This is a genomic window from Bordetella genomosp. 10 (assembly GCF_002261225.1).
Classification (GTDB): domain Bacteria; phylum Pseudomonadota; class Gammaproteobacteria; order Burkholderiales; family Burkholderiaceae_B; genus Bordetella_C.
In genome coordinates, this window is record NZ_NEVM01000001.1 from 1,703,387 (window position 1) to 1,759,428 (window position 56,042).

At 67.6% G+C, this 56,042-nt stretch carries 51 protein-coding genes (2 of these 51 running past the window's edge); 22 read left to right on the forward strand and 29 right to left on the reverse strand.

Annotated features, from left to right (window positions below; genetic code table 11):
* Window positions 1–741: the 3' portion of a 2-methylaconitate cis-trans isomerase PrpF family protein gene (locus CAL29_RS07480; protein WP_094852778.1), read on the forward strand. 411 nt of this gene lie to the left of the window's left edge; 741 of the gene's 1,152 nt are visible here — the last part of the coding sequence; its start codon lies beyond the left edge, outside the window; it ends in the stop codon at window positions 739–741.
* Between the two features lie 129 nt (window positions 742–870).
* On the forward strand, window positions 871–1,746 hold the full coding sequence (locus tag CAL29_RS07485; RefSeq protein ID WP_256977245.1) for an IclR family transcriptional regulator: 876 nt from the start codon (window positions 871–873) through the stop codon (window positions 1,744–1,746).
* Between the two features lie 31 nt (window positions 1,747–1,777).
* On the opposite strand, the gene CAL29_RS07490 is transcribed toward CAL29_RS07485, so the two are convergent.
* Window positions 1,778–2,740, reverse strand: a complete 963-nt coding sequence (locus CAL29_RS07490) for a D-2-hydroxyacid dehydrogenase family protein (protein WP_094852270.1) — start codon at window positions 2,738–2,740, stop codon at window positions 1,778–1,780.
* Window positions 2,741–3,046: 306 nt separating this feature from the next.
* Here CAL29_RS07490 and CAL29_RS07495 point away from each other — a divergent pair, with 306 nt between their 5' ends.
* The 6 genes from CAL29_RS07495 (at window position 3,047) to CAL29_RS07520 (ending at window position 10,167) form a co-directional block, all read left to right on the forward strand.
* Window positions 3,047–4,021: a Bug family tripartite tricarboxylate transporter substrate binding protein gene (locus CAL29_RS07495; RefSeq protein WP_094852271.1), complete on the forward strand. Its 975-nt coding sequence runs from the start codon at window positions 3,047–3,049 to the stop codon at window positions 4,019–4,021.
* 92 nt (window positions 4,022–4,113) lie between these two features.
* Window positions 4,114–5,106, forward strand: a complete 993-nt coding sequence (locus CAL29_RS07500; RefSeq protein WP_094852272.1) for a Bug family tripartite tricarboxylate transporter substrate binding protein — start codon at window positions 4,114–4,116, stop codon at window positions 5,104–5,106.
* Window positions 5,107–5,206: 100 nt separating this feature from the next.
* On the forward strand, window positions 5,207–6,181 hold the full coding sequence (locus tag CAL29_RS07505; RefSeq protein ID WP_179283938.1) for a Bug family tripartite tricarboxylate transporter substrate binding protein: 975 nt from the start codon (window positions 5,207–5,209) through the stop codon (window positions 6,179–6,181).
* 89 nt (window positions 6,182–6,270) lie between these two features.
* The gene (locus tag CAL29_RS07510) at window positions 6,271–7,458 is read left to right on the forward strand and encodes an acyl-CoA dehydrogenase family protein (protein WP_094852274.1); all 1,188 of its coding nucleotides are present in this window, start codon (window positions 6,271–6,273) and stop codon (window positions 7,456–7,458) included.
* Window positions 7,459–7,473: 15 nt separating this feature from the next.
* Window positions 7,474–8,661 carry an iron-containing alcohol dehydrogenase gene (locus CAL29_RS07515; protein ID WP_094852275.1) on the forward strand — a complete coding sequence of 396 codons (1,188 nt, stop codon included), beginning with the start codon at window positions 7,474–7,476 and terminating at the stop codon, window positions 8,659–8,661.
* Window positions 8,662–8,727: 66 nt separating this feature from the next.
* Window positions 8,728–10,167: an MmgE/PrpD family protein gene (locus tag CAL29_RS07520; RefSeq protein ID WP_094852276.1), complete on the forward strand. Its 1,440-nt coding sequence runs from the start codon at window positions 8,728–8,730 to the stop codon at window positions 10,165–10,167.
* A gap of 85 nt (window positions 10,168–10,252) precedes the next feature.
* On the opposite strand, the gene CAL29_RS07525 is transcribed toward CAL29_RS07520, so the two are convergent.
* The 8 genes from CAL29_RS07525 to CAL29_RS07560 all read right to left on the reverse strand — a co-directional run bounded on the left by CAL29_RS07525 (window position 10,253) and on the right by CAL29_RS07560 (window position 19,504).
* Complete coding sequence (locus CAL29_RS07525; protein ID WP_179283939.1) at window positions 10,253–11,233, reverse strand: Bug family tripartite tricarboxylate transporter substrate binding protein; 981 nt, start codon at window positions 11,231–11,233, stop codon at window positions 10,253–10,255.
* A gap of 76 nt (window positions 11,234–11,309) precedes the next feature.
* Window positions 11,310–12,299 (reverse strand): tripartite tricarboxylate transporter substrate binding protein, encoded by a 990-nt coding sequence (locus CAL29_RS07530; protein ID WP_094852278.1) that lies wholly within the window; start codon window positions 12,297–12,299, stop codon window positions 11,310–11,312.
* Window positions 12,300–12,356: 57 nt separating this feature from the next.
* Window positions 12,357–13,706 (reverse strand): MmgE/PrpD family protein, encoded by a 1,350-nt coding sequence (locus CAL29_RS07535; protein ID WP_094852279.1) that lies wholly within the window; start codon window positions 13,704–13,706, stop codon window positions 12,357–12,359.
* 215 nt (window positions 13,707–13,921) lie between these two features.
* Complete coding sequence (locus CAL29_RS07540; RefSeq protein ID WP_094852280.1) at window positions 13,922–14,863, reverse strand: 2-hydroxyacid dehydrogenase; 942 nt, start codon at window positions 14,861–14,863, stop codon at window positions 13,922–13,924.
* Window positions 14,864–14,880: 17 nt separating this feature from the next.
* Complete coding sequence (locus tag CAL29_RS07545) at window positions 14,881–15,582, reverse strand: GntR family transcriptional regulator (protein WP_094852281.1); 702 nt, start codon at window positions 15,580–15,582, stop codon at window positions 14,881–14,883.
* An 83-nt stretch (window positions 15,583–15,665) separates the two neighbouring features.
* Window positions 15,666–16,697 carry an ABC transporter ATP-binding protein gene (locus CAL29_RS07550; protein ID WP_094852282.1) on the reverse strand — a complete coding sequence of 344 codons (1,032 nt, stop codon included), beginning with the start codon at window positions 16,695–16,697 and terminating at the stop codon, window positions 15,666–15,668.
* A 1-nt stretch (window position 16,698) separates the two neighbouring features.
* Entirely contained in the window at window positions 16,699–18,399 is a 1,701-nt protein-coding gene (locus CAL29_RS07555) for an ABC transporter permease subunit (protein ID WP_256977246.1), read from the reverse strand.
* Window positions 18,400–18,454: 55 nt separating this feature from the next.
* Window positions 18,455–19,504 (reverse strand): ABC transporter substrate-binding protein, encoded by a 1,050-nt coding sequence (locus CAL29_RS07560; RefSeq protein WP_256977247.1) that lies wholly within the window; start codon window positions 19,502–19,504, stop codon window positions 18,455–18,457.
* A 359-nt stretch (window positions 19,505–19,863) separates the two neighbouring features.
* On the opposite strand from CAL29_RS07560, the gene CAL29_RS07565 reads away from it, so the two are divergent.
* The 3 genes from CAL29_RS07565 to CAL29_RS07575 all read left to right on the forward strand — a co-directional run bounded on the left by CAL29_RS07565 (window position 19,864) and on the right by CAL29_RS07575 (window position 24,061).
* Entirely contained in the window at window positions 19,864–20,391 is a 528-nt protein-coding gene (locus CAL29_RS07565; protein ID WP_256977248.1) for a sigma-70 family RNA polymerase sigma factor, read from the forward strand.
* 7 nt (window positions 20,392–20,398) lie between these two features.
* Complete coding sequence (locus CAL29_RS07570; protein WP_094852285.1) at window positions 20,399–21,448, forward strand: DUF4880 domain-containing protein; 1,050 nt, start codon at window positions 20,399–20,401, stop codon at window positions 21,446–21,448.
* Between the two features lie 102 nt (window positions 21,449–21,550).
* The gene (locus tag CAL29_RS07575) at window positions 21,551–24,061 is read left to right on the forward strand and encodes a TonB-dependent siderophore receptor (protein ID WP_094852780.1); all 2,511 of its coding nucleotides are present in this window, start codon (window positions 21,551–21,553) and stop codon (window positions 24,059–24,061) included.
* A gap of 40 nt (window positions 24,062–24,101) precedes the next feature.
* Here the strand turns inward: CAL29_RS07575 and modD are convergent, their stop codons facing one another.
* From modD to CAL29_RS07630, 11 genes are all read right to left on the reverse strand, one after another.
* Window positions 24,102–24,959, reverse strand: a complete 858-nt coding sequence (gene modD / locus CAL29_RS07580; RefSeq protein ID WP_094852286.1) for a ModD protein — start codon at window positions 24,957–24,959, stop codon at window positions 24,102–24,104.
* Window positions 24,937–25,617 (reverse strand): molybdate ABC transporter permease subunit, encoded by a 681-nt coding sequence (gene modB / locus CAL29_RS07585; RefSeq protein WP_373559720.1) that lies wholly within the window; start codon window positions 25,615–25,617, stop codon window positions 24,937–24,939. The genes modD and modB overlap by 23 nt, the downstream gene beginning before the upstream one ends.
* A 23-nt stretch (window positions 25,618–25,640) precedes the next feature.
* On the reverse strand, window positions 25,641–26,399 hold the full coding sequence (modA, locus tag CAL29_RS07590; RefSeq protein WP_256977249.1) for a molybdate ABC transporter substrate-binding protein: 759 nt from the start codon (window positions 26,397–26,399) through the stop codon (window positions 25,641–25,643).
* Between the two features lie 338 nt (window positions 26,400–26,737).
* Window positions 26,738–26,956: an acetyl-CoA carboxylase biotin carboxyl carrier protein subunit gene (locus CAL29_RS07595; RefSeq protein ID WP_094852287.1), complete on the reverse strand. Its 219-nt coding sequence runs from the start codon at window positions 26,954–26,956 to the stop codon at window positions 26,738–26,740.
* Window positions 26,957–27,091: 135 nt separating this feature from the next.
* Complete coding sequence (locus tag CAL29_RS07600; protein ID WP_094852288.1) at window positions 27,092–28,438, reverse strand: acetyl-CoA carboxylase biotin carboxylase subunit; 1,347 nt, start codon at window positions 28,436–28,438, stop codon at window positions 27,092–27,094.
* A gap of 6 nt (window positions 28,439–28,444) precedes the next feature.
* Window positions 28,445–29,659 carry a CaiB/BaiF CoA transferase family protein gene (locus tag CAL29_RS07605; protein WP_094852289.1) on the reverse strand — a complete coding sequence of 405 codons (1,215 nt, stop codon included), beginning with the start codon at window positions 29,657–29,659 and terminating at the stop codon, window positions 28,445–28,447.
* Window positions 29,660–29,670: 11 nt separating this feature from the next.
* Complete coding sequence (locus CAL29_RS07610) at window positions 29,671–30,492, reverse strand: IclR family transcriptional regulator (protein WP_094852290.1); 822 nt, start codon at window positions 30,490–30,492, stop codon at window positions 29,671–29,673.
* 10 nt (window positions 30,493–30,502) lie between these two features.
* Window positions 30,503–31,528: a tripartite tricarboxylate transporter substrate binding protein gene (locus CAL29_RS07615; RefSeq protein ID WP_094852291.1), complete on the reverse strand. Its 1,026-nt coding sequence runs from the start codon at window positions 31,526–31,528 to the stop codon at window positions 30,503–30,505.
* 55 nt (window positions 31,529–31,583) lie between these two features.
* On the reverse strand, window positions 31,584–33,143 hold the full coding sequence (locus CAL29_RS07620) for an acyl-CoA carboxylase subunit beta (RefSeq protein ID WP_094852292.1): 1,560 nt from the start codon (window positions 33,141–33,143) through the stop codon (window positions 31,584–31,586).
* A 143-nt stretch (window positions 33,144–33,286) separates the two neighbouring features.
* Window positions 33,287–35,629 (reverse strand): putative bifunctional diguanylate cyclase/phosphodiesterase, encoded by a 2,343-nt coding sequence (locus CAL29_RS07625; protein WP_179283940.1) that lies wholly within the window; start codon window positions 35,627–35,629, stop codon window positions 33,287–33,289.
* Window positions 35,630–36,083: 454 nt separating this feature from the next.
* Window positions 36,084–36,647 carry a helix-turn-helix domain-containing protein gene (locus tag CAL29_RS07630; RefSeq protein ID WP_094852294.1) on the reverse strand — a complete coding sequence of 188 codons (564 nt, stop codon included), beginning with the start codon at window positions 36,645–36,647 and terminating at the stop codon, window positions 36,084–36,086.
* A gap of 323 nt (window positions 36,648–36,970) precedes the next feature.
* Here CAL29_RS07630 and CAL29_RS07635 point away from each other — a divergent pair, with 323 nt between their 5' ends.
* Window positions 36,971–37,519, forward strand: a complete 549-nt coding sequence (locus tag CAL29_RS07635; RefSeq protein WP_094852295.1) for a GNAT family N-acetyltransferase — start codon at window positions 36,971–36,973, stop codon at window positions 37,517–37,519.
* A gap of 60 nt (window positions 37,520–37,579) precedes the next feature.
* Here CAL29_RS07635 and CAL29_RS07640 read toward each other — a convergent pair whose 3' ends face one another.
* Entirely contained in the window at window positions 37,580–38,479 is a 900-nt protein-coding gene (locus tag CAL29_RS07640) for a LysR family transcriptional regulator (RefSeq protein WP_094852296.1), read from the reverse strand.
* A 359-nt stretch (window positions 38,480–38,838) separates the two neighbouring features.
* On the opposite strand from CAL29_RS07640, the gene CAL29_RS07645 reads away from it, so the two are divergent.
* The 5 genes from CAL29_RS07645 to CAL29_RS07665 are packed head-to-tail and all read left to right on the forward strand — an operon-like array spanning window position 38,839 to window position 43,733.
* A complete protein-coding gene (locus tag CAL29_RS07645) occupies window positions 38,839–39,861 on the forward strand; it encodes a tripartite tricarboxylate transporter substrate binding protein (RefSeq protein WP_094852297.1) in 1,023 nt (340 codons plus the stop codon).
* A gap of 21 nt (window positions 39,862–39,882) precedes the next feature.
* Window positions 39,883–40,680 carry an HpcH/HpaI aldolase family protein gene (locus CAL29_RS07650; protein ID WP_094852298.1) on the forward strand — a complete coding sequence of 266 codons (798 nt, stop codon included), beginning with the start codon at window positions 39,883–39,885 and terminating at the stop codon, window positions 40,678–40,680.
* Between the two features lie 14 nt (window positions 40,681–40,694).
* Complete coding sequence (locus tag CAL29_RS07655; protein WP_373559721.1) at window positions 40,695–41,474, forward strand: maleate cis-trans isomerase family protein; 780 nt, start codon at window positions 40,695–40,697, stop codon at window positions 41,472–41,474.
* A gap of 4 nt (window positions 41,475–41,478) precedes the next feature.
* A complete protein-coding gene (locus CAL29_RS07660; RefSeq protein ID WP_094852300.1) occupies window positions 41,479–42,756 on the forward strand; it encodes a Zn-dependent hydrolase in 1,278 nt (425 codons plus the stop codon).
* On the forward strand, window positions 42,756–43,733 hold the full coding sequence (locus CAL29_RS07665; protein WP_094852301.1) for a hydroxyacid dehydrogenase: 978 nt from the start codon (window positions 42,756–42,758) through the stop codon (window positions 43,731–43,733). Before CAL29_RS07660 ends, CAL29_RS07665 begins: the two co-directional genes overlap by 1 nt.
* Before the next feature lie 9 nt (window positions 43,734–43,742).
* Here CAL29_RS07665 and murJ read toward each other — a convergent pair whose 3' ends face one another.
* Window positions 43,743–45,320 (reverse strand): murein biosynthesis integral membrane protein MurJ, encoded by a 1,578-nt coding sequence (gene murJ / locus CAL29_RS07670; RefSeq protein ID WP_179283941.1) that lies wholly within the window; start codon window positions 45,318–45,320, stop codon window positions 43,743–43,745.
* Window positions 45,321–45,346: 26 nt separating this feature from the next.
* Entirely contained in the window at window positions 45,347–46,249 is a 903-nt protein-coding gene (gene gcvA / locus CAL29_RS07675) for a transcriptional regulator GcvA (protein ID WP_094852302.1), read from the reverse strand.
* Between the two features lie 159 nt (window positions 46,250–46,408).
* Here gcvA and CAL29_RS07680 point away from each other — a divergent pair, with 159 nt between their 5' ends.
* From CAL29_RS07680 to CAL29_RS07695, 4 genes are all read left to right on the forward strand, one after another.
* On the forward strand, window positions 46,409–47,203 hold the full coding sequence (locus tag CAL29_RS07680) for a class II aldolase/adducin family protein (protein ID WP_094852303.1): 795 nt from the start codon (window positions 46,409–46,411) through the stop codon (window positions 47,201–47,203).
* A gap of 14 nt (window positions 47,204–47,217) precedes the next feature.
* Complete coding sequence (locus CAL29_RS07685; protein WP_179283942.1) at window positions 47,218–48,093, forward strand: amidohydrolase family protein; 876 nt, start codon at window positions 47,218–47,220, stop codon at window positions 48,091–48,093.
* A gap of 131 nt (window positions 48,094–48,224) precedes the next feature.
* A complete protein-coding gene (locus CAL29_RS07690) occupies window positions 48,225–49,214 on the forward strand; it encodes a Bug family tripartite tricarboxylate transporter substrate binding protein (RefSeq protein WP_094852305.1) in 990 nt (329 codons plus the stop codon).
* Between the two features lie 118 nt (window positions 49,215–49,332).
* A complete protein-coding gene (locus CAL29_RS07695; RefSeq protein ID WP_094852306.1) occupies window positions 49,333–49,929 on the forward strand; it encodes a polysaccharide deacetylase family protein in 597 nt (198 codons plus the stop codon).
* Here CAL29_RS07695 and CAL29_RS07700 read toward each other — a convergent pair.
* Complete coding sequence (locus tag CAL29_RS07700; protein ID WP_094852307.1) at window positions 49,845–51,005, reverse strand: phosphotransferase family protein; 1,161 nt, start codon at window positions 51,003–51,005, stop codon at window positions 49,845–49,847. The two genes, CAL29_RS07695 and CAL29_RS07700, sit on opposite strands and share 85 nt — an antisense overlap.
* Here CAL29_RS07700 and CAL29_RS07705 point away from each other — a divergent pair.
* Window positions 51,004–51,693: a cephalosporin hydroxylase family protein gene (locus tag CAL29_RS07705; protein WP_094852308.1), complete on the forward strand. Its 690-nt coding sequence runs from the start codon at window positions 51,004–51,006 to the stop codon at window positions 51,691–51,693. The genes CAL29_RS07700 and CAL29_RS07705 overlap by 2 nt on opposite strands.
* Here the strand turns inward: CAL29_RS07705 and CAL29_RS07710 are convergent.
* The 5 genes in view from CAL29_RS07710 to CAL29_RS07730 are tightly spaced (each overlapping or abutting the next) and all read right to left on the reverse strand, a layout consistent with a single transcriptional unit that may run on beyond the window.
* Window positions 51,650–52,858 (reverse strand): glycosyltransferase, encoded by a 1,209-nt coding sequence (locus CAL29_RS07710; RefSeq protein ID WP_094852309.1) that lies wholly within the window; start codon window positions 52,856–52,858, stop codon window positions 51,650–51,652. The genes CAL29_RS07705 and CAL29_RS07710 overlap by 44 nt on opposite strands.
* On the reverse strand, window positions 52,855–53,925 hold the full coding sequence (locus CAL29_RS07715) for an asparagine synthase-related protein (protein WP_094852310.1): 1,071 nt from the start codon (window positions 53,923–53,925) through the stop codon (window positions 52,855–52,857). Before CAL29_RS07715 ends, CAL29_RS07710 begins: the two co-directional genes overlap by 4 nt.
* Window positions 53,922–54,923 carry a radical SAM protein gene (locus CAL29_RS07720; protein WP_256977250.1) on the reverse strand — a complete coding sequence of 334 codons (1,002 nt, stop codon included), beginning with the start codon at window positions 54,921–54,923 and terminating at the stop codon, window positions 53,922–53,924. The genes CAL29_RS07715 and CAL29_RS07720 overlap by 4 nt, the downstream gene beginning before the upstream one ends.
* Window positions 54,916–55,986, reverse strand: a complete 1,071-nt coding sequence (locus tag CAL29_RS07725; RefSeq protein WP_256977252.1) for an aminoglycoside phosphotransferase — start codon at window positions 55,984–55,986, stop codon at window positions 54,916–54,918. Before CAL29_RS07725 ends, CAL29_RS07720 begins: the two co-directional genes overlap by 8 nt.
* On the reverse strand, window positions 55,987–56,042 hold the 3' end of the coding sequence (locus CAL29_RS07730; protein ID WP_094852311.1) for an FkbM family methyltransferase. 694 nt of this gene lie beyond the right edge of the window; only the last 56 of its 750 coding nucleotides appear in the window; its start codon lies beyond the right edge, outside the window — the gene reads right to left on this strand; its stop codon occupies window positions 55,987–55,989.

A 56,042-nucleotide genomic window follows, 5' to 3' on the forward strand; every position in this document is an offset into this window, starting at 1 on the left:
CAGTTGCTGGTTTCCTATGTTCCGGTGGACGCCGATGGCGCGCCCTCGGTGGACGGCGATTGCGCGATTGCCGGCGTGCCGGGCGCCTCGGGCGAGATCCGGATGGATTTCGCCGCCACCAAGGGCGCCAGCACCGGCAAGCTGCTGCCCAGCGGCAACGTCGTCGACGAACTCTATATTCCGGAATTCGGCCGGAAGATCCCCGTTTCCATCGTCGACATGGCGAAGGCGACCGTGTTCTTCCATGCCCGCGACGCCGGTATCCGCGGCACGGAAAGCCCCGACGAGTTCACGCCCGAGATCCTCGACCGTTTCTGGGCGATCCGCAATGCCGCCGCCGCCCACGTCGGCCTGGCGCCGGAGTCGCGCCTGCCGCATCCCGTTTCGGTGCTGGCGCCCACGGACTACGTGGACTTCATGACCAAGAAGGTGGTGCCGGCGGCCGACGTCAGCTTCGTCGCCCGCCGGGTGGGCGGGCCGCCGCCGCGCCTGCACAAGGCCTTCGCGGCGACGGGCGCGGTCTGCACGGCCATGGCGGCCAATATCCCGGGCACCATCGTGCACGCGGTGGCCCGTCCGTCCACGGACGGATACGTCCGCATCGGTCACCCGACCGGCGTGTTTCCCGTGCGCATCGGACTCGCGCCGAACGGCGACATCGAGGAGGTTTCCTATGTGCGCACGGCGCGGCGCATCATGGAGGGGACGGTGTTCGTGCGCGACTCGGTGGTCAAGGCCTGAGGGCGGAGGCGAGGCCGGGTTTTCCACCTTATGGACTATGGATATGGGTTCACCGGCGTCGCGGCTCTAAAATGAGGGTGGAGACGCAGCGCGGCATGGCGCTGTCAAAATCAATTCCCACAAAGTGGAATGAGTATGCACCTTTCACCTACCTCACCGCCCCGGGCGCCGGCCATCCCGCATATCGGGATCAGCGAGCCGGACAGCCTCGTTGCTCCCGGCACGCAATTGATCCGCCGCGTTGCGCAACTGCTGCGTCTGCTGACCGCCAATAACCGGACCGGATTGCGTCTCGTCGACATCAGCCGCGCCTCCGGCATCGAGCGGTCGACCGTCCATCGTATTTTGCAGGCGCTCATCTCGGAACGCCTGGTTTCCCAGCAGCAGGACTCCAAGCGGTATTTCCTGGGACTGGGTGCCTACGAAATGGGCGTGGCGGTTGCGCCGCCGGTGAAGCTTCGGGATATCTGCCAGCCCTATATGAATGCGCTGTCGGAACAGACAGGGGACACCGTTTTTCTGACGGTGCGTTCCGGCTTCGACGGGGTGTGCGTCGACCGCAAGGAGGGCACGCATCCGGTCAGGGTCTTCGTGCTCGAACCGGGCCGCCGCCGGCCGCTGGGAGTGGGGGCGGGGAATATCGCGATCCTGGCGGCGCTCAGCCCGGAAGAGTACACGCGCATAAGGAACGCCAACCGGCCGCGGCTGCGTGAGCGGTATCCCGACTATTCGGAGCAGGAGCTGACGCAGCGTATCTACAGCTCGCAAGCGCTCGGATATACGGTGGCGGACGTCATCGAGGCGCCCGGCGTGCGTTCGGTCGGGATGTGCATCCGCAATGCCGTCCGCGAACCGATAGCGGCGATCAGCGTGTCCACCATCGAATCCCGCCTGGACGTGATGCGGGTCGGAGAAGTGGTGACCTTCCTCCAGTATGCCGTGAAGTCCATCGAAGCCGAGTTGCTGCGCAACGAACGGCTCGCCACGCACCACCTCGATGAATGACCCGGGGCCGTCATCGCGTCCGGCATGAATTTCAGGCCAATCTTCTGACGGGGCTGCCGTCCATCCAGGCGGCGATGCAGTCCACGCAATCTTCGTAATAGGTTCGCAACAGCTCCTCCACGGTGTAGCCGAGATGCGGGGTGAGCACGACGTTGGAAAGCTTGCGCAGCGGGCTGTCGGCCGGCAAGGGCTCCGCTTCGAAGGTGTCCAGCGCCGCGCCGGCGATCCGGCAATTCGCAAGGGCGTCCATGAGGGCGTTGGTGTCGACCAGGCCGCCGCGCGACGTGTTGACCAGATAGGCGTGGGCCGGCATGAGCCGCAGTTCGGGCTCGGCGACGATGTGCCGGGAACGCTCGCTCAAGACCAGGTGCAGGCTGACGAAGTCGCTGGCGCTGAACAGTTCGGACTTGCTCACCTTCCTGACGTCCAGTTGCGCCGCCCGTTCTTCGGTCAGGTTCTGGCTCCAGGCCACCACGTCCATCCGGAAGGCCTTAGCGATGGGGACCATGTGCGCGCCCAGCTTCCCCAGGCCGAGGAGCCCCAGGCGCCGGCCGGCCAATGCAATGCCGCAACTGCTTTGCCAATGGCCTTCGCGCATGCGTGCATCCTCATAAGGGATATGGCGGGCGAGGGCCAGGATCAGGCCCCAGGCGAGTTCCGCGGTCGAGAACAGGCCGTCTCCGCGGCGCGTGGTGTGGGTGACGGCGATGCCGCGCCGCCGGGCGCTTTCGATATCCAGCGTGGCGTTGCGGGTGCCGGTCATGACGATGCAGCGCAGGCGGGGAAGCCGCGCCATGAGGCTGTCCGGCATGGCCATGCGCTCGCGCATCAGGCAGATGACGTCGAAGTCGCGCAGGGCGGCTTCGGCTTCGCGTGGTTCCAGGTGCCGGGGGAACGCCACCAGTTCGCAGCGGCCGCGCAGGCGGCTCCAGTCCGCGCATCGCAGCGCGATGCCCTGGTAGTCGTCAAGTATCGCGATTCGAAGCCTATCCATGGGGACCTGTGCGGGGATCTCGCAAAGCCGGGGTGACGGGAGCCGCCACTGTATATCGCGCGTCTTCTTCCGGCAGCCGGCGCGCATGCCCGCTCGTTCCACGATTTGAGAAAGGCATGCACGCGGGGAATCTGAAGTTTCCCAAGTCGTGGACGTTTCATCGTCCTTGCCGTGCGGCCGCGTGCAAATAGGACTCCTATACTGCCTTACCCACGCGCATCGCGCTCCAGCATTCGCATCGGAGCGCTCGCATAAGAGGACGCAAACAAGGCCCGTCTTTCACATCGGCGGACCATCGGAGACAGCATGTCAATCGCACGACTGATTTCTATCCTGGGCGCCGGCGCGGCGGCGTTGTGCCTGGGGACCGCCACCGCGGCATCGGATTTTCCCCAGCGGACCATCCGTTTGGTGGTTCCCTATCCGGCGGGCGGCACGTCGGATCAACTGGCCCGCGCCGTTGCGATGCAGTTGACCAAGTCCATGGGACAGACGGTCTATGTCGAGAACAAGGCGGGTGGAACCGGCACGATAGGCGCGCTCGACGTCGCCCGATCGGCGCCCGACGGCTACACCTTGATGCTGACGGACCAGACCGTCGCCATCTCTCCATCCATTTTCAAGAAGCCGAAGTTCGATCCGGTGAAGGACTTCACGCCGATCGGCGAGGTCGCGACCACGCCGGTGTTGCTGGTGGCCAATAAGGACACGCCTTTTCACAGCGTGAAGGAGCTTGTCGATGCGGCGCATAAGGCGCCGGACACCATCGACTATGGCGCGGGGGGATACGGCGGCTCGCTGCACCTCGCGTTCGAGCGCTTCGCCCAGGAGGTGAACGCCAAATTTTCCGCCATTCCGTACAAGGGCTCGGGCGAGACCATGGTGGGTTTGCTCAGCGGCCAGGTGCAGATAATGATTTCCGGCGTGCCCAGCGTCGCCGGCCAGGTGAGAAAGGGGCTGGTGCGGGGACTCGCGGTGACGGGGGAAAAACGATTGGCGGCCCTGCCCGACGTGCCCACCTTCGCCGAGGCCGGCGTGCCCGGATACCAGGCGAATTCGTGGCTCGGCATCTTCGGGCCGGCGAATATGGATCCGGCGGTGGTGCGCAGGCTGAACGAGGCATTGAACGCCGCGCTCCGGCAGCCCGCGATGCTGCAGACCATGGAAACCATGGGATCGGTTCCCGCCGGCGGTACGCCGGAAGCCTTCGGCGCGCAAGTGAAGAAGGACGTCGCGCTTTGGGCCCAGGTCGCGCGACGCGCCAATATCAAGCCGCAGTGACCGTTCGCGCCGCCATTCGGAGGCACGCGCTTCGGTTTCAACGCCAGGGCGCGGCGGCGCGATTCGATGCGATTCAGGAGATCGGAACAACCATGGAAGGTAAATTCCCATGCGCGGTGCTGGCCGCCTTGCTCGCCGGCGCCGCGGTCTGCGCGCCTCGCGCGGGCCTGGCGCAGGATGCGTCGGGCTATCCCGACCGCGCCGTTCACATGCTGGTTCCCTATACGGCGGGCGGCGCCGCCGACGTGCTGGCAAGGGCGCTCTCGGCGGAGCTGGCCAAGCGCTGGAATCAAGCGGTCATCGTCGATAACCGGCCGGGCGCGGACGGCGCGATCGCCGTCGACTACCTGGCCAGGAATGCCGCGGACGGCTACACCCTGCTTTATGGCCCCAACGCCATTTATTCCATCTATCCGCAGGTGCACAAGAAGGCGAAATACAACGCGCGCAAGGACCTCGTTCCCGTGGCGATGGTGGGCCTCAGTCCGCTGGTGCTGACGGTGCCGTCGTCCTCCCCCGTGCACAGCATTCCCGAACTCATTGCCTATGCGAAGGGCCATCCGGGCCAAGTCAGCTTCGGTTCTCCCGGCGCGTCTTCGCTGCATCGCATGGCGGGCGAGCAGTTCGACCTGGATGCCGGCGTGAAGATGGTCCACGTGCCCTACAAGGGAACGTCGCAGGCGGCGGCGGACCTTGCCGGCGGGCAGATAGACCTGCTGTATGCGGTACCGCAAAGCGTGGAGCCCCTGGTGAAGGCGGGTAAGGCGCGGAACCTGGCGGTGACGACCGCCCAGCGCTTTCCGTTGATGAAGGACACGCCGTCCGTCGGCGAGACGATCAAGGGCTGGCCCGGATACGCCACCTTCCAGGGCGTATTCGTCGCCAAGGGAACGCCGGCGGCCATTACGGGGAAGATCGAGGCCGCGGTGGCGGCCATCATGGCGCAGCCCCGCTTTCAATCCCAACTCGCCGACTTGGGATTCTCGTCCGAGTTCCTGGGAAGCGACGCGTTCAAGGCCAGGCTCGAACAGGACTACGAGGCGGTCGGGAAGATCGTGACCAAGGTGGGAATCACGGAAGACTGACGCGGGCGCCGCCGTCCAGGGATACGTGCAAGGGGCTAGGCAAAGCGCCGCCCGGGCGATGGCGTCCGCCGGACAACTCAAGGCCGAAGAGGAGACATCCATGTTTTTCCATAAGCTTTGCCGCGGTGTGTTCGTCGTCGCGACGATGGCGGTAGCAGTCGGCGCCCATGCCACGGGACACTATCCGTCCCAGGCGATCAAACTTATCGTTCCCTACGTGCCGGGCGCCAGCACCGACGCGCTGGCGCGCATGGTGGGCCAGGACGTCGGCGAGGAATTGAAGCAGCCGGTCATCGTGGAAAACCATGCTGGCGCGGGCGGCACCATCGCGGCCGATTTCGTCAAGCGGCAGCCGGGGGATGGCTATACCCTGATGTTCACGACGGATGGCATCGAGGCCGTCAATCCGTCCATCTACAAGAAATTGGCCTACGACCCGCTCAAGGATTTCACGCCCTTGTCCATCGCCGTAAAGGCCCCGCTGGTGCTGGCCGTTCGCAGCGATTCCCCGTTCAAGACGGCGCAGGAGCTGATCGCCTATGCCCGCGCCAATCCCGACAAATTGACGTATGGGTCGGCTGGCCTGGGAAGCTCGCAGCACATGGCCGGCGAGCTGATGAAGTCCATGGCGAAAGTGAAGATCACCCACGTCCCTTACCGGGGCGGCGCGCCGGCCATGACGGATCTCCTCGGCGGCCATATCGACATGATGTTCGTGCAGTCGGCATCGGCCAAGGAGCTGGCGGACAAGGGGAATCTGCGCATTCTCGCCATAGGGAGCCCCGCGCGGAACAAATACCTGCCCAAGGTGCCGACGTTCGCGGAGGTGGGCCTGGCGGGCTACGACTCGGATACCTGGTATGGCTTCGCCATGCCCGCGAATGCCGATCCCAAGGTCGTTGCGGTGCTGAACGCGGCCATCGTGAAATCCTTGCACAAGCGCGAGGACCAGTTGGAGCGCCTGGGCTACTCGGTCGTCGCGAGTTCACCCGCCGACATGCACAAGGATATCGAGAAGAACATCCCGAAATGGCGCGAGGTCGCCAAGCAGGCGGGCGTCTACCAGATGCAATAGCGCGGTAGCGCGGTAAGGCGGTAAGGCAGTAAGGCAGGGCGGATCCCCGCGGGGACACATGTTGCACGGTTGGCCGGCAAGGAGATCGCATGGATTTCGAGTTACCTGAATCGTCGCGCATGGTACGCGAGACGGTGGCGCGTTTCACCGACGAGTTCCTGGCGCCCAACGAGGCGCTGATCATCCGCCGCGAGGCGGAGCGCGGCTACGGCGATGACCCGCTGATTCCGCCGGAGCTCGACGCCGCGTTGCAGCGGAAGGCGCGCGACATCGGCTTGTGGGGCATCGACGTGCCGGAGGAATTCGGCGGCCAGGACCTGGGCATGCTGACCAAATGCCTGGTGGTCGAACAGCTCAAGCACAGCATCGTGCCCTTCGTATTGCCGCCCGAGAGTCCGAACCTGTATCTGCTGAAGACCCTGTGCAAGGGCGCCCAGGTCGACCGTTACCTGCTGCCCTACGCACGCGGCGAGAAGAAGAGCTGCCTGGCGCTGTCCGAACCGGGCGCCGGATCCGATGCCGCCGCCATCAAGACCCGGGCGGAGCGAAAGAATGGGAAATGGGTCGTCAACGGCACCAAGCTCTGGATCAGCAACGCTCGCCGGGCCGACTTCATGATCGTGATGGCGGTCACCGATCCCGCGGCCGACAAGCGCGCCGCCTTCACGGCCTTCCTCGTGGACAGGGAAACGCCGGGGCTGAGCATCCCGACTTCCTTTCCCATGATCGGCGAATACCACCCGTACGAGGTGGTGCTGGACAACGTGGTCCTGGACGACGCGCAGGTGCTGGGCGAGGTCGGCGCCGGTTTCGGCCCGCTTTCGCGGCGGCTGGGGGTGCGCAGGCTCGAAATCGCCTCGCGCTGCCTGGGCCTGGCCGCGCGTTGCCTGGGCATGATGATAGCGCAGGCCAACGCCCGGCAGACCTTCGGCGCGCCGCTCGCCGACCGCCAGGCGGTGCAGTGGTGGATCGCCGACAGCTACCAGGAAATCGAGATGGTGCGCCTGCTGGTCTACCGGATGGCCTGGAAGATGGACCAGGGCCGCGAGGACGTCAGGCTGGACGGCTCGATGGTGAAAGTGCAGGGCACGGAGATGATCGCGCGCGTCGTCGACCGCGCCATCCAGTTGTTCGGCGGCATGGGGGTGTCCAAGGAACTGCCGCTGGAATACATCTCGCGCATGTGCCGCGTCATGCGCATCGTGGAAGGTCCGAGCGAGGTCCATCGCTGGGTGCTGGCGCGCGAGTTGCTGCGCCATGGACCGCCATCGGCCTGAGCGGGAACGGCAGCCATGGAACCCTTCACCTCCATCTCCAGCGCCGTGCGCATCCATGCGGGCGATGGCGCGCTGGATCGCTTGCCGGGCGAGCTCGCACGCCTGGGCGCCGCGCGGGCCTTCGTGGTGTGCGGCAATAGCGTTGCCACGCGGACCCCTCTGGTGGAACAGCTTCGCGCCGCGCTCGGCGATCGCTACGCCGGCTGCTACGGGCGCATGCGCAAGGACGCGCCGCTGGAGGACGTGGAACAGGCGGCCGCGTCGGCTCGCGCCGCGGGCGCCGACCTGTTGATAGCCGTCGGCGCCGGCAGCGTCATCAAGGCCACGCGCGTGGTTGCGATCGCGATGGGAGAAGGGCGGCCCCTGGAAGACCTGGCGACGCGCTACCCCGGCAACGGTCCCCCCGTCAGTCCGCGCCTGCTGGCGCCCAAGCCGCCCATCTTCAATGTCCTCACCGCCCCGACGTCGGCGCAGAATCGGGGCGGATCGGCCTTGCGCCGTTTCGATGGCGGAGCGCGCCTGGAGTTCTTCGATCCCAGGACGCGTCCCGCGGCGATATTCTGGGACAGCGATGCCTTGATGACCGCGCCGTCCGCCTTGGCGCAGTCCACCGGACTGGGCGTCTATTGGCGGGCATTGATGAGCCGGGGCGCCGTGCGGCAAGCCAATCCGCTGGTGCAGGCCGCGAGGCTGCATGCCTATGCCCTGGCGAGCGGCGCGCTGCGCCGGCTGCGCGAACCGGATGCCGACGCCAGGCTGGAGATGTGCGCCGCGGCCTTGCTGCAGAACCGGGACGAGGAGGACGGAGGGCGCCCATTCGACGCGCATTGGATCGCGCGCGCGGTGTATGCCTTGGGGGCGGCCTTGTTCAACAGGATCCCGGATCTCGACCAGGGCAGGGTGCACGCGGCGTTGACCGGGCCGGCATTGAGACATTTTGCTTCCTTGTGTCCGGACGCCGTGGACCAGATCGGCGAGGCGCTGGGCGTGTCGTCCGGGTCCTCCCGCACCGGCGCCGTCGCGGCCGCGGTGGAGGCGGCTTTCAAGGCGGCGGGCCTGCCGCTGGCGCTCGGGGCCATCGACGCGGCGGATCGGGCGTCGGTCCTGGAATCGGCGCTGTACAACTTCAATGCGGATCGCGCGCGCGAGTTGGCGATGCATCGCGATCGGCTCGCCGCGATGTTGGATGAGGCCGCGGCATAGCCGGCGCCGCCGCGGCCCGCGAATGAAATACGCCAGAACAGGACGAGTTTTTGCTCGATATGCACCATGACCGGTATCGGAACCTTGACCGCTTCGCAACGTATCGCACGCTTCTCCCGGCGCCTATCGCCCGCCATGCTGGCGGCGGCGGATTTCCACCAGGTCGGCCGCGCGCTGATCGATACGGTGGGCGTGACCCTGGCGGGCCATGACGAGCCGGCGGCGCGCGCCGTCTGGTCCTATGTCGCCAGGCGCAGGGGGAACGCGGATGGCGCCGCGACGGGCGGGCAGGTAAGGGCCTGGGGCCGCGCGGGCGGTTTTCCGGTCGAGGACGCCGCGCTCTACAACGGCGTCGCGGGCCATGTGCTCGATTACGACGACGTCAGCAGTCCGCTCCGGGGCCACCCCAGCATCGCATTGCTGCCGGCCTTGGTGTCCTTGGCGCAGGAGCGCAACGTGGACGGCACGCGCCTGGCCAGCGCGTACGTCGTTGGCTTCGAGGTCATGGTCCGGTTGGCGCGCGCCATGGTCCGGGAGCACTATGCCAAGGGCTGGCACGCCACGACGACCTTGGGCGTCATCGCCGGCGCCGTGGCGTGCAGCCATTTGCTGGGCTTGTCCGAGCGGCGCACGGTCAACGCCATCGGGCTTGCCGTGGCGCAGGCCGCCGGTACGCGCGGAAACTTCGGCACGATGGCGAAATCGTTCCAGGCGGGGCACTGCTCGGCGTCCGCCGCCAGAGCCGCTGTCCTCGCCGAGCTCGATATCGATGCGGCGGAGGATGCATTGGACGGCGGGCAGGGTTTCGCGCGGCTCTATGGCGGCGGCGAAGATCTCGCGCAGGCATTGAACGGACTGGAAACGGCCGGGATGCCGGGCGGGGATGCGTTCGAACTGCGCCGCAGCGGGATAGAAGTGAAGAAGTATCCCATGTGCTATGCCGCGCATCGGGCGATCGACGGCATGCTGGACTTGCGCGCCGAGCATGGCCTGCGCGCCGAATCCGTGGAGAGAATCCACGTGCGCGCCAATCGCCGCGCCCTGGTGCCCTTGATCCATGACCGTCCCAGGACGGGGCTGGAGGCCAAGTTCAGCATGCAGTATGCGATGGCGGCCGCGGTATTGGACGGTCACGTCGGGCTGTCCAGCTTTACGGACGATGCGGTATCTCGATCCGAAATCCAGGCATTGATCGCGCGCACGACCTGCGAGGAAGACCAGGGCCCGGATCTGCCGCGCTGGAACGTCGTTGAAATCACCCACAAGTCCGCTCCGCCGCTGACCCGGCGGGTGAGCGACCTGCGGGGATCCAGCAGCCTGCCTCTGACGGATGAAGAGCTTCGTCGGAAATGGCGGGACTGCCTGGCGTATGCGGGCATGGAAGGGCAGGGCGACGACTTCTTCCGGGCCGCGCTGCGCCTGGAGACGGTGTCCGTGCGGGAGATTTTCCAAACGCTTCCCGCCTTGCCTGCCCGCGCCGGATGCGCCGCGCAAGGCAGGGGGTGATGCGCATGGCGGGTTGCGTTACGAAAGGGCGCGGCCGCGCCCGCGCATTCCGGGAAGGGCGTGTCGGCTGCATGTTCCATGCCGTCTACTCGGCCGTGGCGCCGCTTTCCTGCACCACCTTTGCCCATTTCCTGCCGTCGGAGGCGATGAGGGCGGCGAAGTCCGCCGGGGTGGACCATTTCGGTTCCGCGCCGATGAAGGCCAGTTGCGACTTGCCTTCCGGATTCGTCACGAACTGGTGGACGGCTTCGTTGAGCTTGGCGACGATCGGTTGGGGCACGCCCTTGCTGCTGACCAGGCCGAACCACACGGGCGCGCTGAAACCCTTGACCGTTTCTCCGACGGTGGGAACATCCGGCAGCGAGGCCACGCGCTGTTCGCTGGTGACGGCCAACGGGACGAGATCCCCGTTCTTGATCTGAGGCAGGACGGCGACGATATTGGCGAAGCTCATCAGCAGGCGGCCGCCGAGAAGATCGGTCAGGATGGGCGCCGTTCCCTTGTACGGCACGTGCTCCATCTTGATCTTCAGCGCGCTGGAGAACATCGCGCCGGACAGGTGCTGGGTGCTGCCCACGCCGGCCGATCCATACATGGCGGACTCCGGATGGGCGCGCAGATAGGTTTCGAGTTCGGCGAGCGTGTGGATGTTCGACTTCGAGGACACGACCAGGACGTTCGGAAGGATGGCGATTTCCGAGATCGGCGTGAAGTCCTTGACCGGGTCGTAGCGGAGGTGCTTGTACAGGGAGGGGTTGATGGCGTGGCTGCCGGTGTTGGCCATGAACAGGGTGTATCCGTCCGGGTCGGCGCGCGCGACGTATTCATAGGCCGTGACGCCATTGGCGCCGGGCCGGTTTTCCACGATGACGTTGGCATGCAGGGATACCGAGATGGACTTGGCCAGGGCACGCGCGACGGTGTCGTTGCCGCCGCCCGTCGTGTACGGAACGACCAGGTGTATGGGCTTGTCGGGATAGCTGTCCGCCGCGTCCGCGGCATACGCCGCAGTCGCGGCGGACGACAGGGCCGCCGCGGCCAGCAGTGTCACGAAAAGGGATCGCATATTGTCTCCTGCCATGGGTAGTCGATGAGATATCTGTGGGTCTCGATGCCGGTCCGTGCCTATGCCGGATCCGACGTTATTCGGGTTGGATATGGGCGGTTTCGACGAGCCTGGCGGTGTCGACGATGCTCTGGTGCAGGAAATCCGCGAACTCGCCGGGATTGCTGCCTATCACCTCCGCCCCCTGGTCGCGCAGCACGGCCTGCACTTCCGGCGCCTTGAGCACGGCCACGACGGCCCGGTGCAGTTTCTCGATGACGGCAGGGGGCGTGCCGGCGGGCGACATCAGGCCGATCCAGGACGTTTCGTTGAAGCCTTTCAAGCCCGATTCGTCCAGCGTGGGATATTGCGGTTCGGAGCCCGACCGCTTCAGGCTGGTGACGGCGAGCGCCCGCAATTTGCCGGCGCGCACGTAGCCGAGCACGCTGGGCATGGCGGCGAAATACATGGAGACGCGGCCCGAAAGCAGGTCCACGGCCGCGAGGCTGCCGCCGCGGTAGGGCACGTGCAGGATATCCGTGCCCGTCATGCTCTTGAACAGTTCGCCCGACAGGCGCGTGCTGCTGGCGACGCCCGCGGAGGCGAACGTGTACTTGCCGGGATTCTTCTTGAGCAGGGCGATCAGTTCCGCCACGGACTTGGCGGGGATGCCGGGGTTGACGACGAGAATATTGGGAATATCCGCCATCAGGCTGATCGGCGCGAAATCCTTTTCGATGTCGAAAGGCAGGTTCTTGTACAGGGACGGGTTGACCGCGTTGGCGATGCTGGCGATGAACAGGGTATAGCCGTCGGGATTCGCGCGCGCCACGACCTCGGCCGCCACGTTGGTGGCGCCGCCGGGCTTGTTTTCCACGATCACGCTTTGTCCCAATGATTGGGTAAGGCCCTTGGCGACGACGCGCGCGACAAGGTCGACGCCGCCGCCCGCGGCGTAAGGCACTTCGATCCTGATCGGATGGTTGGGATACGTTTCGGCGGCGGCGCCGGGGCAGGACGCGGCGGCGAGAATGGCGGCCGACGCGAGCAAGACTGCCCGGCACGGGCGCAAGAGGATGGCGATCATGAGTATTCCCGTGAATGGATTCGAATGCCGGCGGTCCCGCTGCCGGCGCGGCGGCGGTCACTGGGCGGCGAGCAGCCGCGTGAGTTGCGCGATATCCGCCATGTGCTCCAGCTCGCCGACGCGGTCGACGATGGCGCGGGCGCGCGAGGCGCCGATGACGTCCGTGGTGTTGGCGAGGAATTTTTCCTCGAGGGCGCGATCGTCCATGGGACGCGCGGCGTCGCCATAGGGAACGTCCTGGAACGCCTGCAGGCGCCGTCCGTCCTCCAGCGTGATCGTGACGCGGGCGGGGCGCCCTTGTGGATGGGCCGCCGCGAGGCCTTCGTCGGCGACGACGCGGGTGTTTCCGGCCAGCGTGCAAACGTCGTCGTCCGCCCAGCGATCCTGTTCGAACTGCGCGGCCGTGAGCCTGCCGTCCAGCAGCGCCATGGCGACGGTGACGGGCAGGCTGTGGTCGGCCGTTTCCCGGTTGCCGGGGCGGAACTTGCTCGGGTCCGCGGTGCGCTGGGCGGTTATCGGCGGTACGACGATCTCCACGCCGGCGATCCGCGCCTGTCCTATCTGTTCGTGCAGGCGCAGCGCGACTTCATTGGGCGTCTGCAATTCGAATTGGACGGGGAACTGCTTGAAACTGGTGCGCTCGATCAAGGGCGCGCCGTCGGGCGCCAAGGCAAGGGCGTCGAAGCTGTCCCGGGCCGGGCCTTCCTTGGTCAGCCAGTCCAGGAAATGGACGGGACCGGTGAAACCTTGCTCCGCCAGGCGCACCCCCAGGACGCTTTCCATCGACGACCACGCGTAGCCTATGGCCTTGGCCATGCTGATGCCGCCTTTCGAGAGCGCGTGCACCGTGAACTGCCGGCAGCCGGACAGGGCCACCGCATGCTGGACGACTTCGCCCGGCAGCTTCCAGGCGCTGCCCATGATGATGGGCGCGACGATGCCGGCCGCGGAAACGTGATGCATGCCCATGGCCTGCAGCGAGAGCAGATGGGTCAGGCGCATCTGCGCCTCGTAGCCGGCGACGAGAGCCTGGATGAGGTCGCGCCCGCCGCCCCCGTGGCATTCCACGGATGCCAGGGCGACGGTGACGTTTTCCGAAGGGTGGCAGACATCCTGGGCCCAATAGACGTCCATCATGTCCAGGTATCTGAGCATGATGCCGTTCAGCAGGATGGCCCGTTCCAGGGTGGAGGGGAGGGCTTCGCCGATTACCGTGGCATGTCCGGCGCCGCCCACGGGGACGGCGGCGGCAAGCCGGGCCGGCGCGCAAGCCGTGGCGGCGATTGCGCAACCGAGGCCGTCCAGTATCGCCCGCCTGGCCGCCGCCATGGTGGCGGGGGAAAAGTCCTCGAACCGCATTCCCCGCGTCAGCTCGACCAGCCTGGCGACGACGGTGCCGCTGCTCATGGCGGGGCCCCGGCGGCGTGCGCAATCCGTATTCCTTGCTGTCCCATATCCTGGTCTCCTCGATTCGCCGCGGTTTCCCCGCGATTCCTGCGAGGAAGTCTAGCGGCCGAGCCGGCTGGATGAGACCTTGGGTCCGGGAGACTATTCCATATAGTGACAATTCTTCGGGAACCGAAAACCGGAATTCCCGTCGCGCCTGCCCCGATCCCCTTGCTTCAAAGCGGCGTCAGCAAGGCCTCGCCCGCGTACAGGCGCCGCGCATTTTCGAGAAACATGTCCACCATCGACTGCATGGCCTCGGGCGACCAGCCCGCGACGTGCGGGGTGAGCACCACGTTGGACAGGCCGGCCAGCGCGGGAGGCAGTTTCGGTTCGCCTTCATAGACGTCCAGGGCCGCGCCGGCGATCCGTTCGTGGCGCAAGGCGTCCACCAGCGCATCGGTGTCGACCACGCTGCCGCGCGCGATGTTGATCAGGTATCCCCGCGGCCCGAGTTGTTCGAGGATGTCGCGGCCGATGAGATGCCGGGTGCGGTCCCCGCCCGGCACGGCGACCAGCAGCACGTCGGCCCATTGCGCGAGGTCGCCCGGCGAGGCAAAGGAGCGATGCGGCGAGCCGGGCCGGGGGCTGCGGTTGCAATAGCCGATCTCCATGTCGAAGGCCTGCGCGCGGCGGGCCACTTTTTCGCCGATGGCCCCCAGGCCCAGGATGCCGAGCTTCTTGCCGGAGACGCCGGGCGGCATGGGCACGTCGGTGCGCCATCCCCCTTGCCGGGTCAGTTGATCGAAGCGCGGAATGCCGCGGATGACGGCCAGCATCAGGCCCATGGCGTGGTCGGCCACGCAGGTGTCGTTGGTGCCGGCGCCGCAGGCCACGGCGACGCCGCGCCGGTGGGCATGCTCGATATCGATTTTTTCGTAGCCGGCGCCGAGCGAGTAGACCATTTTCAGCTTGGGCAGGGCGTCGATCTGCGCGGCGCTCAGGCCGATGGCGCCGATGGTCATGACCACCTCCACGCGCCCGGCGGCCTGCGCCACGGCATCGTCGTACTGCTGCGGCGTGGGCGCGAAGATTACCTCGAAGTGCCGCGCGATCTGCTCGCGTTCGCGCTCGGCGACGGGGTTCATGATGATGAGTAGGGGTTTGGCGGAAGGCATGCTTGCGGTGGAAACGATCAGATATGGGTGTGGCGGGCGACCAGGCCGGCGCGGACGTTGGTCAGGTGGGTGTGCATGGCGGCGCGCGCCGCCTCGGGCTTGCCCTCAAGAATAGCCTCAAGAATGGCGATGTGCTCGTCACAGCCGGGAATCAGGCGTTCGGGCGCGCCGTTCTGGTCGAAGCAGCGCGCCTTGATGCGCAGGTCGTGGATGGCCTGCGCCATCAGGCGGTTGCCGCTGGCCTGGGCAATGCTGTCGTGCAGCAAGTTGTCGAGCCGGTGGTTTTCTTCATGGCTAGAGTGCTGCCGGCGCTTGATCTCGCGCACCTGGTCGAGAATGGCCGTGGCCTGCTCGGGCGCCATGCGCGTGGCGGCCGCCGCGGCGGCGTCGCCTTCCAGCAGCAGGCGCATCTGGAAGATCTCCAGGTACTGGCGCAAGGTCGGTTCCGGCACGATGAGCTGGCCGCGTGCGGTGCGCACCGCGAAACCGCCACCGATCAGGCGGCTCATCGCCTCGCGCAGCGGCGTGCGGGAGACGCCCAGCGCGCCGGCGAGATTGCGCTCCTGGAGCGGCTGGTTGATCGGAATCTGGCCGCGCTGGATCATGTCCAGCAGGGTCGAGTAAGCCTCTTCGACGAGGTCGCGCGCGTCGTCGGCGGAGGGCGCCGCGCCGGATGGGTTCAGGGGCAGGAGGCTTTCCATGGCGGGGGAAATGGGCATGGGGAATCAGGGGGAGGGCGAGAGAAAGACAGGGCGGGGGGACGGGCCCGGCCGCGTCCGCGCGATGCGGCGCGGGCGCATCGTCAGGCCGCCTCCGCGAATGGCATGGCGTCGCGGGCGCGAAAGCCCCACGTCACCTGCCGGCCCGGGGTGCGGTCGGCGGCCTGGATATCCAGCGGCGCATAGGCCAGGATGACTTTTTCGTATGCCTCGATGAAGATCTTCCAGTGCAGCCCGCAGAAGGTCGACGCGACCACGGTGCCTTCATGGCGCAGGTCGTCGCCCGCCAACTGGCTGCTCACGCGCAGGTGCTCCGGCCGCACGCCCAGCACGTTGCCGTTGCCGGGAAGGAAATTGCATTCGCCGAGAAAGCCGGCGACGAAGGCGCTGGCGGGGCGCCGGTACAGCGTTTCGGGCGTGCCGGCCTCGACGATGCGGCCCTGCTCCAGGATCACGATGCGGTCCGACAGGTTCATGGCTTCTTCCTGGTCGTGCGTGACGAAGACGACGGTCAGGCCCAGGTCCTGGTGCAGGCGGCGCAATTGCAACTGGATGGCCTGGCGCAGGTTCTTGTCCAGCGCCCCCAGCGGTTCGTCCATGAGCAGGATGTCGGGCGTGAAGACCAGGGCGCGCGCCAGCGCGACGCGCTGCTGCTGGCCGCCGGACAGCGCGCCGGGCTTGCGGTCCTGCAAGGCGGTCAGGCTCACCAGGTCGAGCGCCTCCAGCACGCGCCGGCGGATGTCGTCGGCGTTCAGGCGCCGCATGCGCAGCGCGAAGGCCACGTTCTCGAACACGCTCATGTGCGGAAACAGGGCGTAGTTCTGGAACACCATCCCGATGTTGCGCTCCGAGATGGGCATGTGCGTGACGTCGCGCCCGCCGATCTGCACCGCGCCGGCATCGGGCGATTCGAAGCCGGCGATGATCTTGAGCAAGGTGGTCTTGCCGGAGCCGGAGGCGCCGAGCAGCGTGCAGAATTCGCCGCGCGCCACCGTGAGGTCGACCTCCGGCAGCGCCACGGCATTGCCGTAGCGTTTGTGTATGCCCGTCAGCGCCAGTTCTTTGCCCTGGCGTTCCGGCGGTCGTGGCGGGCGGATTTCATAGGCGTTGTGCATGTCAGTGTTCCTTCTTCCTGCGCAGCAGCAGGTTGGCGAGCAGTATCAGCGCCGTCGCCCCGACCAGCAGGCAGGAGGCCGAGATGACGGTGGGATCGAAGTCGTTGGCCAGGCCCTCGAACATGAGCTTGGGCAGGGTGCGGTTGCGTATCGTGGTCAGGAAGAGCGCCATCACGACGTCGTCGAAGGAGCTCACGAAGGCGAACACGGCGCCGCCGACCAGGCTGGGAAGCAGCGCGGGCAGCATGACCAGACGGAACATCGTCGGCCAGGAGGCGCCCATGCCCAGCGCGGCCAGTTCCAGGCTGGGATCCAGGCTGCGCAGCGCGGCGCGCATGGTGATGTAGACGTAGGGCGCGGCCAGGACCGTGTGGCCCAGGACCACCGCCGCGGAGTTGGCCACCCAGCCCATGGGCGCGAAGAGGTAGTAGAGCGCCACGGCGGTGACGATGGCGGGCACCGACATGGGCACGATGAAGAAGGCGTCCAGCCAGCCCTGCCGGCGCTGGCCCAGGCGGCTCACGCCCAGCGCGGCGGCGGTGCCCAGCGCGGTGGCCAGCAGCGTGACGGCGACCGCGATGCGCGTGCTGGAGGCCAGCGCCGCCAGCCACTTGCCGTCGGCGAAGAAGTTTTCATACCAGCGCAGGCCGTAGTGGGGCGGCGGGAATATCGGGAAATCCGTGGTGCCGAAGCTCATCGGGATCACCACCACGATGGGCAGCAGCAGGAAGATGGCGCAGGCGACGCCGAGCAGGGCGGCCACGCGGCCGCCGGGCGTGCGCCGGTAGCCGGTCTGGTTGCTGCCCTTGCCGGAACTCGCGCTGATCAGGTTGTTCAGGCCGAAGAGGCGGTTGAAGATCCAGAGCGACAGCAATACCGTCGCCAGCAGCACGCCCGCCAGCGCCGCGGCCAGGCCCCAGTTCAGTTCTTCGGTGATGTTGTGCGAGATGAGTTCGGCGGCCATGCGCTGGCCCGGGCCGCCCATCAGCGACGGCGTGATGTAGTAGCCCACCGCGTTCATGAAGACGATGATGCCGCCGGCCACCGCGCCGGGGCAGGTCAGGGGCAGGACGACGCGGCTGAAGATGCCCGCCGAGCCCGCGCCCAGGCTTTGCGCGGCCTGCACCAGATTGCCGTCCAGCGAACGGAACGACGCATAGAGCGGCAGCACCACGAAGGGCATGAGCACGTGGGTCATGCCTATCATGACGCCGGTGAAGTTGTACAGGAAGGCCATGGGCTGGTCGATGATGCCCACCGTGGTCAGCAGGGCATTGAGCGGCCCGTTCTTGCCGAGCAGGGCGATCCAGGCCGAGGTGCGCACCAGGGCGCTGGACCAGAACGGCAGCAGCACGGCGAAGAACAGCACGCGCGCCACGGTAGGCGGCACCGTGGCCATCAGGTAGGCCAGCGGATAGCTCAGCACCACGCAGGACACGGTGACCGCCGCGGCGATGGTGAAGGTGTTGCCCAGCACGATGCGGTAGATGGGCGTTTCCAGCAGGTGGCGGTAATGCTCCAGCGACAGGCCGCCGTGTTCGCCCCGGAAGCCGTTGCTGAGCAGGCCCGCGATGGGGCCGGCGAAGAACAGCAGCAGGAACAGCAGCAGGGGCAGGGCGGCCAGTGCGGCGACCCGGCCGCGGCGGCGCGCGGCGGCCTGGCGCGCGCCGGCCACGGGCAAGGGAAGGGCGTCGGTGCTCATGGTCATGGCGGGGGGAGCGCCGGCGCGCCGGCGGCTGGCAAGAGGGAGAGGCGGATCAGCGGGCGCGAACCTGGTTGTAGCGCTCGGTGATGGCGGGGCCGTTGGCGTCCCAGAATTCCGAGTTCAGGAAGATGCTGTGCTTCAGGCGCTCGGTAGTCGAGGGCAGGCGCTCCAGGCGCTTGGCGTCGATCAGGGGCAGGGCCTGCTCGGTGGTCGGGCCGTAGGCGATGTACTTGCTGAACTCGGCCTGGTTCTTGGGCTGGGTCATGAAGTTCAGCAGCTTGATGGCCTCGGCGCGGTGCGGCGCGCCCTTGACGATGGCGAAGTAGCCGACCTGCGCGATGCTGTCGCCCCAGCCCATGGCGATGGGCAGGCCCGAGTCGATGCCGGCCTGGAAGCGGCCGTTCCAGCCCAGCGCCATCACGACTTCGCCGCTGGCCAGCGCGTTGACCGGCTCCGCGCCGCTCTTCCACCAGCGCGCCACGTAGGGCTTGATTTCCTCGATCTTCTTGAACGCGCGGTCCAGGCCGGCGGGCGTGGCCAGCACCTTGTAGACGTCGGCCGGCGCGACGCCGTCGGCGATCAGGGCGGCCTCGATCACCGTGGCCGGGTCGTCCTGCAAGGTGCGCTTGCCGGGGAATTTCTTCACGTCCCAGAAATCCGCGAAGGTGCTGGGCTGGGGCTTGCCGGCCGGGAAGGCCTGGGTGGAGAAGCCGATGTTGGTCGAGAAGATTTCCGAAGGCACGCCGTAGTCGTTGCGCGCGCTGGGAATCACGTGATCCTGCGGGACCATGTCGGGCGTGATCTTCTCGAAGACGCCGAGCTTGATGCCGCGCGTCAGGCGCGCGCTGTTTTCCGTGACCACGTCCCAGGAAACCGACTTGGTGTCGATCATGGCGCGGATCTTGGCCACTTGCGGATCGGTGTCCTCATTGACGGTGATGCCCGTTTCCTTGGAGAAGGGCTTGAGCCACGCCTCGCGGATCGCGCCTTGGTAGTTGCCGCCCCAGCTCGCGAAATTGAGTTCGGCCGCGTGCGCCGCGCCGGTGGCCATCGTCAGGGCGATGGCGGCGGCGGATGTGAGGCGCTTCCATTTGAGATTCATTGCTTGGACTCCGTTCGAGAAGAAAACCGCGACGGGGAATCGGCCCCCGATGCCGGGCATGGCGCCTCGGCGAGTCCATGGCATGCAAAAGGCATGCCAATGGCATGCCAAGCATCGAAGACGGTTTTTTCCCGGCGCGGTTTGGCGCACGACGGTGGCGACGCACTACGCGATGCATCGCTCGATGCACCAAACCGTGGCGTCTGCCCTGAAGCGGGGCACGGCGCGCGGGGGCGTAGCCGGACCGCGGCAAGCGGCCTTTCCGCCACAGTCGCGGTTACAGAATGCCATTTCAAATTGAAGATTATGGTCGATGAGAATAATATTAGTTCTCAATTAGATCCAAATCGGCCTGCATCATGACCTTGCCTTCGATGGCCTGGGAGCCCCGCTATGCGGACCCGGACCATAGCTTCTCGACCTTGTACCGAACCCACCATTCCTGGCTGACGGGATGGTTGAGGCGCCGGGGCGCGGATCATCACGATGCGGCCGATCTGGCGCAGGAGACATTCATCCGGGTGCTGCAATCCAGCGTCGCGGCCAATATCGGCGAACCGCGCGCCTACCTGGCGACGGTGGCGCGTGGCCTGGTCGTCGACCTCTGGCGCCGCCGGGCGCTGGAACAGGCTTATCTGCAAGTCCTGCAGGCCATGCCGGTGGAGCACCAGCCCTCGCTGGAAGCCCAGGCCCTGGTCAGGGAACGCCTGTTCAAGCTGGACAAGATGCTGGACGGCCTGGGCGCCAAGGTGAAGAAGGCGTTCCTGATGGCCATGTTCGACGGCGCCGCCTATCCCGTCATCGCCGAACGCCTGGGCGTGTCGGTGCGCACGGTGGGCGAGTACATGGCCAAGGCGATGGCCCGCTGCTGCCTCATCATGGATTGAACGCCGCATGGAGCCGTCCCGATCCCTGACCCCGCGGCAGCGCCAGGCCACCGAAGAGGCCGCCCGCTGGTTCGCGCGCCTGATGGAGCCCGGCGTCCAGGCCTCGGTGCACGAGGCCTGGGAGCGGTGGCTGTCCCATAGTCCTGAAAACCGGCAGGCATGGGCCAAGGTCGAGGCCGTGCGGCGTTGCTTCGTCGAGGTCCCGCGCGAGATCGCCCTGCCGGCCTTGCAGGGGGCGGACGCGAAACGCCGCAATGCGCTGCGTTGGGCCCTGATGGGGGCGGTCGCCCTTCCGCTTGGCATGCTGCTGCCGGAACTGCCCGAGGAATGGAAGGCGTGGAACGCGGCCATCAAGACGGCGGTGGGCCAGATTTCCGCATTCTCCCTGGCAGGCGACGTCCAGGCCGTGCTGGATACCGACAGCGCGGTGGACGTGGTTTCCACCGCCCATGCGGACCGCATCGTCCTGCGCCGCGGGCGCGTCTATTTGAGCGCTTCGCCGCGGGCAAGCGCCGGGGCAGGCCTGGAAGGCGGGGATGCGGCGCCGTCCGTGGCCGCCGGCGCGGCCGGGGCGCTCCCGGCAACGGCCCGCTCGCTCATCGTCGAGACCCGGCACGGGACGGTGTCCACCACGGGCGCCGAGTTTACCGTCAGCCTGCGCGACGACTTCAGCCTGGTGCACGTCAACCGCGACGACGTGCGGGTCATGCCGCGCGCCGCGGGCGCGGCGGCGGACGAGGTCCGGGCAGGCTTTCGCGCGGCGTTCTCCGCCGCCGGGGTCCGCCTGGACGAGGCCCGCCCGAACAGGATGTTCGCCGCATGGCACACGGGTTCGCTCATGGCGGTCAACATGCCGCTGGGCGACTTCGTGCACAAGCTGCGCGCCTATCGGCGCGGCGCCCTGTTCCTGGACGACGCCCTGGCCGCGCTGCCCGTGTCCGGCACCTTTCCCCTGTCGCGGACGGATCTCGCGCTGGACGCGCTGGAGAACAGCTACCCCGTCCGGATACGCCGTCTCACGCGCTACGTGACCTGGATCGAAAAGCGCGCCGCCTGACCGCCGACGCGATGTTTCAATTGGTTGCGAATCTGCCTGCCGATTCGATGCGCTTCGTCCGGCCTACGTCCGAATACCTTCACTTCCCATTCGGACCCGATGATGCCTTTTCGCACCTTCCCGCTGCCGCGCAAGGCGGCCCCGCCGCCGTCTTCTTCCTGGCTTCCGCCGAAACGGCTGGTCCTGATTCTGGGCGCGCTCTGGGCGTTGCAGGCCCTGCCGGCGGCGGCCCAGACCGCCGAGGCGCCCGCCGCCGCTTCCACGCGGCAATATCGCATCCCCGCCGGCCCACTGGCCGACGTCGTCAATCAGTTCGCCGGCCAGGCGGGCATCGCGCTGACCTTCGACGCCAACGCCTTGCAGGGCGAGACCTCGCGCGGCGTGCAAGGCAGCTTCGACGTCGACGGCGGACTGCGCCAGGCACTGGCCGGCAGCCGCTGGCAGGCGCACCGCAGGGCCAACGGCGCCTACGTGCTGGAACCCGCGCCGGCGGCGGACCGTGGCGCGGCCGACGCGGGAGCGAGCGTGACGATGGCCACGGTGAGCGTCACGGGCAGCGCCGACCGCGCCACGACCGAGCACTCCGGCGCCTATGGCGGGTCGGCCACCACGATATTCAAGGGCCAGCAATCGGTGCGCGAAACGCCGCAGCCGGTGACCATCGTGTCGCGCCAGTTGCTGAACGACCGCATGCTGCCCGACCTGCACGACGTGCTGCAGAACGTGCCGGGCGTGACGGTCGACTACACCGACAGCGAACGGGTGAACTACTATTCGCGCGGCTACCAGATCGACTCGTTGCAGGTCGACGGCATCAACATGTACCAGAGCGGCTCGACCTTCGTCCAGCCCGACACCGCCGTGCTGGACCGCATCGAAATCCTGCGCGGGTCGGCGGGCATCCTGCGTGGCTCGGGCAACCCGTCGGCCACGGTCAACCTGGTGCGCAAGCTGCCCACCCGCGACTTCCAGGCCAGCGTCACCGGCACGTTGGGATCCTGGGACCGCCGCCGCGCCGAGGCGGACATCTCGGGCTCGTTCAATGACAGCCAGACGCTGCGCGGCCGCATCGTCGCCGTCACCGACGACAAGGACTTCTTCCAGGACGCGCGCGACGAGCACCGCCGCGTCTTCTACGGCGTGCTGCAGGCCGATATCACCGACCGCACCACCGTCACGGCCTCCTTCGAGCACAGCCAGTTGAAGGCCACCGGCGCCTGGGGCGGCCTGCCGCGCAACTTCGACGGCTCGGCCCTGGACCTGGGACGCAGCACCTACCTGGGCAGCGACTGGAACCACTGGAATCGCTGGAACGAGCAGGCCATGCTCAGCGTCGAGCACATGTTCGACAACGAATGGCAAATCAAGGCCACGGCCATGAACACGCGTTTCCGCTACTTCGACGGCGGTTTCACGCAGACCTATATTTCCCGCGCCAGCAAGACCAATCCCTACCTGTTCAACGTGGTGACGTCGGATTATCCCAACAGCGCCAGCGACCAGAACGCCTTCGTCCTGACCGCCAACGGTCCCTTCGAAGCCTTCGGCCGCAAGCACCACCTGACCGTCGGCGCGGAAAGCAGCTACGTGCGCACCACCGCCTCCAGCGGCTACGCCAGCTACGGTCCCCTGAACAACATCGACATCCGCGACTGGGATTCGTACCGCACCTATCCCGAACCCAGCAGCTACGCCGGCGGCAGCTATTACGAGGCCAGCAACAACGTCGTCAAGCAGCAGGCGCTGTACGCCTTGGGCCGTTTTTCCATCGCCGATCCCTTGACCGTGATGCTCGGCGCGCGCGGCACCTGGTACGACTACGAAGTCTTGCAGGGCACCGCCAAGTACCGCGTGAACCACGAGATCACGCCCTATGGCGGCGTCGTCTACGACCTGAACGACACCTTCAGCGTCTACGGCAGCTACAGCCAGATCTTCCAGCCCCAGCAGGCCTACGACAGCGGCGGCAATCTGCTGGACCCGATCCGGGGCGACGACTACGAAGCCGGCATCAAGGGCGAGTTCTTCGGCGGCCGCCTGAACACCGCGCTGTCGCTGTTCCAGATCACCAACAAGGGCAAGGCGATGGACGACGCCAGCAGCCCGAATCCCTGCCTGCCCAACTATCCGACGGGCTATTGCAAGGTGGACGGCGGCAAGACGCGCAGCCGCGGCTGGGAGCTGGAAGTGTCGGGCGAGTTGACGCCCGACTGGCAGATCATGGCCGGCTACACCAACACGCGCACCAAGTACCTGAAGGACTCCACGGCCAGCAACGTGGGCCTGCCGATACGCTCGCTGGACCCGCGCCACCTCGTGCGCGTTTTCACCACCTATCGCCTGCCGGGAGCCTTGCATGGCCTGACCCTGGGCGGGGGCGTCCAGGCGCAGAGCAGCACCTACGCCACGGGCGGCGGCGTTACCGCGAAGCAGGGCGGCTACGCCATCTACAACGCCATGGCCGCGTACGACATCAACAAGCACGTGCGCGTGCAATTGAACGTCAACAACATTTTCGACAAGGTCTACTACAAGAAGGTGGATGCGACGGGCATCAGCAACTACTACGGAGACCCGCGCAACGTCATGTTGTCGGTGAATGTAAGGATGTAGGCGCGGCGGATGTAGACACGGCGGATGTCGGCGCGCCGGCCTACGCCGCCAGCGGGGCGATGCGCACGCCGACGTCGGCCGGCGGCGCATAGTGCAGGCTGCTGGTCACCAGCGCGTCGACGCCGCTGGTGGCGTAGGCCACCGCGTTGTCCTTGCGTATCCCTCCCGCGGCGAGCAAGCCGATGCCCGGCGCGCGTTCGCGCAGTCGGGGGCACCAGGCGCGCAAGTCGTCCGGCGAGACCTTGTCGAACTGCACGACGTCGGCGCCCGCATCGACGGCCGCCAGCGCTTCCTCCAGCGACTCGGCCTCGATGACGATCTTCTTCTCGGCCACGGCATGCCCGAGGGCTTGCAGCCGCTCGGCGACGGCCGGCCAGTCGCCGATCAAGGCCCGGTGCTGGCCGAACACCAGCACGGTTTCGCCCACGCCCAGCCGATGGGGGAAGGCGCCGCCGGCCAGCGTCGACTTCAAGGTGATCGCCTTGACGCCCGGCGCGTGCTTGCGGGTGGTCAGCACCGCCACCTTGGGCGCGGCGGCGCGCACCGCGGCGACCATGGCATCGGTGGCCGCGGCGATGCCGCAGGCGTGCTCGAGCAGGTTCTGCGCTACTTTCCAGGCGCGCAGCAAGGCTTCGGCGGGTCCTTGCGCGGACACGACCGTGCCGCCGGGCGCGGCCCGCTGGCCCGAGGCGACCAGGCCGGTCACCGTCGCGCCGCAGCGTTGCGCGATGCGCGCGGCCTCTTCGCTGCAGGCCACCACGCCGCCGCCGCGCAGCACCCATTGCATCGCCGCCGGCCGGTCGCCGACCGCGAGCAGATGCGTGGTCAGGTCCAGCAGCGGGGCGTCTTCGGCAATCCAGCGGTCGATCGTCGCGTCATCGATGAATACGGTATTCATGGCGTTCCAGTCGTCGAAGTTGAAAAAAAGCCAGGGCCGCCAGCCCGACCAGCACCAGCGACAGCGCGTTCGCGCAATCCGTCTCGGCGCCCAGCACGTGGTTGTACACGGCCAGCGACAAGGTTTCGGTGCGGCCGCTGATGTTGCCGCCCAGCATCAGCGAGATGCCGACTTCGCCCATGGCGCGGCCGGCGGCCAGCATCAGGCCGGCCAGGATGCCGCGCCGGGCCAGCGGCAATTCGATCCGCAGGATCACCCGCCAGGGCCGCGCGCCCAGGGACAGCGCCACCTCGCGCAGCGCTTCGTCGACCTCGGCGAAAGCGGCCTGGGAGGGCTTGACCATCAACGGCAGGCCGGCCACCACGGCGGCGATCACCAGGCCGGTTTCGCTGAACACCAGGTCGGGCCGCCAGTCCGGCGGCAGCCAGCGCAACAGCCAGCCCTCGCGGCCCAGCAGCAGCAACAGCGCATAGCCGATGACGATGGGCGGAAAGACCAGCGGCAGTGTCACCAGCGCGTCGAGCAGGGACTTGCCCGGAAACGCGCGCCGGGCCAGCAGCCAGGCCAGCGGCAGGCCGATCGCCAGTTGCAGCAGCACGCTCCAGCCCATGATCCGCAGGGTCAGCGGGATCGAGGACCAGGCGCAGGTTTTCGGCAGCAGATCCGGCAGCAAGGGGAAGTCTAGAGTCCGTTGGCGTCCATGATGCCGCGGGCGACATCGCCTTGCAGGAATTGTTCGAAGCGGCTTTCCGCGGCGGTGAGCGTGTGCCCCTTGACCGTGCCGAGCGCCAGTTCGATGGGGGCGTAGCACGACTGGGGCATTTCCAGGGACGGGCCGGCGCGGTCGGCGATGGCCAGCGCCTCGGTCTTGTTGACGAAGCCGGCATCGACTTCGCCCGAGGCGATGTAGCCGCCGACCTGGGGCACGCTGTCGACCTCCAGCAGCTTCGGCGCCAGCGCGCCGTCGAGCCCCAGGTGCTTCATGCAGGCATCGGCCGCCGCGCCGAAGACGGTGCGCACGCGGTGGGGCAGCGCGATGCGGGCAAAGGCCGGGCCCTTCAGGTCGTCGACGCCGGCCAGCGGTTTGCCCTTGCTCGCCACCAGCACCAGGCGTCCCGTGCCGATGCGGTCGAAGCGGCTGAACAGGCCGGTCGGTTCCAGCAGGTTCCGGTCGCCGATCAGGAAAGCGACGTCCGGGTTCTGCCTGGCCTGGGTCTCGATCTGCTTGATGTGGCCGAACGCCGCCTGGGCCTCCAGGCCGGTTTCCTTGTGGAAGGCCGCCACCAGCTCCAGCACCGGCTTGCGGTAGCCGCCCATGGCGGCGATGAGCACGCCGTCGGCCGCCTGCACGGGCGCGCCGGCCAGCAGCGCGGCCAGGACCAGCAGGCCGCCGGCGAAGCGGCGGCGCGGTAGAAAATGCCCCCACGCCGCGCGGCTCACGCCGCTTGCTGCCCCCCAAGGGGGCGTTTTTGCCTTGGGGCGGCCCGGCGGCAAAAAAGGCCCCCACGCCGCGCGGCTACGCCGCTTGCTGCCCCCCGAGGGGGCTTTTTTGCCTTGGGAGCGGCCCGGCGGCAAAAGGCGCGCCAGGCGCCGGGACGAAGCGGCGGGGCGAACATCGCGCATGACGTTATTCAGCATTCAGGATCCTGGCAGGCGGCGAGACGCCCGGCATCGGGCGGCGGCGATGGCCGGGTGTGACGCTGGCATTCCGCGCCGCTGTATGTCCCCGGCCATGGGGCGTTATATCCGTGCGAATATAACACTCGGCTTCGGCCGCCTCACTCCAGTTCGGCGACGGCCTGGCCTTCCTCGACGAGATCCCCTTCCTGCACCAGGATCCTGGCGATGACGCCGGCGGCCGGCGCCTGCACGGGAATTTCCATCTTCATGGATTCCAGGATCATGACGACGTCGTCCGCCTGGACGGGCGAGCCGGGCTGGACTTCGATCTTCCATACCTTGCCCGTGGTGACGGCTTCGATGCGGGTGCTGCTCATGGAGGTGCTCCTGTGGTCGGGATGGATGAGGGAATAGGCAAACGCCGCAGGTCCAAGCGCTCACTGGACGACCCTCCTGTCGCTGCGCGACCGCCTCCCCGAGGGAGGATTCGCGCTTGGGGCGGCCCGGCGCGCTCATTTCCGCGCCAGCACCTCCGCCCCCAGGCCCGTATGCACGTCGCCGGCCAGGAAGGCCGGGCTGTCCAGCACGGCCAGGATGAACGGGATATTGTTCTTGACGCCCGCGATCTCGAAACCCGACAAGGCGGCGCGCAAGCGTCCGATCGCCTCGCCGCGATCCGCCCCGTGGGCGATGACCTTGGCCAGCAGCGGGTCGTAGAAAGGCGTGACGGCATTGCCCGCGGCGTAGCCGGTCTCCACCCTGACGCCTTCGCCATGCGGCGGCTCGAAGCGCGCCAGCGTGCCGGGCGAGGGGAAGAATCGCACGGGGTCCTCCGCGTACACGCGCGCCTCGATGGCGTGGCCGCGCGGCGCCGGCGCCCGCGGCAGCACGTCCTGCAAGCGGTCGCCGGCGGCCAGCCGGATCTGCGCCTGGACCAGGTCGATGCCGCAGGCCATCTCGGTCACCGCGTGCTCGACCTGCAGCCGGGTATTCATTTCCAGGAAGTTGAAGGCGCCGTCGCCATGGAGCATTTCCACGGTGCCGATCACGTCGTAGCCCAGCTCCGCCAGGATGGCGGCAATGCGCCGGCCGAGCGCGTCGATGGCATCGCGCGCGATGCCCGGCGCCGGCGATTCCTCGATCACCTTCTGGTGGCGCCGCTGGATGGAGCAATCCCGTTCGAAGACGTGCTGGACGGCGCCATGGCGGTCGGCCAGTATCTGGAATTCGATATGGCGCGGCCGCGAGACGAGTTTTTCCGCGTACAGCTCCGCCTTGCCGAAGCTGCGCGCGGACAGCGACGCCGCGCGTTCCAGCGCGGCCGGCAATGCGGCCGCCTCGGTCACGGGGATCATGCCGATGCCGCCGCCGCCGCCCGCCGGCTTGATCAGCACCGGAAAGCCGACCGCCTCGACGGCCCGCAACTGTTCGGCCGGCGTGCCCGTCAACACCGGGCTGGCGGCGCCCATGGGCATGCCGTGCGAGGCCATCAGCGCGCGGGCGCGGGTCTTGTGTCCCATGGCCGCCAGCCAGCGCGGCGACGGGCCGATGAAGCATGCGCCGGCGTCCTGCACCGCCTGCGCGAACTCGGCGTTCTCGGAAAGAAAGCCATAGCCCGGATGGACGGCATCGGCCGCGCTTTCGCGCAACGCCTTCATCAACGCGGCCTGGTTCAGGTAGCTGGCGGCCGGCGCGCTTTCGCCGATGCAGTACGTCTCGTCGGCCTGGTCCAGATAGGGCAGGCCGCGATCCGCTTCCGAATACACGCAGACGGTGCGCAGCCCCATGGCTTGCGCGGCGCGCAGCACGCGGGCGGCGATGGCCCCCCGGTTGGCGATCAGGATCTTGTTCAACGTCATTGCCGGTCATTTCTCCACGGGGATCGCGCCGCTGCGTTTCAGCGCTTCGATGCGGGCGTCGTCCATGCCGAGCCCGCGCAGGATGCGTTCGGTGTCGGCGCCGATGTCCGGTCCGGTATGGCGGATGGCGCCGGGCGTGCGGGACAGCTTGGGAACGATGCCGGCCTGCTTGACCTGCCCGAGCGCGGGATGCGGCACGTCCACCAGCATGTGGCGGGCGGCGAAGTGCGGGTCCGCGTAGATGTCCGCGATGGAGTAGATGCGCGCCGCGGGGATCGATTGCTCGACCAGCATGCGTTCGAGCTCCAGGCTTTGGTATTTCGAGGTCCAGGCACCGATGATGGCGTCGATCGCCTTCATGTTGTCGGCCTGGCCGCGCGCCCGGATGGTCGCGAAGCGGGGATCGGTCAGCAGCTCGGGCTGCGCCATCAGGCGGACCAGCCGTTCGTAGATGATGTTGCTGTTCGCGGCGATCAGGATCCACTGGCCGTCGGCCGTGGGGTACAGGCTGTTGGGCGCCATCGTGGGCAGGTTCGGGCCCACGCGCCTGGGAACGAAGCCCAGTTGCTGGAAGGCGGGAACATAGGGCTCCATCTGGCTGAACGCCGTTTCGTACAGCGCCGCGTCGATCACCTGGCCCCGTCCCGAGCGGTTGCGCTCGTGGATGCACATCATGGCGCCGAAGGCGGCGTACACCGCCGTCAGGTAATCGGTGGTCGCCAGGGCCACGCGGGCCGGCGGCCGGTCGGGGTCGCCCGTCATGTGGCGCACGCCGCCCACGGCCTCGCAGATCGCGCCGTAGCCGGGCCGGTCCGCATAGGGCCCGTCCTGGCCGTAGCCGCTGATGCGCACCATCACCAGCCCCGGGTTGTCGGCCGAGAGCACGTCGTAGCCCAGGCCCAGCCGTTCCATGACGCCGGGCCGGTTGTTCTCCACCAGGATGTCGGCGCCCTTGATCAATTCCTTGGCGATGGCCAGGCCTTCCGGGGATTTCAGGTCCAGCGCGATGGATTGCTTGCCGCGCAGGATGGTGGCGGCGTAGAGCGAAACGTCGCCCACGTGCTTGCCCATCTGGCGGATGCCGTCGCCCTGCGCGGGCTCGATCTTGATGACCTCCGCGCCGAAGTCGGCGAACAGGCGCGCGCACGCGGGGCCCGCGATGGTCGAGCAGATCTCGATGACTTTCAGGTCGGCCAGCGGTCCCGCGGCGGGTGGGTTCATGGTGTCGTTTCTCATAGGCTACGCATAATCGTTTCGACGTGCCGGACCAGGCCGCGCAGGCGCGGCCCGATGTCCAGTTCGAGTTGGCGCGGCGCCAGCCGGAAGGTCGGGATGCCGCAGTTGAAGGCCATCTGCACCTCGCCTTCGCCGCGTTGCAGGGCCACGCCCACGGCGCGCGAATCCTGGGTCAGGTCCTCGTCGGACAGGCAGAATCCATCGCGCCCATAGCGCACCAGGGCCTGGCGGATGCGTTCGCGCGTCGCGTTCCAGCCCTGCGGGTCGCGCGCCTTGATCTGCTGCAACACGTCCGCGCGCTCGGCCTCGGGCAGGGCGGCCAGGTAGGCGCGGCCCATGGCGGTGCGCGCCAGCGGGACGCGGGAGCCCAGGCCGACGATGACGGGGCTGCCCGACACGTCGCTGGCGCAGCTTTCGACATAGAGCATGGCCATGCCGTGCCGGATGCCGAGCGACACCACGCCTTGCACCTGGTTGGCCATCTCCTGCATCAGGGGCCGGGCGTAGCGGCGCACGCGCATATTGGCCAGCAGCGGATAGGCGGTGACCAGCACGGCGGATCCCAGGGAATAACGGGAATGGTCCGCGTGGTAGTTCAGGTAGCCCAGCCGCACCAGGGTATAGGTCAGGCGCGACACCGTGGCCTTGGAGAGGCCGGAGCGTTCGACCAGCTCCTGGTTGCCCAGCAGCGGTTCGCCGGCGTCGAAGCAGCGCAGCAGCGCCAGTCCGCGCGCCAGGGTCGAGGCGAACTGGGCGTCGCCGCTTTCCTCTTCCAGGCTGCGGCGGCGGTAGTCCAGGTCGCGGCGTTTGTTGACCATGGTTGTCGCGCTATTTTTTGGCCAAGCCGAGGTCGGTCAATACGCTGCGGGTGGCGGCGAATTGCTCGTCCAGGTACGCGGCTTCGCCCGCGGCGTCCAGGTAATGGCTGCGCCATTGATTGTGCGCGAGAAAGGCCTGCCATTCGGGCGTGGACGTGACCGTGCGGATCGCGTGGTCCCAGAAGGCGACCTGTTCGGGCGTCATGCCCTTGGGGCCGATCACGCCTTGCGACGACACCGAGACGACGTTCACGCCCTGTTCCTTCCAGGTGGGAATGCCGGACAACGGCCCTTGCAGGCGCTCGGGCGCGGCGATGGCGAGCACGCGGATCTTGCCGGTCTGCATGGGCGCCAGCAGGTTCGGCGTGGTCGCCGCGACGATGTTGACGTGGCCGCCCAGCAGCGCGGTCATGGAGTCGGCCGATGATTTGAAGGGCACGATCGTCAGTTTCGTGACGTCCACGCCCGCCGCCTTCAGGGGCCGGGCGATGCCGACGTGGATATGGTTGCCGATCGACGTCGCGATGGCGATGTTGGCCTGGCCCGGGTTCTTCTTCAGGGCGTTGACCAGGTCCATGGCCGTGTGCCAGGGCGAATCGGCGCGCACCACCACCGCGACGTTCTCGTCGAGCAGGTTCGCGATGGGCGTGTAGTCCGTGTACTTCTTGTTCAGCGATCCGATGATCTGGTCGTTGATCAGGGAGCTGGTCAAGGTCATCAGGTAGTTGCCGTCGCCCTGTTTCTGGTCCAGCACGTTCAGCGCGATCGCGGTGTTGCCGCCCGGGCGGTTGCTGACGATCATGTTCTCGACCAGGCCCTTCTGTTCCATCATCTGCACGAGCTTGCGCGCGGCCAGGTCCAGGGCGGCGCCCGGGCCGGCCGGCACGATGTATTCGGCGTGGTCCGGCTTCCAGGGCTTGGCCGGCGGGGCCGCCGCGCAGGTCGCCGCGCCCCACAGGCCGGCCGCCAGCAGGCAGGCGGCCATGGACATCCGCGGCCCCGTGCGCCGCCTCTTCTCGATAGTGCTGACCCTCATGCTTGTCTCCGCGGAAAGGTGTCCGGCTTGCCGGATCGTTGTAGTTGCGCGGGCGCTAGCGCATCGGGCGCGCGCGCGGACCCAGTTGCGTGGACGCGACCTCGTAGGCGTCCTCGACCCAATCGCATAGCAGGGCGCGGGTTTCGGAAGGCTGGATGATGTCCACGATGCCGAACTTCTCGGCGGTTCGGAATGGCGAGGCGAGCTTGCGGTAATAGGCTTCCAGTTCCTCGCGGCGCGCGTCCGGATCGGGCGCGGCCTCGATCTCGCGCCGGTAGGCGGCGGCGACGCCGCCCTCGATGGGGATGGAGCCCCATTGCGCGGAAGGCCAGGCGAAGCGGTGATTCAGGCTTTGCCCGGTCTCGCCGTATTTCGGGCCGTGCAGGCCGCCGCCGACGCCGAAGGCGCGGCGGATGACGATGGAGACCCAGGGCACCGCGGCCTGTTCGATGGCGCCCGCGGCGCGGTAGACCAGCGGCACGGTGCCGGCGGCCTCGGCGTCCGGGCCGATCATCAGTCCGGGCTGGTCGACGAAGTTGACGATGGGCAGGTGGAAGGTATCGCACAGGTCGACGAAGCGCTCCATCTTCGCCGCCGACTGGTGCGTCATGGCGCCGCCCGAGATCATGGGATCGTTGGCCATCACGCCCACCGGATAGCCGTTGAGCCGGGCGAAGCAGGTCAGGGTCGAGCCGCCGTAGGCGCGCGCCATTTCGAACAGGTCGCCGTGGTCGAACACCCGCTTGAGAATCTCGCGCACCGCGTAGGGCTTGCGGCGGTTCTCCGGGATGGCCTCGTTCAACTGGACGTCGGCGCGCGCGGGGTCGTCGTCGCAGGCGATGACCGGGGGCACGCGCCACACGTTGCGCGGCAGGAAGGACAGGAAGCGCCGGATCTGCTGGAAGGCTTCCTGCTCGGTCTTGGCCACGTTGGACACGGTGCCGCCTCGCGCGGCGATCCTGGCGCCGCCGAGTTCGTCCTTGTGCAGCGTCATGCTCAAACCCTGGCGCACGACCGGCGGCCCGGCCGCGAAGATCTGGCTGATGCCGTCGACCATCACCGAGAAATGCGAGGCCGAGACCTTGACCGCGCCCAGTCCCGCGCACGCGCCCAGCGCCACGCCGACGACGGGCACGGTGCTCAGCAGGGGAATGACCGGCCAGGTGGAATAGCCGGGGATCTTGGTCGCCTGCTGCTGCTCCAGCAGGCGCACGCTGCCGCCGGCGGTGTCGACCAGCCTGACCAGCGGCATGTGCAGTTGATGGGCCATGCGTTCCGCATATACCCACTTGTCGGCCACGGCGGATTCGCTCGAGCCGGCGGCGATGGTGTAGTCGTCGCCCGCCACCATCACCTTGCCGCCGTCGATCCGGCCGTTGCCGATGACCGAGTTGGACGGCTGGAGCCGGACCAGGTCGCCGTCGGCGGTGTATTTCGCCTTGCCGGCCAGGGTGCCGAACTCGCGAAACGTGCCCGGGTCGAGCAGGGCGTCGATCCGTTCCCGGACCGTGAGCTTGCCGCGCGCGTGCTGTTTGTCCACGCCTTCCGGGCCGCCCATGCCGCGCGCCTGTTCGCGTCTCAGCGCCAGTTCTTCGTACGCCTGCTCCCATGCCATGTCTCGCTCCTGTTTCCAGGCATTATGCGAGGGACGGCAAATCCGGGTCGCGAAAATCGCTCAAATTCCGGCATTCGAAATAATGCGGCGCAGCATGGGCGGGGAGGGCAGCGGTCGCCCGAGGTCATTTCTTCTGCCGGCGGCTATTGCAGCTCCAGGCCGATGTTCTGCGACGCCTCCACATTCCCCGCGACCGCATAGAACAATTCGCCGGGCAGGGGCTCGCCCAGGAAACGGCCTTGCAGCACCTGGCAGCCGAGCCCGGCCAGGATCGCCTGTTGCATGGGCGTCTCCACCCCTTCCGCCACCACGTTCATGCGCATCACTTTGCCCAGCGCGATGATGGCCTCGAGCACGGTGGTGTCCGCCGGGTCTTGCGCCAGCGCCGCCACCAGGGCGGGGTCGATTTTCAGCTCGGCGGCGCAAATCCGCTTCAGGTAGGCCAGGCTGGCGTGGCCGGCGCCGAAATGATCGATGGAAATATTCACGTCCATCCCGGCGAGGCGATTCAGGATCGCGGCGCTGGCCTCCGCGTCGCGCATCGCGGTGGCTTCCGTCACTTCCAGGGTGAGGCTGCCCGGCCGCAAGGCATGGCGCCGCAGGGCGTCCCGCACGGCATCGACCAGCCCGGCATGAAAGAACTGCAGCGGCGACACGTTGACGGCGACGGTGCATTCCCCGTGGCCCAGCGCGTGCCAGCGGGCCGCTTGCCGGCAGGCCTCGTCCAGTACCCACGTGCCGATCGGCACCATCAGGCCGGACTTCTCGGCCAGGGGGATGAATACCTCCGGCGGCACGAAACCCCGCTCCGGATGGCGCCAGCGCAGCAGCGCTTCGGCGCCGACGACGGCGCCGGCGGAGGCGAGGAACTGGGGCTGGTAATGCAGTTCGAACTCGCGCCGGTCCAGGGCCACGTGCAGTTCCTCGACCATGGCGAGCTGGTCCTGCACGTCCGCATTCATCGTGGCGTCGTAGAAGCGGTAATTGTTCTTCCCTTGCTGCTTGGCGTGGTACATCGCGGTGTCGGCGCTGGTCATCAGCGCGTGCCGCGTCGTGCCGTTGCTCGGGTAGATCGAGATTCCGATGCTGGCCGTGACGCGCAGTTCATGGTCGGCGATCTCGATGGGCTGGTCGATCGCGTGTATCAGTTTATGGGCGACGATCGCGGCGTCCTGGGGTTCGCGGATCTCGACGACGAGAACGAACTCGTCGCCGCCGACGCGGGCGACGGTATCCTGGCGCCGCACCGAGTCGCTGATGCGGCGGGCGATGGCGATCAGCAGTTGGTCCCCGGCATGGTGGCCGCGGGCGTCGTTCACCGCCTTGAAGTCGTCGAGGTCGAGAAACATCAAGGCAAAGTGATCGCCGTTGCGTTTCGCCCTTTCCATGGTCTGCTTCAACCTGCCTTCCAGCAGCAGGCGGTTCGGCAGGCCGATCAGCGTATCGTGCATGGCCAGGCCGGCCAGCCTCCGGTTGACCCGGACGAAGATGACGCGCAGCGCGATCAAGGTCAATATCGTCGCGATGACCGAGGCGATGATCCAGGTCCGGACCTTGTCGTGGGCCAGGCGTATGCTCGCCAGCGCCGCGTCGTAGGCGGCGTCGCGCAGCGCGATGATGGGCTGGTAAGTGGCCTGCGTCCGCGCCCGGTATTCCCGTCCACTCAAGGGAAAGGCGCCGTCGGCGAAATGCGGGATCAGCTCCCGCTTGATGGCGACGTAGCGGTCCATGAAGCCGGTCCTGGCGTTATCGATGGCGGAGACGACGGCCGGCGAGGTGAGGGAATCCTCGCGCGAGGCGAGTATGGCCGCCCAGATCTGCCGCACCTGGCCTTCGTAGACCAGGAAGTCGTCCTTGTCGGCGGCGCCCACCGGCCTGGCGTCGACGACCAGTTGCTGCAACAGGCCTGCCTGCTCGCCCGCGATCGTCCGGAGGCTGCCCGCCAGGCCCGCGATCTGGCTCGACGCATAGGCGGGGCCGTCGACCGCCGACAACAGGTCGACCTCGCCGCGAACCAGGCGGGTGATTTCCGCGTTGACGCCTATCATCTGGTCGACCACGCGCGGCGCCGCCGCGCGGCGTTCGGTCTTGGATCGCCTCAATTGGTCGTCGCAGTAACGGCGGCTGGCGGCCAGTTTCCGGGCGACTTCCATGGTGCCCGTCACCAGGTCGGCGCTGCTCTTGTCCATCGACGCCAGGGCATCCACGCGGGTTTGCGCCGCGAGGATGGCGCCATCGGTTTCGACGCGGACGTTATGCAGCGGGCCCAATTCGGCGGCGTCGCCCAGCGCCAGGGTGGCGGCCCCGCGTTCCGAGGCGATGAATCCCTGGATATTGGCCAGCGCCTTGATGGCCTTGATGCGCGCCATGCTGGTGTCCAGCTCGCCCATCTGGCCCACCGTGCGCCAACAGAGCGCCCCCGCCAGGCCGATGACGACCAGCTTGATCAGGAGTAGCGCGAAGCCGAGCCAATTACGAACAGGCATTGAAGCCATCCTGTGTGTCCAGACGCCTACGACATTTCACGGTGGGCCTGGACAGCATGCCGGCCATTTTTCCGCACCCACCCCTTACCGGTTCCCCTTTGGGATTTTCTCGTCTATCTCCGGCGCTCAAACGGATTGACGCCGCCTTGCATTGCTTGCCTGACTGGAGAAATGGGTCTGCTGTCACTTATAGATACTCAATGTATCTATATATACTACGCCTGAATTTTGTTTTTCCTCAAATACAAGTTGTCGGGCTGGAGGCGCCTTGTTCTCCAGTGCCAGGGCGGTCCTGCGGGGCGCGGCGGCCAGGGGCGGGTAATCCCGCGGGGCCGATTCGGGCGTTCATCGCGCGGCGGAGCAGAAACCATTCGATCCGGCCGGCGAACGCCATGGGCCGCGGGCCTTTATTGACAGGGTCATGCTTGCCGTTATGACACTTATGGCTGACACGCTATGACACTTTTAACAGCACCACGGCATAGGTGCATGGCCGATCACTTTCGTTCTTGAAAATGCAATCCATCGGCGGGCCGAGTTCCAGGCAGTCTCCTTCCTGCATCTCGTGGCGCGTCTGGCCTTCCACGAAGACGAGCTCGCCGGCCAATACCCATACCAGTTGCCGCAGGAAAGCGTATGCCGAAGCGGGCATGGCGACGTTTTTCCCGGCGGGGAGGGTGACATGAACCACGTCGAAAGGAATGTCCGATCGCGGCGAAACGTGACGTCGTATATAACCCGTCGCCGGGTCGATCCAGACGGGCTGGTCGGTTTTCTTCAGGAGGCGGCCCTGGGTAATCTCGGCGCGAGCCAAAAGGGTCGACATGCTCAAGCCGAAGGCGCCCGATAACTTTCCGAGAAGATTTGCCGTGGGACTGCTGTCGCCGCGCTCGACCTTATGGATCATCGCCCGGGAAACCGAAGCGCGCGCCGCCAGTTCGGAGAGCGACCACCCGCGGCTTTCGCGCTCCGTGCGTATGCGCGCCCCTATCCTTTGATCCAGGTCTTGATTCGTCATCGTGCCACTATAGTGGACAGATGGGGCGCCAGCAACCGGGCGCCGCAGGCCGCGGCGCCCGGCGTCATCCCAGGTAGGCCAGGCTCTCCGGTCCAGTAGTTTGGCGAAGATCAGCCTTTGCGCACGGGGCTTTCTCTGTTATTCCGGTCAGGATTGTCGGTGGAGGATCGAGGTATTCAGCCAATCTAAAGACGAAAAATCCAAATTGATTGGTTGTCTAACATAGTGGATAATCTATCCACAATATTGGATCCTTCAAAAGGAGCTGCCCCGAGGATGCTCGCGTCAACCAAGGCGCAGCTCGTCGTGCTCCCGGAGCTTTCATGACCTCGACCCCATTGAGCGACGATATACGCCTGATCGACTGCAACGAGGCCGAACATGCGTTGGCCATACTGGAGATACTGAACGAGGCCATCGTCAATTCGACGGCTTTGTATGACTATGTGCCTCGGCCGCCGCGGGCGATGGAAAGTTGGTTCGCCGCCAAGCGGGCAGGCGGATTTCCTGTCGTCGGGGCGGTCGATGCTTCCGGAAAACTGCTCGGGTTCGGCAGTTGGGGCACGTTTCGCGCGTTTCCCGCCTATAAATATACGGTGGAGCACAGCGTGTACGTGCATGCCGGGCAGCGTGGGCGGGGGCTGGGCAAGCGCCTGGTGAACGAGTTGATCCGGCGCGCGCGGGAGGCGCAACTGCACGTATTGGTCGGCTGCATCGACGCCTCCAATACGGCCAGCATCAATTTGCACAGGAGTCTCGGATTCGTCCACGCCGGCACCTTTGCGCAGGTCGGCTTCAAGTTCGGACGCTGGCTGGATGCGGCGTTCTACCAGCTCAATCTGGAAACGCCCGTGCAGCCGCAGGACGGTTGATTCGGAGATTTAAAAAAACTCCACGCCGCACGGGTGGCGCCGTTTGCCGCCTGCGTTCGCCTAATTCCTCTCCAGCAATGGATGTGCGTAGGGCGACGTCCGGACGTGCGCGCGGGTGATGCGGATCAGCGTTTGCACCAGTTCGCGCTGGCGGGGCGCGGCGGGCAGGACGATACCCACTTCGCGGTAGAAGCGGTCGGGCCCCAGGTCGATGGCGCGCAGCCTGTCCTGGTGCCGTGTCAGGTCCTTCACCGGTATCAAGGCCGTGCCTATCCCGCACGCTACCATTTCCAGGATGGCGTCCACGTCCTGCGATTCGATCTGGCAGTTCGGACGCAGGCGATGCTGCTGCAGGAAACGGTCGACGACGCGTCCGCCGAAGGAGGCGCTGTCGTAGCGGATGAAGGGCAGCGTCGTCAGTAGTTGCCGCCAGTCGTCCGTCGCGGCCTTCATGGGACAGATGACCTTGAAAGGCTCGCGCAGCAACGGCACCCATTCCAGTTCCTGCGGGATGGCGAAAAAGGGCTTGACCACCATCGCGGCGTCCAGTTGTCCCTGGTCCACGGCGGTGAGCAGCAGCAGCGAGCCGCCCAATTCCAGATGCGTGGTGATGTCCGGGTTCGACGAGATCAAGGCCTCGATGACCTTGGGCAGGTACTGCCGCTGCATGCTCTGTATCGCCCCGAGGCGAAGGTGGCCCCTGAGCGTGGCGGGCTTCTTGACCTCCTGCAGTTCGGCGCACAGATGAAGGATGTGTTCGGCCCGGGAGACGACGTCGATCCCCGATTCGTTCAGCCGCACGTGGCGCCCGACCCGGTCGAAGAGCTGTAGCTGCAAGTGTTCTTCCAGCCGTTGGATCTGCGCGCTGGCCGCCGCCTGCGTCAGTCCGATTTCGCGCGCGGCGGCGGTGACGCTGCCCAGCCGGGCCACCGCGGTAAGGGTGCGTAGTTCCTTGAGCATTTCACAAGGGAAATTTGTGAGCCAGGACTGAAAATAGCCGCTCTCAACAAATTTCTCCATGAGTGGCTACCCCATGTCGCTGCCTGTAGGACGCGCGCCGGCGGCGGCGCAGCCGGCATGGCGGGACCCGGACGGGACGCTAGTCGCGGCCCCGGCGCGAGGCCGGCGTACCGGGACACGTGGGGGGCATATAGGCGACACGCCAGCCACACCGGCAGCCTTACAAAATTTATTTGTCAGCTCTACAAATAAATACAGTTTTTCTCCAGCCGAATTTATACATACCATCCTCTCTACCGGCTTGACGACGCATAGAACGTCGCGGCGGTCTTGGAACCACATAAATCAAGGGGCTAACGATGGACATTACTTCGCCTGGCGAAGGGCGCGCGCACGCCCGGAAGCGGCGCGGGGCGGTGAAGCTTGCGCTTGCCGCCGCCGCGGGCAGTTCGATTTTCCTTTCCCTGGTTTTTCCCGCGGCGGCCCATGCCGCGTATCCGGAACAACCCATCAACCTGATCGTGCCTTTCCCGGCCGGCGCCGGCACCGACCTGACGGCCAGGACGATCGCCATGTGCATGGAGACCAAGCTTCCCAATGCGCATTTCATCGTTCTCAACAAGCCCGGCGCCGCCGGCGACATCGCGATGGGCTACCTGGCGCATGCCGCGCCCGACGGCTACACGATAGGCATCGTGAATACGCCCGGCATCGTCAGCCTGCCCATCGAGCGCAAGCGCAACTACAGCATCGCCAGCTTCGATTTCATCGCCAATCTGGTCGAGGACCCGGCCACGATCAACGTCCGGTCGGACAGCCCGATCAAGACGGTCCAGGACCTGATCGAGGCGGCGAAGAAGAATCCGGGCAGCCTGACGGTGGGCACGCAGGGGGTGGGTTCGGCCGGGCATATCTCCGCCCTGATCCTGGAGCACGCCGCCGGCATCAAGCTCACGCCGGTGCCGTTCCAGGGCACGTCGCCCGCCAGCGTGGCCCTGCTCGGCAAGGTCATCGACAGCACGACGGCGAACCTGGGCGAGGCGATGACCTTCGCGAAGGGAAATCCGTGGCGCATCGTCGGTGTCATGAGCCAGGCACGGTCGCCGGCCGCGCCCGACGTCCCGACGTTCAAGGAGATGGGGCTCGACGTCTCCTCCGGCAGCATGCGCGGGCTGGCCGCGCCGCGCGGCATCCCCGCCGAGGCCATGGCGCGGCTGGCCGACGCCGTCGACCAGTGCAACCACGATCCCTCGTACCTGGAAAAGGCCAAGGCCACCTTCCAGCCGCTGCATTACATGAAACGGGACGAGTACGTGGAAAACCTGAAGGCCCTGGACAAGCAGCTCCGGGAGCTGTGGGCCATCAATCCCTGGACGCTTTGAAACCCAAAGGAGCTTGAAACCGTGAAGCAGAATCCGCTGTATCAAATATGGAAGCAGGGCAAGCCGGTATTCGGGACATGGGCGACCATGGTGCACCACCCCCGGTTCATGAAGCTGCTGGCCGTGACGGGCCTGGACTTCGTGCTGATCGAGATGGAGCACAGCGACTTCTCCATCAGCCAGGTGGCCACCATGTGCCTGGTGGCGCGCGAGGCCGGCCTGGTGCCCATCGTCCGTCCCGCGGGATCGGACTCCCACGATTACACGCGCCCGCTGGACGCCGGCGCCATGGGACTGCTGCTGCCGAATATCGAAACGCCCGAGCAGTTGGAACAGATCCTGGGCTACACCAAGTACGGTCCGCGCGGCCAGCGCATCCTGAATATGCGCGGCCCGCATACGGATTACGTGAAGCTGTCGTCGCCCCTGGAACAGGTCGCCGAACTGAATGCCCAGACCGCGACCATCGCCATGATGGAGACCCAGGTGGGACTGGACAACCTGGACAGGATCTGCGCGGTTCCCGGCCTGGACGCCATCATGATCGGGCCCGACGACCTGACCCAGGACCTGGGCGTCCCCGGCGACATGCAGCACCCCCGCTACCAGGAGGCGGTCGAGCACGTGATCGCGACGTGCACCAGGCACGCCGTTCCCTGGGGCTTCAGTTGCCAGGACCTGGCGGCCGCGGAGCGCTGGATCGCGCGCGGCATCGGCTGGATGCCGTTCAGCAACGACGTGAACAGTCTTTTCAACACTTTCAGCCAGGCGGCTTCCGGCCTGAAGCGCCTCGCCGACCGACAGGAGCAGGCATCGTGAACATCAATACCCAGATGAAGACCACCGCGCGCTATCGGCCCTACGGCTGGCGGGCGAAGATAGGGCTGATCGTCCCCTCGACGAATACGATCAACGAGCCCGAGTTCTATCGGATGGCCCCGGAGGGGGTCACCATACACACCGGCCGCGCCATCAACAGCGGCCCCGCCACGCAGGAGAACTACGACCGCATGGCGCGCGGCGTGATGGAGGCCGCGGACCTGATCAAGACGGCCGAAGTCGACGTCGTCGCCTACGGCTGCACCTCCGGCTCCATCGTCTGCTCCCTGGACGAACTGTGCGACGGCATGGGCGAGCGGGTGGGCGCGCCCGCCATCGCCACGGCGGGGGCGGTGGTGGCCGCGTTGCGGGCGTTCGGCGTGAAGCGGGTGGCGGTGGGCACCCCCTACATCGAATACGTCAATGACCGCGAGCGCGAGTTTCTCGAACAGTATGGCTTCGAGGTGGTGTCCATCCAGGGCCTGGACCTGGGACACACCCAGGAGGAGCGGCGCGACATCGGCCGCGTGCCGCCGCAAGTGGCGTATCAGTTGGCGCGCGACATCGACCGCCCGGAAGCTGACGCGATTTTCCTGTCGTGCACCAACCTGGCCACGATAGACATGATCCAGCGCATCGAGGACGAACTGGGCAAGCCGGTGATCACCAGCAACCAGGCGACGATGTGGGCGTGCCTGCGGCTGCTCGGGCTTTCCAACGCGGTGCAGGGCTACGGCAAGCTGCTGTCCGAAAAGCTGGATCCCATCACCCGCAAGAACTACATGCTCGGGTGAGGCGATGAGTCCCGATCCGGACATGAAACTGGCGGCGCGGCTGTTCGACGCCTTGCGCGCGGCGACCACCGACGGCGTGGGCGTCACGCGCGACGCCTACGGCCGGGGCGAGCAGATCGCCCACGACATGGTCGCCGAAAGCGCCCGCCTGCACGGCCTGGAAACGCGCGTGGACGGCAGCGGAAATCTCTACCTGACATTGCCGGGCCGGGATCGCGCCGGGCCGGCGCGCATGACGGGCTCGCACCTGGACTCCGTGCCGGTCGGCGGCAACTTCGACGGCGCGGCGGGCGTGATCGCCGGACTGGCCGTGCTGGCCGGCTGGCGGGCCGGCGGCTACGTCCCGGATGTCGACGTGACCGTCATGGGCATCCGCGCCGAGGAAAGCACCTGGTTTCCCTATTCCTACCTCGGCAGCAAGGCGGCGTTCGGCGTGGTCGAAAATACCGTCCTGGATCTCAAGCGATCGGACACGGGGCTGACGCTGCGCCGGCACCTGGCCGGGCTGGGCCTGGACCCTGAAGGCTACGGCGCGCCGGCGCTGTCGGCCGCCGGCATCGAGCGCTTCGTGGAGCTGCACATTGAGCAGGGCCCCCATCTCGTCGACGCCGGCGTGCCGGTCGGCATCGTGACGGGAATACGCGGCAGTTTCAGATATCGGGACATGCGCTGGCTGGGCAAGTACGCGCATTCGGGCGCCGTGGGACGCGACAAGCGCAGCGACGCCGTCCGCGCCGCGGCGCTCTGGATGAGCGAGATCGATACCGCCTGGGAAATGCTGGACGAGATGGGCAAGGACCTGGTGGTGACGGTGGGGAAGGTGGCGACCAATCCGGCGCAACATGCCTTCAGCAAGGTGGCGGGCGAGTTGGATTGCTGCATCGACGTCAGGAGCATCAGCCGGGAAGTGCTGGACCGCTACGACGAGATCCTGCACGACCGCGCGGAAAACGTGGCGCACAGGACGTCGACCCGGGTGGCGTTCGGCGCGCGGACCGGCTCCGAGCCCGCCGTGATGGATGCCGGGCTGGTCGACGGCCTGGACGCCTGCGCGCGGCGGCGGGGCATTCCGGCGCTGCGGATGCCCAGCGGCGCGGGCCATGACGCGGCGGTGTTCGCCAACCAGGGCGTGAAGACGGCAATGATATTCTTGCGCAACGAAAACGGATCCCACAATCCGGACGAGGCCATGGACCTGGGCGATTTCGCGCTGGGCGCGCGCCTGCTCGCGGATATCCTGGCGGATGACGCGCCGCGGCGAAAAAGTATCGGAGAGAAATAATGAAGTGTCTGGTCGTTCAACCCATCCACAAGGATGGCGTGGATCTTCTGCGCGAGGCCGGCATCGAGGCCGTCATGCCGGCGTCCGCCGCGATGGACGATGTGGGACGGGCCATCGCGGATTGCGACGCCGCGATCACCCGCAATGCGGGACTCAGCGGCGACGCGATAAAGCTGGGCGGCCGGCTGCGCGTGATCGGCAGCCATGGGGCGGGGACCAATATGATCGCCATCCCGGTGGCGACGGCGGCGGGGATCGCGGTCGTGAATACCCCGGGCGCCAACGCCCGGTCGGTTGCCGAGCTGGTGATCTCGATGGCCCTGGCGCTGGTGAAACGGACGGCTTATCTCGACGCCGCCGTGCGTGGCGGGAACTGGGATGCCCGCTATGGCGCCGGCTTGCGGGAACTGTCGGGGATGACGCTGGGCATCGTCGGCCTCGGCCAGATCGGCCGCGCGGTCGCGCGGATCGCGCAGGCGGGGTTCGGCATGAAGGTCTACGTCCATTCGCCCTCGGTGCCCGCGGCGGATATCCTGTCCGCCGGCTGCGAGCCGGTCGACGGCCTGGCGGCGCTGGCGCGGCGCGTGGACATCCTGACGCTGCACCGGCCCGCGAATACCGGCGCCACGCCCCTGGTGGACGGGGCGATGCTGGCCTCGATGAAGCAGGGGGCGATCCTGATCAACACCGCGCGCGCGGATCTGGTCGACGAACGGGCGCTGGCGGAGCATCTGCGCTCCGGTCATCTGGGCGGGGCGGGCGTCGACGTGTTCTCGAAAGAGCCGCCTCCCGCCGATCATCCCCTGCTCGGCCTGCCTCAGGTGGTGCTCGCGCCCCATGCCGGCGGCAGCACGGAAGAGGCGCTGCAACGCACCGCCGTGGCCGTGGCGGACCAGGTGATCAAGGTCCTGCGCGGGACCCGGCCCGAACATCTGGTCAATGCGGATGTCTGGGAGCGGCGGCGCGCCGCGCCGTAGCCGCGGGGCTCATCGCTTCAGCCGACGCGCCACGCCGCCCAGGAAGGCGCGGCATTCGTCCACCTTGCCCAGGTAGGTCAATAGAAAGTAGAGGCCGCCATAGACCGCGAGCACGACGACGGCCAGGGCGATCGGCGCCTGCCATCCGAGCGCGATCTTCACCGCGTAGGCCGCGGCGGCCGCGAGCGCGGCGGCGGTCCATAGCGTGAAGGTCAGCGCGCGCGGCAATCCCGTGGCGCCGATGCGGCGGTTCAGGGTGCGGCGCAGCAGGAACAATTCGACCCAGCCGGCGAGGCCGGCGGACGCCGTGAGGCCGACCGTGCCCCACCGCGGCGCGATGCCCAGCAGCGGCGGCAGGACGAGCGCGCACAGCAGGCCCAGCGCGGTGGTGAGCGCCAGGCGCACCATGGCGTAGCGCAGGGGCGTGCGCGGGTCGAGCAAGGCGTAGTAGGTCGACGAATACAGCCGGCCCAGCGTCGAGGCCAGCAGGCCGATGCCCGAGCCGGCGAGGATCGCCCAGACGAACACCGCGTCGTCGCGGGTGAAGCGGCCCGATTGGTAGAGCGCCGCGGTGATGACGTCGCCCAGGACGAAAAACGCCATGGCGGAGGGCACCACGAAAAACGCGATGCGGCGCATGCCCAGGTTCAGGCGGCCGCGCAACGCGGCGGTCGCGTCCGCGCTGACGCGGTCGCCCATGGTGCGCGCCATCGCCGGCAGCTCGGACGCCGAGATGGCCATGCCGAACAGGCTGATGGGCAGCATATTGATCGATGCCGCGGTGGTCATGGCCGCCATCGCGCCCGGCCCGAGCAGGGTGGAGATGGCCTGGTCCACGTAGGCGCTGATCTGCACGATGCCGCGGCTGAGGGCGACCGAGCCGAAATTGCGTATGACTTCGCGCACGTTGGCGTTGGACCCGTCCGGCCGCAGGGGCAGCCTGCCCGTGAGGCGCAGGACCGGCGGCACCTGGATGGCGAACTGCAGCAGCGAGCCCAGCGTCGCGCCCCAGGCCAGCCACACGGCCAGCATGGGAAGTTCGGCATGCCTGAACGCCACCATGGCGGCGATCATGGAAAGATTCCAGATCACGGGGGCCGCGTAGGACAGGAAGAACTTGCGGTGGCTGTTGAGGATGCCCAGGCACCAGGCCGAGCCCACCAGCAGGCCCACGCCGGGAAACAGGATGCGGACGAGAAGAATGGTGAGTTCGCGCTTCTCGCCGGCGTAGCCTGGGGCGACGGCCCAGATGAGCCATGGCGTGGCGAGGATGCCGATAAGCACGATGACCGAGATGGCCAGCGCCAGGATGGCGGCGAGGGCGCCCGCGACGCGGTTCGCTTCCTCCTCCTTGCCCTGGGCCTGCAAGCGCGCGTACACGGGGATGAAGGACGCGGAAAGCACGCCCTCGCCGAAGAGGTTCTGGAGAAAGTTGGGCACGCGCAGCGCCGAGCTGAACGCGTCGGCGATGTCCGAAAGCCCGAAATAATGCGAAAAGACCCGCTGCCGGACCAATCCCATCAACCGGCTGCAGAGAATGCCGGCGGCGACCAGGATGGCATGGCGGCCACTATTGACCCGAGGCATGGCTGTGCCTTGAAAATAGGGCGATTCTAGCAAGCCGCGCCGGTGCCCCGCGCCCGCGCCGTCAGCCACGCGCGGAAGCAGGCGATCTTGGGCTCGTCGGCGCGGGCGGCGGGGCACACCAGGTGGTAGCCGCGCGGGCGCCGCAAGACCAGGGGATGGGGCGCCACCAGCCTGCCTTGCGCCAGGTCTTTTTCCAGGTAGCGCAACTGGCCCAGGGCGACGCCCAGCCCTTCGGTGGCGCATTGGTAGATGATGCTCAGGTCTTCGTAGTACATGTCGCCGGCCGCCACGCCGCGGTGCGCGCCGGCCAGCCGGATCCAGTCCGGCCAGTGCTGCGGGCGCCGGTTGGAGTGCAGCAGCGGCAGGGCGAGCAGCGCCTCGGTGGTGCAGGGGCTGGGCAGGCGTCGCGCCAGCTCGGGCGCCAGGACCGGCGTCAGCGCGTCGCTGAACAGCAAGTCGTTGCGCAATCCCTCCCAGGGGCCGTCGCCGTAGACGATGCCCATGTCCGCGTTCTCGCGCGTGAAGTCCACGCCTTCGACGGCGCTGCTCAGGCGCACGTTGATGTCGGGATGGGCGGCCTGGAAAGCCGGCACCAGGGGAATCAGCCAGCGCACGAACAGGGTGGTGTGGCCGCGGATGGTGAGCACCTGCTTGGCGCCCGTGGTGACCAGTTCGCGCGTGGCGCTGGTGATCTGGCCGAAGGCCTGCGTCAGGGACGCCGCATAGGTTTCGCCGCCGCGCGTCAGGCTGAGGCGGCGGCCGGCGCGGTCCAGCAGCGCGAACCCCAGCCAGGCCTCCAGGGCCTTGATCTGGTGGCTGACGGCGCCTTGCGTGATGTGCAGCTCCCGCGCGGCTTCCGTGAAGCTCAGGTGGCGCGCGACGCTTTCGAAGACGCGCAGCGGGTTGAGCGGAGGCAGTTGCGGATTCATGTATTAGCTTTGCTCATGCGGCCTTGAAAAATTCTCGATGGCGTGCGGGGCCGCGGATGCCTAAGATCAACGAATAAAGCCGTGGACGCCATGGTGGCGCCGGGCGGTTAACCCCGAAATTATTACTTTTACTACGTTATCGGGGCAGGAGACATAGGCATGAACACCCCATATGGCACCGACTTTCCGTCGCTGCGTGAGCAGGTCGCGCCCGAAGAATGGGAGGCACGCCGCAACCTGGCGGCCTGCTACCGGCTGATGGATCGCTACGGCATGACCGACATGATCTACAACCACATCACCGCGCAGATTCCCGGCAAGGCGGGCAGCCTGCTGATCAATCTCTACGGCTTGCTGTACAAGGAGATCACGGCGTCCAACCTGGTCGAGATCGACCTGGACGGCAACGTGCTGCGCAAGCCGGACACGGACTACGGCATCAATCGTTCCGGCTACGTCATCCACGGCTGCATTCATCGCGCGCGGCCGGACGTGCACTGCGTCATCCATACGCATACGCGCGCCGGCATGGCGGTGTCGGCCATGCGCAGCGGCTTGCTGCCGATCACGCAGACCGCGTCGCGCTTCCACGGGCATATCGCGTATCACGGGTTCGAGGGTCCGGCCATCGACCTGTCCGAACAGGAAAGGCTGGTCCGCGATCTCGGCTCGCACAATGCCATGATCCTGCGCAACCACGGCTTGTTGGTATGCGGCGCGTCCATCGCGCAGGCGTTCAACCTGATGTACCAACTGGAGATGTCCTGTCGCGCCCAGGTCGACGCCATGGCCGGCGGCCTGGAGAACGTCGCGGTGCCCGGCAACGAGGTGCTGGAGCGCGCCGCGCACCTGTACCAGCCGGGCACGCGCCGTCCCTACGGCGAACTCGAATGGCACGCGATGCTGCGCCTGCTCGACGCCGAGCCCGGCGGCTATCCGTCCTACGCCGCCTGAGAGGAGCCGCCGAGATGAATGCAACGACGGCGGCGCCGCGCTATGCGGGCGCCTGCGATTGCCACGTCCACGTTTTCGACGACGGGACGCATTATCCCTGGGCCGCGGACCGGACCTACACGCCGGCGGCGGCCACGCTGGACGAATTGCTGGCGCTGCACGCGCGTATCGGCGTGGACCGCATGGTGATCGTGCAGCCCAGCGCGTACGGCGCGGACAACCGCTGCACGCTGAATGCGCTGGCGCGACTGGGCGAGGCGGGGCGCGCGGTGGCGGTGATCGACGAATCGACTTCCGACGGCGAACTGCGCGCGATGCACGCGGCGGGCGTGCGCGGCGTGCGCGTGAACCTGGAGACGGCCGGCCAGCACGATCCCGGGCAGGCGCATGAACGCCTGTTCTGGGCCGCGCGGCGGGTGGCGAGCCTGGGCTGGCACGTGCAGACCTTCACGAACCTGGCGACGCTGTCGGCGCTGGGGCGATCCCTGGCTATCTTGCCCACGACGCTGGTGGTCGATCATTTCGGGCGTGCGCAGGCGGCGCTGGGGACGGCGCAGCCGGGCTTCGACATGTTGTGCGAGGCGCTGGCGAGCGGCCGGGTCTACGTCAAGCTGTCCGCGCCATACCGCGTTTCCCAGGTGGAGGACTACGCGGATGCGACGGCGCTGGCGCGCGCGCTGATCGCCGCCAACCCGGATCGCGTGCTGTGGGGATCGGACTGGCCACACCCGGGTTCGGCGGCGGGCAAGCCGCGGCCGATCGACCAGATCACCCCGTTTCGCGCCGAAGACGATGCGCGGGCCATGGCGCGCTGCCTGGAATGGGCTGAAACGCCCGGACAGGCGCGCAAGCTGCTGGTCGACAATCCGGCGCGGCTGTACGAGTTTTGAAGGCGCGCCGGCCCAGGGGGGAGAGGGCCGGACGCCAAGGCTGCCGCGTCCGACAGACGCATGAAGCAGCTACATAAAGCGGCCACATAAAACAGCCACATAAAGCAGACAATAAGCATCAGGAGACAATCATGAACAAGTTTCCGCGCGGCCTGGCCGCGTTTTCCGGCGCGCTCGCCATCGCGGCGAGCTGTCTGTCGCCGTCGGCGCAGGCCGCCGGCGATTTCCCCGATAAACCCATACGCATCATCGTTCCCGTCGCGGCGGGCGGCACCGTCGACCTGGTCGCGCGCCTGGTGGCGAAGGGCTTGTCCGAGGACCTGCGCCAATCCGTGATCGTGGAGAATAAGCCCGGCGCCAGCGGCCTGCTCGGCACCCGCGAGGTGGCGCGCGCCGCGCCCGACGGCTACACGCTGCTGGCGGTCGCCAATACCTTCGTCTCGGCGCCGCAATTCGTGCCCGATGCGGGCTACGACCCGATCGCCGATTTCGCGCCCGTCACGCAGACCTGCCAGATCCCCATGGTGCTGGTGGCGCACCCCTCCGTGCCGCAGCGCACGGTCAAGGCGCTGATCGAGCGGGCGCGCGCCCATCCCGGCGAGATCTCGTTCGCGTCGTCGGGCGTGGGATCGACGGGCTATATCGCGGCCGAGCTTTTCAGCAAGCAAGCCGGCGTCAAGATGCTGAGCGTGTCCTACAAGGGCAACTCGCAAGCGCTGACGGACCTGGTCGGCGGCCAGGTCATGATCATGTTCGACCAGGTGAGCACGTCGGGCGTCTACGTCAAGGCGGGCAAGCTCAACGCCTTGGGCGTGACGACCGCGACGCGCTCGAAGCTGCTGCCGGATGTGCCGACCATCGCCGAGGCGGGCCTGCCGGGCTACGAGGACGACACCTTCAACGCCATCCTGGCGCCGGCCGGCACGCCCCCGGCGATCGTCGCCAAGCTGCACAACGCCATCGCCGCGGTCCTGCGCCGACCCGAGACCGCCGCGGTGCTGGTCAAGCAGGGAATCGAAGTGAAACCCAGCGCCAGCCCCGAGGAATTCGGCGCCGTGCTCAAGCGTGCGGTGGAAAAGTACCGCGCGATCGACCAGGAAACCGCGCCGTCACGGTCGTAGGGGGGGGTGAGCGTCGCGGGCCTCCCGAGCGCCGGCGCGCCGGCGGCCGGGGTTTACGCCGGCGGACCCAAGTGCGCTAGAGTATCTTTCGCGTGCTTGCGAGGCAGGGAGGCCGGCGATGACGATATTCCTGAGTTTCGATGACGGTCCCGGGCCTTCGTCGCCGGCGCTGCTGGATGTGCTGGAGGCGGGGGCGTGCAGGGCGATGTTCTTCCTGCTCGGCGCCAACCTGGAGCGTTACCCGGAGACGGCGGTGCGCATGGCCAGGGAAGGGCATGTGCTGGGCAATCATACCTACGCGCACGCGCGGCCCGGCGCGCAGACGGAAGCGGCGTTGATCGACGGGATCAAGAAGACCGATGCGTTGATCCGTCATGCCTGTCACGAGGCGGGCGTGGCGGCGCCGGCCGTGATTCCGCTGCGCCTGCCCTATGGCCTCGTGCCGGCGGATCCGCGCGTGCACGCGCTGGAGCGGGTGGGACGCCTGCATACGGACTGGACCTTGATCCTGGACGACTGGCAACGGCCCGCGCCCCCGGCCGAGGTCTTGTTTGAAACCATGCGCGCGCACCTGGAAGAGCAGCGGGCGCGCGGCGCGCGGGCGCTGATCTGCCTGCACGACAGTTCACGTCACGGCGAGGCGCGGCCGGCGACGGTGGAGGCGGTGCGCATGTTGCTGGACGCCGTGCCGGGCGGCGGGCTGTTCGACAAATGATTCCAGCATCCCAGGAATCCGATGCCCGGTCCCAATTGCCATAGGTTCCGCTGGGCGGCTTCCAGGTGTATGAGCGTCTGGTCGATGCAGAAGAGGGTCATGAGGGTTGCGCGGTTCGCGCGCAAGTATTCCGCCAGGGCGTGGCCATCGGGGCCCGAATGCGGGACAGCGCGCTGGACAGAATGCCGGACATACACATCCAGGCCGCTGTCCCAGCCAGCCGGATCATGGACGAACGCATGTTCCGCCGCCGCCTCGCGTGTCAGCGCGAACAGGGCGAAGGCGGCCTCCAGCCATTGCGATCCGACGCCGGCGTCGTCGAAGTCCAGGATGCCGGCGACGCGGCTGGCGTCGACATGGCCTGCGCCGGAGTCGTCGGCGAATAGCAGATTGCCCGCATGGTAGTCCCCATGCAGCCAGGAGACGGGTTCGGGGATACGCTGTCCCACGGCGCCCAGGCATGTCTCGGCGCGCGACAGGACCGTGGCGTATTGCGCCGCCAGGCCGTCCGGCAGCGCGGGCATGGGCCGCGCCGCGACGCGCGCGTGGCGTTGCGCCAGCCATGCGACGGGGCTTTCCGCTGGCGCGGGAATGGCGGCCATCGCGGCATGCAGGCCGGCCAGCGCGCGCATGGCGTCGCCGGTCATTGCGGTGCGCGCAGTGCCGAATGCGGCATGGCCGGTCTCGCCCATCGTCGCATGCCTGGAATCCTCCGGCGGAAATCCGGCGCGGCCTGGAATATGCTCGAACAGGTGCACCCAGCAGTCCTCCACGAGCAGGCAAGGCCGTCCGTCCAGCGTCGTCCGCAGGCGCGGCACGGCGGGCAGTCCGGACGCCGAGGCGAGCGCGGCCAGGACGCGCGCTTCGCGCTGGACCTGCTCGGCGGATTTCCCCGGCCACGATACGCGCAGGATCAAGGGAGCGTCCTGGCCCATGTCCCCGTGAAGCTCGACCAGGCAGGTTTTGTTAGTATGCCCGGACGGCAGCGGCCGCAGGCGCGCCGCCCGTATTCCCCAATTCGCGTGCAACAGCGCTTCCAGCGCGTTCACGCTTCCCGGACTAGCTGCGTAGACCATGTCTGAGAGCATCTCCGCCCGCATGCGGGACATCAATATCGAATGGCTGACGCGCGCGGCCGAGTTCGACCACCTGTTCCACACCCGCTGGCTGGGCGAGCGCTTCTTCCATTTGCCGGGCGACATGCTCGCCATCCAGGAACTGGTGTGGCGCGTCCGCCCGGCCTACATCGTGCAGACGGGCGTCGCGGCGGGCGGCGGCGTCGTGTTTTCGGCGTCGATGCTGGCGCTGGCGACGGACAGGGGCCAGGTCATCGCCGTCGAGCCGCGCCTGCGGCCGGAGGTCAGGGAGCGCCTGCAATCCCATCGCCTGGCGCAGCGCATGCAACTGATCGAAGGCGAGTCCTGCGCGCAGGCGACCCTGGACGCGGTGCGTGCACGGATGACGGACGACGGCCCGGTGCTGGTCATCCTCGACCTGACGCATACCCACGACCACGTCGCGCGCGAGCTGGCGTGCTATGCCGGATTCGTGACGCCCGGCAGCCATGTGGTGGTCATGGACACCATCATGGAGTACCTGCCCGAGGAGATGTTCCATGGCAAGCCCTACGGCAGGGGAAACAATCCCGCCACGGCCGTCCGCGCCTTCCTGGCGGACGACGATCGTTTCGAGGTCGACAGCGAGATCGAGGATCGCGTGATCATGACCTTGTCTCCGGGCGGTTTCCTGAAGCGAGTTCGCTGATCAGGCGGGCCGCCTGCGCGGATCCGTCCTGCGTCTGGTAGCTGGCCGCGATGCGCGCGGCGTTCGCGCGTATCGGTCCCGGGCGCAGCAGCGCGTCCAGCGCGTCGGCGATCTGGCCCGCGGTCGCGGTCCGCAGATCGAGCTGGATACCCGCATTCGCGCGCGTGACGAACCAGGCGGAATGGAATTGGTCATTGCAGAACGGCGACAGCAGCATGGGGACGCCGCAGGCCAGCGCTTCCATGACCGAATTCGCGCCGCCGTGGTTGATGAACGCCGCCGTCCGGCGCAACAGCGCCAACTGGGGCGCGTAGCGCACCGCGATGACCTGCTCGCCGGCGTCCGGCAGGAGATCGGTATCGACCAGTTCCCCCACGGACAACGCCAATTGCACGGGCTTGCCGCGCACCGCCTCGATGACCTTGCCGAAGATGCCGGGCTGGTGGTAGAGCTGGCTGCCCAGCGACATGTAGACAAGCGGGCGCTCCGGGTCCAGGCGTTCCCATGGGAAGTCTTCCTCGTCGCCGCGCGCGCCGGCCGGCAGGGCGGGGCCGACCAGGCGGACGCCCGCCGGCGGTTCGCCCACCAGGGCATCGGTGGTCAGCGCCAGGGTCAGCGTGGGGGAGAGGACGTCGCAGCCGTTGAAACGCGCTTGCAGCCCATATTGCGCGAACAGCCGGTCGCGGTCCGGCGCCAGCCAGCGCACGGTGCGCAGGAGCTCGGAATCGAGATCGGGCGGCAGCACGGGGTTGAGGGAGTTGGACAGCGACACCCAGGGCAGTCCCTCCAACGCCGCCGCGATCGCCGATGCGTAGAGCAGCGGGTCGATGACAACCACGTCCGGCCGCCACTGCCTGAGGACGCCGCGGATGTCGTCCACCAGCGCCGGGGCTTGTTCAACCAATAGGACGCGTATCCAGTTGCGTAGCCAGTCGGCGTCCTGGATATTGGCGGCGAAGCTCGCGCCGCGGGAAATGTCGTGCCGTTCGAGCTTTGCGCGCGGTCCCAGTTGCGCGAAGCCGCCGGCCGCGTCGAGCTGGCCGCCGATGTCGGCGGGCGCCTGGAAGGCGACCTCGAAGCCGGCGGCGCGCAGGTGCTGCGCCGGGCCGATGCAGGGATTGAGGTGGCCTTTTTCGGGAACCACGCAGAAGAGGATGCGCTTCATGGGGCGGGACGGGGAGAGGTGGAGGAAACGTCGGCCTGCAAGGCGTCCAGGAGCAGCGTCAGGGTGGTCCACAGCACGCGCTCGGTGTCTGCCTGCAAGTCCGGGCGGGGCAGGCCCAGGGCCGCGGACAAGCCGTATATGCGTTCGTCGGCGACGAGCGGACGCAAGTCCATGGCGGGCGCCAGCCGTCCGCGCTTGGGTCCGCGCACCAGGCGGTCCGGCAGGCCCAGCCGCGCGCCGAGGTCGCGCAGGCATTGCTTGTCCGGATCGGGCGGCAGGCTGGTCAGGTGCCGGACGACGGCCGCGTCCAGGAAGGGGGCGTGCAGCGTGACGGAGGCGGCCGCGAACAGGGCGTTGCACAAGGGCAGGTAGTTGGCCGAGCGGTCGCGGCGCATGACCTGGTCCGCGCCGTCTCCGGTGATGGCGACGCCGATGCCGTCCGCCGCCATGGCCCGGGCCAGTAGCAGCTTGGCGACGGGATGCAGGTTGAACATGGGTTCCTCGACGCTGCGCGTGGCGTCGGGAAGCGCCGATACGAAATCCTCGCCGCGCACCCGCACCAGCTTCACGCGGGCGCCCAGGCGGTCGGCGATGTCCAGCGCCGTGTCCCGCTCGCAGTAATCGGGCAGGTCGGAGACCAGGATATAGGACGGAATGCTGCGCTGGACGCCCAGCTCTCGCAGCAGCGCGAGCAGCAACGCGGAGTCCAGGCCGCCGCTGAGCGCCAGCGCCACGCGTTTGCCGCTGTCCAGGGCGCGTTGCAGGGAGGCGCGCAAGGCGTCTTCCAGCTCGCCGCGCTCGGCCACGTTGGGCGCCGCGCGCAGGGACCAGCCTTGCGGCGTCAGCAGCAGGGAATGGCCGGGGGGAACGGCGCGGATGTCGCGCAGCACGGTGCGGTCCGCCAGGCGCTCGCCGCTGAGGTAGCCCCGGATCGCCGCGACGTCGGGCGCGCCGGCCGGCAGGCCCGCTTCCCGCAGCAGGCGCTGGATGCCGTCGGACGCGATGCCGCCCTGGGCGGGGTGGAATATCCGCCGGAAACCGAATTCGTCCCGCGTGGCGACGATCATGATGCCTTGCCCGCCTCGTGCCGGGACGCGCATCGCGCCGCGTCATGCATCGCGTTTCGCGGCGGGTCTTGTTTCCCGTCCGCGGGCGCGTCTGGCCCGGACGATGGGGCACCGTCCTGCTGTCCGTAGTGGGCTTTCAAGGCCATGACCTCCATGCGCTTCATGATCCGGTGCGGCGCCTGCGGCGCGCTGCCGCCGTGGCACTCCAGGCAGGCCCGCAGCGGTTCCTCGCGGTAAAGATAGGCCAGCATGTCGTCCAGCATGCCCGGGTCGTCGCGCAAGCGCAGCCCGTCGGCGTGGAAGTCACGGCTGCCCTGGTACAGCGTGTGGAAATGCGCCGGGCGCGTACAGGTATAGAACATGCCGTCGCGGATCATATGGCAGCGTTCGCGTATCCAGCAGTCGCGATAGATGCGCCGGGCCTCGGCCATGTCGGCATCGGGCTGCGCGCGCGTCATATTGCTGAACTCGTTCTGCATCTTCCAGTTCAGGCGCACCGCGTGCGCGGCCGCCCGCGCCTCGATGTGCGCGATGAGATCCGGCGCCAGGCGCGGCCGCGGATAGCGCGAGATGGTCAGGGCATCGACGGCCTGCCAGAACGCGTCCGGCATGTCGCCCAGTTTCAGGCCGTTGGTGGTGACGGAGACGACGGGGGCGATGCCGGTTTCCCGCACGGCGTGGATGAGATCGACCAGTTGCGGATGCAGCAGCGGTTCGCCGCCGACCAGCTTGAAGACGCCGGGCTTCAGGACCTTGGCGGCCGTGCGCAGGTCGCCGGCGATCGAGTCGGGGCTGGCATGCCAGGCCGGCAGCAGGGGCGACAGGGAGCAGCACTCGGCGCATGTCAGGTTGCAGTGGTCGACGATGTGCGCTTCCAGCGAGCGCGTCCGTATGCGGCCCGCCTCCACCGGGTAGTGGCGGTCCATCGGCGGCGGAAAGACATGCTGGCGGGCGGCCGGGAGCGGCTGGGGCGCGGGACTGGTCGAGTGGCTATTCACGGTGGTTTCCTTGCCGGTTTCCTTCCTCGATACGGCGGGAAAAGAAATCGATCAGCTCGGCGCGCGCGCCGGCCATGACGGCGACCATGCGCATGGCGCCTTGCAGGTGGGTGGCGAAGCGCGCCGGGTCGGACAGCCAGCCCTGCAGCATCCAGCGCTTGAGCCCATGCTGCAGGCAGGCCGCGTCGACCGCCCAGGCCACCCGCTCGACGCGCAGCGGCCGCACCCGCGCATAGGCGTGCACGAATTCCGCGGCCAGCGCCGGCGCCTCCAGGGGCAGGTGATTGAGGCAGCGCACCACTTCGTACTCGCGCGGCGCGCCGATGGCGGCTTCCCAGTCGAGGATGAGCGGCGGCAGGGTCGCGCCGAACAGATAGTTGAATTGGTTGTAGTCGTTGTGGATCGGATGCTGCGGATCGTCCGTGGGGAAGGCTGCCAGGCTGCCCGGATAGTGTTGGTCGATCAGGCGCAGGCAGGCATCGGCATAGGCTTGCAGCGCTTGCCTGTCCGCGTGGGCTGGCGCGCGGCGGGGCGCGGCGGCGAGCTCGCGCCGGGCTTCGTCGGCATCGATCGCCGCCAGGCGCGCCCGCAGCGTGTCCGGCAGGGGACCCTGGTAGTGTTCCAGGCTGGCGTGCAGCGCGGCCAGGCCGGCGCCGAGCGCGGCCCATTCGGGCGGCGTGTAGGTGTCGTACGTCCTGGCGCGGCCCGGCGCCCAGGCGGTGACCATCGCGCGGGCGCGCGGCCCCGTCCACAGCGGCGCGCCGGCCGCCGTGCGCAGCAGGGACTGGACGCGAAAGCGGGGATCGTCATGGACGTTCAGGTGGGCGACCAGCGCGGCTTCCTTCGCCGCCCTGGCGAGCTGGTCCTCGGCATAGAGCTTGACGGCCACGTCGCCGGTGGAGGTCGACAGGCGCCATACGCGCTCGCTGACGCGGCGGCCGGCCGCGCCCGACGGATCGCCGCCCGACGCAATGGCCGGCCTATCGAGGTCCGACTCGGCAGCACCCGGCCGCAGCCCATACGCCGCACGGATTTCCTCGAGCCGGGAGCGGGTAAGGTCCATTCAGATGGCTTCGGCCGGCCCGTACCGATAGGGGTGGCCGGTCAGGAAAGTGTTGT

What these genes read in the sequence shown, in the direction of transcription:
- CAL29_RS07485 (WP_256977245.1), top strand. Translation starts at nt 871, where the DNA reads ATGAGTATGCACCTTTCACCTACCTCACCGCCCCGGGCGCCGGCCATC.
- CAL29_RS07490 (WP_094852270.1), bottom strand. Translation starts at nt 2,740, where the DNA reads ATGGATAGGCTTCGAATCGCGATACTTGACGACTACCAGGGCATCGCG.
- CAL29_RS07495 (WP_094852271.1), top strand. Translation starts at nt 3,047, where the DNA reads ATGTCAATCGCACGACTGATTTCTATCCTGGGCGCCGGCGCGGCGGCG.
- CAL29_RS07500 (WP_094852272.1), top strand. Translation starts at nt 4,114, where the DNA reads ATGGAAGGTAAATTCCCATGCGCGGTGCTGGCCGCCTTGCTCGCCGGC.
- CAL29_RS07505 (WP_179283938.1), top strand. Translation starts at nt 5,207, where the DNA reads ATGTTTTTCCATAAGCTTTGCCGCGGTGTGTTCGTCGTCGCGACGATG.
- CAL29_RS07510 (WP_094852274.1), top strand. Translation starts at nt 6,271, where the DNA reads ATGGATTTCGAGTTACCTGAATCGTCGCGCATGGTACGCGAGACGGTG.
- CAL29_RS07515 (WP_094852275.1), top strand. Translation starts at nt 7,474, where the DNA reads ATGGAACCCTTCACCTCCATCTCCAGCGCCGTGCGCATCCATGCGGGC.
- CAL29_RS07520 (WP_094852276.1), top strand. Translation starts at nt 8,728, where the DNA reads ATGACCGGTATCGGAACCTTGACCGCTTCGCAACGTATCGCACGCTTC.
- CAL29_RS07525 (WP_179283939.1), bottom strand. Translation starts at nt 11,233, where the DNA reads ATGCGATCCCTTTTCGTGACACTGCTGGCCGCGGCGGCCCTGTCGTCC.
- CAL29_RS07530 (WP_094852278.1), bottom strand. Translation starts at nt 12,299, where the DNA reads ATGATCGCCATCCTCTTGCGCCCGTGCCGGGCAGTCTTGCTCGCGTCG.
- CAL29_RS07535 (WP_094852279.1), bottom strand. Translation starts at nt 13,706, where the DNA reads ATGAGCAGCGGCACCGTCGTCGCCAGGCTGGTCGAGCTGACGCGGGGA.
- CAL29_RS07540 (WP_094852280.1), bottom strand. Translation starts at nt 14,863, where the DNA reads ATGCCTTCCGCCAAACCCCTACTCATCATCATGAACCCCGTCGCCGAG.
- CAL29_RS07545 (WP_094852281.1), bottom strand. Translation starts at nt 15,582, where the DNA reads ATGCCCATTTCCCCCGCCATGGAAAGCCTCCTGCCCCTGAACCCATCC.
- CAL29_RS07550 (WP_094852282.1), bottom strand. Translation starts at nt 16,697, where the DNA reads ATGCACAACGCCTATGAAATCCGCCCGCCACGACCGCCGGAACGCCAG.
- CAL29_RS07555 (WP_256977246.1), bottom strand. Translation starts at nt 18,399, where the DNA reads ATGAGCACCGACGCCCTTCCCTTGCCCGTGGCCGGCGCGCGCCAGGCC.
- CAL29_RS07560 (WP_256977247.1), bottom strand. Translation starts at nt 19,504, where the DNA reads ATGAATCTCAAATGGAAGCGCCTCACATCCGCCGCCGCCATCGCCCTG.
- CAL29_RS07565 (WP_256977248.1), top strand. Translation starts at nt 19,864, where the DNA reads ATGACCTTGCCTTCGATGGCCTGGGAGCCCCGCTATGCGGACCCGGAC.
- CAL29_RS07570 (WP_094852285.1), top strand. Translation starts at nt 20,399, where the DNA reads ATGGAGCCGTCCCGATCCCTGACCCCGCGGCAGCGCCAGGCCACCGAA.
- CAL29_RS07575 (WP_094852780.1), top strand. Translation starts at nt 21,551, where the DNA reads ATGCCTTTTCGCACCTTCCCGCTGCCGCGCAAGGCGGCCCCGCCGCCG.
- modD (WP_094852286.1), bottom strand. Translation starts at nt 24,959, where the DNA reads ATGAATACCGTATTCATCGATGACGCGACGATCGACCGCTGGATTGCC.
- CAL29_RS07595 (WP_094852287.1), bottom strand. Translation starts at nt 26,956, where the DNA reads ATGAGCAGCACCCGCATCGAAGCCGTCACCACGGGCAAGGTATGGAAG.
- CAL29_RS07600 (WP_094852288.1), bottom strand. Translation starts at nt 28,438, where the DNA reads ATGACGTTGAACAAGATCCTGATCGCCAACCGGGGGGCCATCGCCGCC.
- CAL29_RS07605 (WP_094852289.1), bottom strand. Translation starts at nt 29,659, where the DNA reads ATGAACCCACCCGCCGCGGGACCGCTGGCCGACCTGAAAGTCATCGAG.
- CAL29_RS07610 (WP_094852290.1), bottom strand. Translation starts at nt 30,492, where the DNA reads ATGGTCAACAAACGCCGCGACCTGGACTACCGCCGCCGCAGCCTGGAA.
- CAL29_RS07615 (WP_094852291.1), bottom strand. Translation starts at nt 31,528, where the DNA reads ATGAGGGTCAGCACTATCGAGAAGAGGCGGCGCACGGGGCCGCGGATG.
- CAL29_RS07620 (WP_094852292.1), bottom strand. Translation starts at nt 33,143, where the DNA reads ATGGCATGGGAGCAGGCGTACGAAGAACTGGCGCTGAGACGCGAACAG.
- CAL29_RS07625 (WP_179283940.1), bottom strand. Translation starts at nt 35,629, where the DNA reads ATGCCTGTTCGTAATTGGCTCGGCTTCGCGCTACTCCTGATCAAGCTG.
- CAL29_RS07630 (WP_094852294.1), bottom strand. Translation starts at nt 36,647, where the DNA reads ATGACGAATCAAGACCTGGATCAAAGGATAGGGGCGCGCATACGCACG.
- CAL29_RS07635 (WP_094852295.1), top strand. Translation starts at nt 36,971, where the DNA reads ATGACCTCGACCCCATTGAGCGACGATATACGCCTGATCGACTGCAAC.
- CAL29_RS07640 (WP_094852296.1), bottom strand. Translation starts at nt 38,479, where the DNA reads ATGCTCAAGGAACTACGCACCCTTACCGCGGTGGCCCGGCTGGGCAGC.
- CAL29_RS07645 (WP_094852297.1), top strand. Translation starts at nt 38,839, where the DNA reads ATGGACATTACTTCGCCTGGCGAAGGGCGCGCGCACGCCCGGAAGCGG.
- CAL29_RS07655 (WP_373559721.1), top strand. Translation starts at nt 40,695, where the DNA reads ATGAAGACCACCGCGCGCTATCGGCCCTACGGCTGGCGGGCGAAGATA.
- CAL29_RS07660 (WP_094852300.1), top strand. Translation starts at nt 41,479, where the DNA reads ATGAGTCCCGATCCGGACATGAAACTGGCGGCGCGGCTGTTCGACGCC.
- CAL29_RS07665 (WP_094852301.1), top strand. Translation starts at nt 42,756, where the DNA reads ATGAAGTGTCTGGTCGTTCAACCCATCCACAAGGATGGCGTGGATCTT.
- murJ (WP_179283941.1), bottom strand. Translation starts at nt 45,320, where the DNA reads ATGCCTCGGGTCAATAGTGGCCGCCATGCCATCCTGGTCGCCGCCGGC.
- gcvA (WP_094852302.1), bottom strand. Translation starts at nt 46,249, where the DNA reads ATGAATCCGCAACTGCCTCCGCTCAACCCGCTGCGCGTCTTCGAAAGC.
- CAL29_RS07680 (WP_094852303.1), top strand. Translation starts at nt 46,409, where the DNA reads ATGAACACCCCATATGGCACCGACTTTCCGTCGCTGCGTGAGCAGGTC.
- CAL29_RS07685 (WP_179283942.1), top strand. Translation starts at nt 47,218, where the DNA reads ATGAATGCAACGACGGCGGCGCCGCGCTATGCGGGCGCCTGCGATTGC.
- CAL29_RS07690 (WP_094852305.1), top strand. Translation starts at nt 48,225, where the DNA reads ATGAACAAGTTTCCGCGCGGCCTGGCCGCGTTTTCCGGCGCGCTCGCC.
- CAL29_RS07695 (WP_094852306.1), top strand. Translation starts at nt 49,333, where the DNA reads ATGACGATATTCCTGAGTTTCGATGACGGTCCCGGGCCTTCGTCGCCG.
- CAL29_RS07705 (WP_094852308.1), top strand. Translation starts at nt 51,004, where the DNA reads ATGTCTGAGAGCATCTCCGCCCGCATGCGGGACATCAATATCGAATGG.
- CAL29_RS07700 (WP_094852307.1), bottom strand. Translation starts at nt 51,005, where the DNA reads ATGGTCTACGCAGCTAGTCCGGGAAGCGTGAACGCGCTGGAAGCGCTG.
- CAL29_RS07710 (WP_094852309.1), bottom strand. Translation starts at nt 52,858, where the DNA reads ATGAAGCGCATCCTCTTCTGCGTGGTTCCCGAAAAAGGCCACCTCAAT.
- CAL29_RS07715 (WP_094852310.1), bottom strand. Translation starts at nt 53,925, where the DNA reads ATGATCGTCGCCACGCGGGACGAATTCGGTTTCCGGCGGATATTCCAC.
- CAL29_RS07725 (WP_256977252.1), bottom strand. Translation starts at nt 55,986, where the DNA reads ATGGACCTTACCCGCTCCCGGCTCGAGGAAATCCGTGCGGCGTATGGG.